This is a genomic window from Capilliphycus salinus ALCB114379 (genome assembly GCF_047276495.1).
GTDB lineage: Bacteria > Cyanobacteriota > Cyanobacteriia > Cyanobacteriales > Microcoleaceae > Capilliphycus > Capilliphycus salinus.
On sequence record NZ_CP178543.1, the window covers coordinates 7,457,230 to 7,514,900 of the forward strand.

A 57,671-nucleotide genomic window follows, 5' to 3' on the forward strand; every position below is an offset into this window, starting at 1 on the left:
CAAACAAAATCCTATCCCAACGGCGCTGCAAAAGCGAATCTATTCCCAAATTAATCGTCGCTCCTTTCTCCCCATTAATACAACATTCCGCCAACGCAATGGTTAATCCGCCCTCTGCACAATCATGGGCGGAATTTACCCAATTTTGACGAATTCCTTCCCGACAAACCCCTTGAACTTTCCGTTCTAAATTATAATCAACTTCGGGAGGTTTTCCGGCAACAATATGATGAATTTGAGCCAAATATTCCGAAGCGCCCAAACCCAATCTAGCATCTTTTTCTGTTTCTTCCGCTTCAAACTGACCCAATCCCAACAGATAAATAATATCGCCTTCATTTTGCCAAGCCAACCCACAAACCCGGCGAATATCATCAACTAACCCCACCATTCCAATAACAGGAGTCGGATAAATAGCCTGAGGATTTCCCTGAGAATCCAACGTTTCATTATACAGAGAAACATTCCCCCCCGTTACGGGTGTTGAAAACTCTTTACAAGCCTCAGAAATACCCCGACAAGCTTCTGCTAACTGCCAATATCCCACAGGTTTTTCGGGACTGCCAAAATTCAAATTATCCGTAACAGCAACCGGTTCGGCACCGACACAACTTAAATTTCTCGCCGCCTCCGCAACCACCGCTTTCGCCCCTTCGTAGGGATTCAAATAAACGTAACGAGAATTACAATCAACCGTAGCCGCAACCCCCCGCATATAATCAACCGGGGTTTTATTTTCTATTGTTTGATTCTCCGTTAGTTGACTCTCAAAATAGTTCACCGGACGCAACCGAACCACCGCCGCATCTCCGCCTCCGGGTAGAATAATCGTGTTATTTTGAACTTGATGGTCATATTGTCGATACACCCAACGTTTAGAAGCTATACTCGGCGTATCTAACAGTTTGAGTAAAATTTCATTCCAAGTTTTAAAAGTATTTTTAACGTTAATTCCCGAAACCGTGCAGGGCTGCAATAAATCCTCCGTCCATTCCCAAGCTTTGCGGGCATATTCGGGAGGTTCAGCTAACAGTTCCCGGTGATAAATTGGCGTGTTATCCGCCAAAGCCGTCGCCGGAATTTCTGCGGCAATTTCCCCTTTAAATAATATTCTGACAATCGATTCTTCGATAACCGTTCCCGCCACAACCGCTTGCAGTCCCCAACGATGAAAAATATCAATTAACTCCTGTTCCCGCCCTTTTTCCCCTACAAATAACATCCGTTCTTGAGACTCAGATAACAAATATTCGTAAGGCACCATTCCCGTTTCCCGAACCGGAATTTTATCTAAGTCTAATTCAATTCCAACGCCCCCTTTCGCCGCCATTTCCGCAGTCGAACAGGTAATCCCCGCCGCCCCCATATCCTGGGCCGCCACCACCGCCCCGGTTTTGAACGCCTCCAAACAGGCTTCAACCAAAGATTTCTCTAAAAACGGATCGCCAACCTGGACCGCCGGACGGTCTTCTATTGACTCATCACTCAGTTCGGCACTAGCAAAACTGGCCCCACCCATGCCATCCCGTCCGGTTGTCGAACCCACGTACAGCACGGGATTGCCGACCCCAGAAGCCCCCGATTTGACAATTTCCGACGTTTCCATCAAACCGATCGCCATCGCGTTTACGAGGGGATTTCCGGCGTATGCTTTGTCAAAATACACCTCACCTCCTACAGTCGGGACACCGAAACAGTTGCCGTAGTGGGCAATTCCCGAAACCACGCCGTTAAACAGGGTTCGGGTGCGGCTATCATCGAGGGAACCGAACCGCAGCGAGTTCAACACGGCGATGGGACGCGCCCCCATTGTGAAAATATCTCGCAAAATTCCCCCGACTCCGGTCGCAGCGCCCTGGAACGGTTCAACCGCCGAGGGGTGGTTGTGGGATTCGATTTTAAACGCCAGTTGTAGGCCGTCTCCGAAGTCTACCACGCCGGCATTTTCGCCGGGACCGACTAAAATGCGATCGCCTGTGGTGGGAAACTGTTTTAATAGGGGACGGGAGTTTTTGTAGCAGCAGTGTTCGCTCCACATTACCCCAAACATACCTAATTCCGCCTTGTTGGGGTGGCGTCCGAGGCGGTTAACGATTTCTTGGTATTCGTCGGGTTTGATGCCTTCGTCGGCAATTTCTTCGGGGGGAAACGGGCAGGGGGTGGAGGTAGACATTTCACGGCGATCGCATCACAGCAGAATTATTTTACCGACATTTGGGCAACAGTTGAGCCAATAAAGTTAAAAATTCCCTAAACTTCCCGTCTGGGCGCATTGCCATGCGCCCCTACTTTGCGGCTTAAAAAGATAAAATGAATTGGATTAGGATGATGGATTTTTAGGGGAATAACCGACTCTAAATCAAAGTCAACATTATCGATAAAATCACTATTTTGATGGGCGGATACAAACTGAACACATTTTCCCGAAATTTAGCCAAAAAAGTCTAAAAAACCCTGTTATTCACAGAAACCCTGTTTTGGGGTTTTACCTTGCCTTTTGCCCGCACTCACAGTTAACTTTAATTTTGTCCGACTCCTGATTTTTTAGATTTCCTGAAATTCATCAAAATTAACAGAACTTTAATAATAAATCTAGGATGGTGAGCGAAAGTTACTAAATCCTATGATAGAACTGATTTAGGTCTGCTAGATCGGCATCACAACCCATCAAGTTTTTTGGATCAATTTATGGTTTTAAATTTAGATTGCAGTGAGCAACAAGGTCAATATCGCTACAACCCGGACAGTTTGAAGACGGGCGGGCCGGCACGCATATTTCCCCATGCCGGAGAAGATGGAGTTCTGCGTTATATTTTAACCGAACTCCGCCTGAATTTGACCAATAAGGGTCAGGTTTCCCAACCGTTCAGCATGATTTTAGAACAGTTAGAAAAAAGCTTGGCAGCACTTGAAGAAGGTTGGTCTACATTAACGACTTTTCTGGCAGATGTAGAGTTTTTACACGATGGATTGTTGAATTTTAATCTACCACCTAACGAACAGTTTAATAGTGATTTTATTAAACTCCGTAAGGAAATGGCAGAAGCGTTGAGGGCTGCTATTAACGCCGCAGAAGAAGTTCAGCGAGAAAATTCCTCATCTCAGCTTTCGCCGACAGAACAGGCCAAACGTCAAAGACAGAAGTTCTACGAAGTGCTGGAAAAGAAAGGACGCTCCCGCCCCCAAGTTAGCCTCATTCACGAACGAGAAGGGGGGTTAAGCGATCGCGAATTTGTCCGTCAGCGCTTGGCCGGACCGAACCCGATGATCTTGCGTCGCCTGCAACAACCCGAGAAAACAGTCCTAGAAAGTTGGGCATCATCCCCATCCTATCAATTGGCTAATGGGGAATCGGTGGATTTGGTGAATGCGGCATCAGCCAATCGCCTGTTTATCGCCGATTATCCCCTTTTAGACAGACTGACGGCGGCAGATTTGCAAGTTGATCGGTATATTCCCAATCCCAAAGCATTATTTTACAATACCGGGCGGAAACTGGAACCAATTTTGATTCAGTTGGAACCGGGCGGCAAAATCTTTACCCCCGCAACTTCGGCAGATGCCGATGAATGGATGCGGGCCAAACTCTATTTTCAGGTGGCAGATATTACCCACCACGAACTGATCGATCACCTCTGTTACACCCACCTGGCGATGGAAGCCTTTACCATTGCCACCTCCCGACAACTCCCATCCAACCACCCCTTCTATCGCCTGATCAAGCCCCACTTTCGGTTTTTATTGGCGATCAATACTCGGGGCAATGGTATTCTTTTGGGCGAGGGTGCGGCGATTGATGATCTCATGGCGCCGACGAGACAAGTATCGTTAGATCTGATCAACAAAGCTTATCGTCAGCGGCCCTTCTCAGATTATGCCCTCCCCAAGGATATTAACAACCGGGAGATGAGTTCGGAGTTTCTGGCTGAGTTTCCCTATCGCGACGACGCCCTACTGTTGTGGAATGCCATCGCCAAATATGTCAGTGCTTACTTACAGCGATACTACTCCAATGACCAAGCGGTTCAGAAAGACCGTTACCTGCAAGCGTGGGCGGCGGAGTTGGGCGCCCCGTTAAGCACTCGTCAAAGAGCGGAATTTCCTGAACAACCCGGCTGGTTGCCCTCGGAAGTGGCGGCGATGGTGGGTTTAGAAATAGAGTCCCTGCCGGAGTTTCCCCGGGTTCCCGGCTTTTCGGCTCAAATTACCACACTGCAACAGTTGATCGACATTGCCACCCAAATTATCTTTACCTCCGGCCCCCAACACGCCGCAGTGAACTTCAATCAGTTTGACTACGCCGGCTATGTACCCAATTTTCCTTTTGCCGCCCACGCCCGACCCGATATTAAGGCTTCTATTGAGGAGATGCTACCCTCTCCAGAAAAGGATTTAGAGCAGATGAAGATTACTTTTGCTCTGAGTGGAATATTTTTTGGAGAACTGGGCCGTTCCGATTTAATGGGATTTGTCGAAGACGGCGATCGCAAAATTCTTGCTAATTTCCAGGCCGAACTGTTGGAAATAGAGAAAGAAATTAAAACTCGAAATCAGCGGCGTCTTTCCGACGACGGCGTAGAATATCCTTACCTGCTTCCTTCCCAAATTCCCAATAGTATCAACATTTAGCGATCGCCAAGGATTTATCAAACAGTTTGAGTTTGTAGTTGTGCTAGCCGAACACCAATTTTAAAGTACCCGGCCTAGCACAATTACTGAGGAAAAGTTTCTTGACCGTTGGGTTCTTGGGGAGAGACTTGATTGAGTTCGCGCCGTCGATCAGATATCGTTTTATAGACTAAATTTCGAGCGCGGTTCGCTCCTCCCAAAGGTTGATGAGCCTCCAAACTGTGCCAGGGATTGTAAGAAAGATGTTCGCAGAATTCCATCTGTTCATCGGAGTCAAAAGTCTGGGGTGGAATTTTAATGGTAGCCACTTTAATAAAAGGCGAATCCCACTCAATAGTCGGATCTTCGATGGGCATTTTCACCGGATCGGTTTGCAACTGTACCAAAAAATCAAAGCGAACTTCTTGGGTTTTCAAATGTTCAACCATCGCCTCTCGAAGGTAGTTTTCAGACTCGGGAATCGTTGGATTTTCGGGGGCGGGAGAAGTGGGTTTTGCAGAATATTTCATCGCCTGGGAACCCAACTTATAGGGCGTTGTACTCCAATATTGAACGAGAAGCGGATTGACTATTTTATTACTTTGAATCGCCCGGATAATTTTAAATTCCGTAAGCCGCCATTTAAAAGGATTTAGACTCGGAAAGAAAAACTTCAACGGTGCTTTCCCCGGAGATTGTTTGATCACATTAAAGAAATCCACATAGTCAGGGATATTGCGAATAAAAAACACCGGATGATTGATCATCAAAAAGTCTTGGGTGTGCTTTTCATCATCCAACAACTTTTTCCCTTCCACGCCCATCAGTTTAACCGTCATTCCCCGACCATCGCCTTTGGTATCGGGCTGTTCGGCATTCCCGGAAGCGTTAGAAAAACGAATCCAAGCCGGGAAAGTCGCGGGTTCTTTAAAAACACCAACCCTGAGATTTTCCGGTAAGTTAGACTCAACAATAAATTCCGCTTTCACACAACCGTGATGCTTGGCGTGTTGTCCCCGCCGAACCGGTTCTTGATCGGTTTTCAGACCCGCTTCTATAATAGCAGTCATGTTTGCGATCGCTTCTGCTTCACCAGGGGCGGGATATTCTTGGCCAATTTCTAAAGGTTTTGCTGAACTCGGCATAAATTCCTCCGAATCAATTGAAGTTTAGGCGGATTATCTTTGCTATCATTGCAACGACAGCAACCGCCTCCTATTCATCCTTTACGCTTCAATAACGGCGATCCAGTTAAAAACTCCCTAAATTCACGGCGATCGCATTACAGTAGATTTATTTTACCGATATTTGGGCAACAGTTCACCCAATAAAGTTAAAAAATCCTAAATTTCCCCGTAGGGGCGTTCTTGCTGACGTTCTCTCTTGGGTGTTATTTTATAAAGTAAAAAAAGTATTATAGGGCTGTTTTATGCTGGAGAGGGATTCATTCTTTTTCGAGCGCCGGCTGTTGGATATCGACCTTCATTGATTAACAATTGTCGTTCTAAAATGCGGTCTGCTTCATTAAATCCCAAAATTCTCGCTGTGACTTCTCCTATCGGTGTTATTGGTTCAATTCTTGCCCCCTGAAGTTGAAAATGATTGTTCCATCTATCAGTTCTTGGATTAAAAAATATCACCAATTCACCGGTTTGCCGAGAAATAGAACCCAGGTCGCTTCCTTTATTCCGATTGCAATATACACAAGCAAATGCAAGATTATTCGCTTCTGTTGCCCCTCCATGCTTAATGCTAATGATATGGTCAACTTGACATCCTAAAAACGTATCGCCTTCAGAAATTAGGCAATATTCACACAATAAATCTGCACGATTCGCTATTTTGTCCCGAAGTTTATCACTAATATAGGGGCGCGACATTTCTCAAATTGCTATTACTATTGATTAATATATTGGTACGCTTTTGCTTTGATTAACCGCATTAAATGTTCCAACTGCAAAAATCGATCTAATTCCGACTTTTCTTCTATCGATAATCCCGTCGTTTTTTCTCGTTCAATTAAGTCTACAACCCTTTCTTTAACTGCTTGTGAAGCTTGAAAGGATATGATTTGTTGAGGTGTTGCTCCCGATGCGATCAAATCGATCATTTCTTCAGAAGCGTCAGAAATTGCGATCGGCTTACTCATAGTCAGATCTGAAATAATCTGGAAAAATTAATTATAACATTGGTTGTTGAGTTGCGCCTGCTAACTCGGCTTCGGTCAGGGCTTCTAATTCGTTGAAATTGAAGTTTGAACCAATCATAAACTCTATGCGATCGCATTACAGCAGATTGATTTTACCGATATTTGGGGAACAGTTGACTCAATAAAATTAAAAAATCCCAAATTTACCGTCTGGGCGCATTGCCATGCGCCCCTACTTTGTGGCTTGAAAATATAAAATAAATGGGATTAGGATAATGTATCTTTGTAGCCCAAAAAACTCATTGTTAAAATACAAAAAATTAAAAGAACTTATCGGAATTTGGCAAAATGATTTAGAACTTGACGAAATCTTCGCGTAAATCAATCATCAGCGTTACTCGGATTACAACAAAAATAGGGGCAAAAAGCCCCCATCTGGTCAATGAAAAAACTCGATAACTTACCGATCTACCGAACCCATAATGATATCGATACTTCCCAAAATCGCAACGATATCAGCCACTTTTGTACCTTTTACGATGTCGGGGAAAATTTGTAAATTGCAGAAATCAGCCGCCCGAATTTTGAAGCGCCAGGGGAAAACATTATCATCGCCAACGATATAAATTCCCAGTTCACCTTTACCGCTTTCAACGCGAACATAATGTTCACCGGAGGGAATCTTAAACGTGGGGGCAATTTTCTTCCCAATAAACTGATACTCAAAATCGTTCCATTCCGACTTCGGCCCTTCCATCATCCGTTTCGCTTCCAGGTTCTCGTAGGGGCCGCCAGGGAGTCCATCTAGGGCTTGATAAAGAATTTTAACCGATTCGCGCATTTCCCGAATTCGGACCAAATACCGGGCCATACAGTCGCCTGCGGTTTCCCAATGAACCTCCCAGTCAAAATCATCGTAACATTCGTAATGGTCAACCTTCCGCAAATCCCACTTAACGCCGGACGCCCGCAACATCGGACCGGATAAACCCCAATTGAGGGCCTGTTCGCGAGTAATGGTCCCCAACCCTTCAATCCGACGCCGGAAAATGGGATTATTGGTAATTAGACGTTCGTACTCATCAACTTTTGGGATAAAATAATCGCAAAAATCCCGACATTTATCCACCCAACCATAGGGTAAGTCAGCCGCAACGCCACCGATGCGGAAATAGTTGTTATTAACTAACCGATAACCGGTTGCAGCTTCCCAGAGGTCGTAAATCATTTCCCGTTCGCGGAAAATGTAGAAAAAGGGTGTTTGGGCGCCAACATCGGCGAGGAACGGGCCAAGCCATAGCAGGTGGTTGGCGATGCGGTTCAACTCCAACATGATGACGCGAATATAACTCGCCCGTTTGGGAACTTCAATATCGGCGAGTTTCTCGGGTGCGTTGACGACAACCGCTTCGTTGAACATTCCCGCCGCGTAGTCCCAACGGCTAACGTAGGGAACATACATAATATTGGTGCGGCTTTCGGCGATTTTTTCCATTCCCCGATGCAAATAGCCGATAACGGGTTCGCAGTCTACCACGTCTTCCCCGTCGAGGGTAACAATTAACCGCAGTACCCCGTGCATTGAGGGGTGGTGTGGCCCCATATTGATGACCATCGGTTCGGTGCGGGTTTCTATTCGACTCATCGGTGTTTGCCTCTCAAGTTCAATGTTTCTGGTATTGTAAAAGTAAGCAATACAACAAATGTATAGCGTTTGTTGATTTTGGTTTTGTCTTCCTTGTCATTATAAGGACTTTTTACAGTTCACAGTCACCAGTTAACACCTGACCAGTGATGTAGGGGCGGGCCTCGGCGCTCAATCTCTGTCTTCCCAGAAACAATCGATATAAACGCCCCGGTGTTCAGGTAGGGGCGGGTTCTCAATCAAGCTAGAATTCTAACCAATAACATTAATAAACCCGCCCTTTCCCATTTCTCAGGGTTGGGGTGGGCTAGGGTAAAATATAGGTTTCCACAGTCACCCGTTTCGGGGTTCAAGGCGGGTTTAGATCGGTAATTGATGAGAGAGATACATCTTGACAGAACCCGCCCCCTACACCAATTTCCAACACCTAACTCCTAATTTTCTATGCCCGAGTTGAATTTAACGGAATTAACGGCTAATTTTGTTCATGTTCCCGTACTGAGTCGAGAATTAATTGCGGGGTTGTCTGTGGTGGCGGGGGGTCACTATTTGGATGCGACGGTTGGCGGTGGGGGTCACAGTCTTTTGATTTTACAGGCGGCGCCGGATGTGCGTTTGACGGCGATTGATCAAGATGAGGAGGCGATCGCCGTCGCCAAAGCTAGATTAACAGAAATTGAACCGAGTTTTGCCGATCGCCTTGAATTTTGGCGGGGAAATTTTGCCGACTATCAACCCCAAAGCGTGGAGTTTGATGGAATTATCGCGGATTTAGGCGTCAATTCCTATCAACTCGATACGCCAACCCGGGGATTTAGTTTTCGCCACAGCGCCCCGTTGGATATGCGAATGAATCAGCAACAATCGTTGAGCGCTGCTGATATTATTAATAGTTGGGATGAAGTGGAATTAGCCGATATCTTTTTTGATTACGGCGAAGAACGATTATCCCGTCGCATTGCTCGGCGCCTTGTCCAACGGCGTCCGTTTGAGACAACCACTCAACTGGCTGATGTCGTCGCCTCTTGTTACCCTCCTAAATCTCGTTATGGTCGCATTCATCCGGCGACTCGGGTGTTTCAGGCCCTCAGAATTGCTGTTAACCAAGAATTAACAGCTTTGGAAACGTTTTTATCTCGTTCGCCCCAATGGTTAAAATTGGGGGGTAGAATTGGAGTGATTAGTTTTCACAGTTTAGAAGATCGGCGAGTTAAACAAAGTTTTAAAAGTGATTCGGGTTTGCAGGTGTTAACCAAAAAGCCCATTCAAGCGCAAGCCGACGAAATTGCTGATAATCCTCGCGCTCGATCTGCTAAACTCAGACTGGCCGAACGTATAACGATCGCATGACTCACCCGTAAATTCTATTTGGATTGAGCAATATTAATCTTATTGATAAGCAAGTGTCTAGAAAACGGCAAAAGATGTACAGAGCTAATTCATTGATTTGGGAGTAACCAATCGCATGAGTCGGGGAGAACAATCCAAGCTGAAACTAATGGTAGTTGATGACGAACCCGATAACTTGGATTTGTTGTACCGGACGTTTCGGCGTGAGTTTAGAGTTTATAAAGCAGATAGCGCCCTGAAAGCTTTGGAAATTCTCCAGCAAGAGGGGGAGATGGCGATTATTATCTCAGATCAACGAATGCCGGAAATGAACGGTACCGAGTTTTTAAGTCAGACGGTTGAACGTTTTCCGGATACCATTCGGATTTTGTTAACGGGATATACGGATGTTGAAGATTTGGTCGAAGCGATCAACTCCGGTCAGGTGTTTAAGTATATCACCAAGCCTTGGGGTCCCGAAGCGCTCAAATCGGTGGTTCAGCAAGCCTCAGAAACCTATAAGTTCTCAAAACAACGTACCCTTTCGCTACGTCGCGCCCTGCGTCGAGAGTCTCTTTACAATGATGTAATGAGCGCTCTGCGAGAGTCGCTGGACTATTCGAGTATGCTGCAAACGATTGTTCAAACCATCGGAGAAACGTTTCAGGCCAAAGCCTGTTACATTCGAGCGGTTGAGGATGGACATCTGGCGACCGAAGTGTTTTCCCATAAACCAACAGAGGTCGAGTGTCAAGAGTGGGTATCTGAGAGTGAGTCGTTAATGCAGGCGGTGATCGAAACTCGTGAAACTAAAATTTTGCAAACTCGTGATGAAAATGATCTGATTCAGATTATTATTCCTCTGAGCTATCAGTTTAATCTGTTGGCGGTGTTGGCTTTGTGTCAGCATACAGATGCCGATGCTTGGTCGGATGATGAGATTAAACTGTTGGAACTCGTCAGCGAACAGGCGGCTTTGGCGTTGTCTCAAGCGAGGTTGTATCAGCGGACTGTGCAACTAGCCGAACAGATGCGCTCGGAACTGGAAGTAGCCCGTCAAATTCAAGGGAATTTACTCCGACAAAGTTGGCCGGATTTACAAAGCGTTAAGGTGCAGGCCTGTTGTTATCCGGCGCGAGAAGTGGGAGGCGATTTTTTTGAGGTTTACGTTCATTCTCAGGGTGATGTTTGGGTGGCTTTAGGAGATGTGTCTGGTAAAGGGGTTCCTGCGGCTTTGTTTATGGCGAGCGCCATGTCGGTGATTCGTCGTGAACTGTCTCAAGAAATCTCCCCGGACCCGGAACAGGTGATGCACAATCTTAATCGGATTTTGGCCGACGATCTCATTAGCAATAATCATTTTATTACAATGGTTTTGGCTCGTTATACTCCCACGACTGGAGAGTTAATTTATGCGAATGCCGGACATATTTATCCGCTCGTTTGGTCTCAGAAAATGCTGCTCGAACAACAGAGCGATGCTGATTCGGCCATTGGGGTAGAACCCAATTTTCTCAAAGCCCGAGGTATTCCTTTGGGGATTCTCCCGGCTTGGCGAGGTAAAATTGGAAATTTGAAACTGTCTGCTGGAGATGTGTTTCTACTCACCAGTGATGGGATTACAGAAGCGACGGTTGTTCAACCGGGTAGTGATGAAAGTCCAACCCGAACTATGCTTCATCAAGATGGATTATGGAAGTTGATCATGGAGCAAAAGGGATCTTTGAATTTGGAGGATTTACTGGCATCTGTGCGGGAATCCAATTCGATTCAGGAAGATGACCAAACTATACTGGCGCTGGAGGTCTTATTCACCGATGAAAACTGAACTTCATGTGCCGAGTGATATTCGATTTTTAACGGTCGTCGAAAATTGGCTGTTGAGTAGTTTGGAGGTGGAGTTGGGTAATCATGTTGATTGGCCCCGTCAATCCAATCGCTTTCGGTTGGTCCTGGCTGAAGCCTACTCTAACGTGATTCGTCATGCTCACAAAGATCAGCCCGATCTGCCGATTATTATCCGTCTGGAATTGCAGGAGCGCGATATCGCCCTGGAAGTTTGGGATTCGGGGACGGGTTATGAAATGGAAGAATACACCCCTCCTAACCCGGAAGACCGACAAGAAAGCGGTTATGGTTGGTTAATTATGAATCGGCTGATGGATCGAGTTGACTACTGTTTGCAGATTGATGGTCAAAACCGTTTGCGTTTAGAAGTCAGTCTCGGAGAAAAATCCGATGAGTCTAAACCTCTCCAAGCTTGAAGATGGATCGGCTTTTCTGACGAAACCCTAAACCGTTATGCTGTCATTTTCTTAACAAAAGTTAACAAAAATCGGCTCATTTTTAATTTTTGTAAATTTTAGTTGCAATCTTTTCGAGGGGTAAGTCAATAATATCTGAAATAAGTTTTGATGATATTTTAAAAAAAGGAGACTGATATGAATCAGCTATTTCCACTTGCCCCCCGCTATCGTTTAGATGATGAATCGGTTTGGTTGAAAGGTATCGATCCTTCCCGCCATTATTGGATTCAGGTCAACGGGGATCAACAGTTAACGGTCGTTCTACCGGGTTTAATGGTATCGTCGGCAACAGAATTTAAACAAATGATTCGGGCTTGGCGATCGCTGCAACCGGGACAACAAATGACAATAGAGCGAGCCGCAGGAAGCTGTATTATTTACTGCATTAGTGAAAATTGCTACGCGATCGAAGATCAAAACGCCCCGATCAAAGTTTGGCACCTGTTCGATCAAGAAACCGTTGAAAGCTTGCTGATGACCAGCCATCCCGACTGGAAATGTTCGGCTAAAGATATAGAGTTGGGACGAGAATTGTTAGCCCGTTCTCTGCAACTTCCGGCTAGAGCTTAGGTTAAAAAAGCAACGCGGTTCTTGGCTGAAAATATTGATTGAGATCCCACCCGGCTTTCAATCCTAATTCTGAGATGAATTTTCAGATTGATTTTGAGATAAATCTTGAGATTGATTTTGAGATTGATTTTGAGATTGATTTTGAGATTTGTTTTGTAAATTAAATAACTCCTGGAGAGAAGCGAGCAACTTAACCGTAACAACGGCAATTTCCCCATTGGGATGTAAGATAAACTGCCAAGCCACATTCACCCAAAATAAAGGGGTTCGCACTTTCCCCATAACGCGAATTTGCTGCTGACCCTTGTCTAAGGTTTGGCTAACTCCCTCTTGGGGTTTAAGCTGCATTCCTTGAGCTTCTGCTTCTAAATAGTTGGCGATCGCAACCCGTCCGTGAAGGCGATCTTCAAAGGGTGCTTCTAAGACGCCATCTTCTGCAAATAAAGCCGCAGTTTCTTGAAAATCTCCGGCGTTGAGGGTTTCAAAATATCGTATAACTCGGGGTTCTGTAATCCCTTCTATTTGCAGCAGACTATCGGAATTTGATAAAGTTCTTGTCGTCATAACGTTCAATGTTGTTTTCAATTGACAACTTCAAATAAAACAAAAGAACAGCGATCCGTTTTTATAATCGCTGCTCCGGTTCTATTATAGATTAACTAGGCGAGGGGATCGATTCCCATCCCTGAAACGGCATTCCGCAGAACGGTAATTTGTTGGCTGAATTCTAACTGCTCAATGGCAGCGATCGCTTGACTTGAAGCGCGAGAAACGGGATAACCGGCCGGTACTCCAATTACAGACCCTTGTTTCATCCATTCAGCTAACTGATACCAAAATGCTAGCTTCGTGTTGGCACCGAGAACACCGTAGGCCCGGCTAATCGGATTGTTTACAGAAGCCGCAATGTCGCGCATTGCTTGGAGTTGATCTTGAGGGGGCATCTGCTTGATATCGTTGAGCAGACCTTCGGCAAACTGGAGGCGGGCGGCGCCGGGAGCGGCAGGGGTGATGGTGCGACCCATCTTGGTGTACAGGAACCACAGAACAGCAAGCTGCTCGTCTACGTTGAGAGCTTTGAAGTTTGAGGTTACACGGGCAACAGCATTAGGATCGCTGGAAACGAATACTTTGGCAAAATTTGCAGTTGAGGACTCAGTAGTAAAAGTCATAACAGCTTTTAAGGCTCCTTGGTAAACAACCGTTCTCAGGAGCGGACCTTGGTGAGTCTTGCTTCCCTTGACTTTTATTATGTAACGTTAATTTAAGATTTGCAAATAAAACTTGCAAATAAATTTGATTTGTAATAATCATAGATTTTTATACCTAATTTATGTCCGAAGGTAAATGCGATCGCTACATTGATAGATATAACTGTGATAACTACTCGGAGAAAAGTTAGATTTGTCTGTGAAAGTCGGGAACGGGGAACGGGGAACGGGGAACAGAAAAGAGTTAACCCGTCTGGTGAAGCTGCAAGCCTTGAGGCTCGGATTTCACAAAGTTGGGATAGCAAGCGTTATCGAACCCAAAGCCGAAGTTGAACGGTTGCAGGCTTGGCTGAATAAAGGCTATCAAGCGGATATGGCTTGGATGGCAAACCCCAGGCGTCAGGATGTTCGTCAAGTGATGCCGGAGGTGCAGTCTGTTATCTGCGTGGCGCTGAACTATTACACCCCTCACCAACGCCCGGAAGGGGCGGACTATGGCAAAATTTCCCGCTATGGTTGGGGACGAGACTATCATAAAGTGATGCACAAGAAGTTGAAAGCGTTTTCTCACGGGTTGGAAGCCCAAGGGGAAGGCATTCAAGCGCGATATTATGCCGATACCGGGCCAGTACAGGATAAAGTTTGGGCGCAACGGGCGGGTATCGGTTGGATTGCGAAAAATAGTAATGTGATTACGCGAGAATATGGCTCTTGGGTGTTTTTGGGGGAAATTTTAACGAATTTAGAATTAATTCCGGATTCTCCCCATACCGAACATTGTGGAACTTGTACTCGCTGTATTGAGGCTTGTCCGACGAATGCGATTACAGAACCTTTTGTTGTGGATGCTAATCTTTGTATAGCTTATCATACCATTGAAAATCGAGCCGAACAATTACCGGAGAATATTGATTTAAACGGTTGGGTTGCCGGTTGTGATATTTGTCAGGATGTATGTCCTTGGAATCAACGATTTGCCCAAGAAACAGATGAGGAAGGGTTTCAACCTTATCCGGGAAATCTTGACCCGAAATTAAGTGATTTGGCAGAACTTTCGGAGGAAGAATGGAACGAACAATTTACCGCTTCGGCGCTGCGACGAATTAAACCCGAAATGTGGCGACGAAATGCCCGAAAAAATTTACTGTAGGGGCGGGTTCGAGTTGATGTATGTTTTCCCGGAAAATCAGTTAAATAAACCCGCCCTGGCTGGATGTAAAAGCGGGTTCGAGTTGAGGTATGTTTTCCCGGAAAATCAGTTAAATAAACCCGCCCTGGCTGGATGTAAAAGCGGGTTCGAGTTGATGTATGTTTTCCCGGAAAATCAGTTAAATAAACCCGCCCTCTTTTCGCTTGAAAGTTCAGGGTCGCTGTAAGACTATTATTTTTGTATTTTTGAGGTAATCCTTACCTGTAATTCCCGCTAATATTTTTCCGTCTGGACTGACAACTAAATGACTAAAATCTTCTCTGTTTAAATCTTCTAAATTCTTTTGATTGAGAGTCGCTTCGAGTTGGGCGGTTTCCAGATTCCAAACCGTTAATCCTTTCGGAGTCTTGCCAATGGCGACATTTTCACTAAAGGTAATATTATTTATTCTAAATAAATGGCGTGAAAATCGCTGTTTTGCTTTAAATTCTTGGGTTTTAATATCAAATACTTTTAGCTGAAAATTCCGTTTTCCGGTGCGTTTAATACCGACCACTTTCTGTCCATCTAGACTGAGGCGTGCTATGGATAAATTAGACAATTTCGGAATAACGTTTTGCTGGTTTGTTGGTACATCCCAAGCCACCAGTTGACTATTTGATAATTGAATCAGTACGGTTTTACCATCTAAACTAACATCTTTTAACCTGAAATAGGGCAATTTCAATGTTGCTTTTAGTTGTCCGGTGTTAATATCCCAAACGTTGACTTCGTTTTCGCTATGACTAATAATTGTATTACCATCCGAGGAAAGATGAACATCCCGAACACTTCCCGAGTGACTTTTGAGGATTTGAGGGGGTTTTTCTGAAGTAATATCCCAGATCCGAACAATGCGATCGCCACTACCAGTAATCACCGTTTTTCCATCGGATGAAATTGCTAAAGTGTTAATGACACCGGAATCGCTAGAAAAGGTTTTTTCTAATTTTCCCGTTTGTAAATCCCAAATTTTAATCGCTTTATCTTCTCCACCGCTGACTAATATTTTAGCATCGCTATTCATAGCAATATCAGAAGCCGTTGGATCTCCTTCTAAAGTGTGAATAACTGAGAAATTACAGTAGGGAGATTCAACAGCAGGATGAGAACAATATTTCCGTTTGGATTGAATGAATGGAATAAATTCCCAAATATAGATAATAAAAATTCCAGTGATACTCACTAAAATGCTTAAAGATGGGCGTTTCCACTTAACAGAATTAAAAAGTTTCATCAATTTTTTACCCGATTGATAATCAGTTAGTAAAGAATATATTTTAAATCTAAAATGAATTCGGGTAACACATCCTCACCCGATAAGGTTTTTGGTGATGTTAATATTTCTACAGGTTGTTCTGGGCGATAAATTTCCACTTGTTGTTGTTTTTTATCGATTAACCATCCCAATTTTGCACCATTTTCGAGATATTCTTGCATTTTTTCCTGTAATTTTTTTAAAGAATCCGAAGGAGAACGTAATTCAACGACAAAATCGGGACAAAGTGGAATAAATTTTTCGCGTTGTTCAGGGGTTAATGTATTCCATCGTTCTATTGTTATCCAAGACGCATCAGGAGAACGTTCTGCACCATTCGGAAGCTTAAAACCCGTAGAAGAATCAAAGGCTTTACCAAGTTTATTCTGACGACTCCAAGCTTGTAGTTGATAGGCGAGTTCTATATTTCGATTTCCGGTATCGCCTCCGGTTGGTGACATAATAATTAGTTCTCCATTGACTGTTCGTTCAAATTGATAATCTCGATTATTTTGACAAAGTTGAAAAAATTGTTCGTCGGTTAAATCAACGGTTAAAGCCAACGGAGAAGGTAAAGAAAGCGTTTCTGTATCCATAATTGCTAGAATTAAACTGGGATTGAATTAATGATAAAAATAGGTAAAAGTAGAGTACGTCAAATGATGTTAACGCACTCTACTTTTGGGTGTTTTAGAATTCACCGGCTAAAGCGGCGACGCAGCGTTCACAAATGGTTGGATCTTCAGTAGACTCACCCACATGAACCGAATAATTCCAACAGCGATCGCATTTTTCGCCCTCGGCTTTCACGATACCAATCCCCAAATCTTCGGACTCATCGCTGTATTCAAGTCCTTTTAACTTGTTGGAGTTTTCTAACAGTTCAACCTGGGAACAAATAAACAGATAACGTAACTGATCCACGCCGTTATGCTGTTTTAATTCTGCGGTTGACGGGTTCATTTCGTCCAACTGTTGGCGTAGATTTTCATCTGCAACGTACAGCAAAACTTTCGCCTCCAGAGACGAACCGATCATCTTTTCTTTTCGCGCTTTTTCCATCACTTGGTTAACTTTGGCGCGAATTTCCCGCAATTTTTGCCAGAATTTAGCCAGTTGAGGCTGTTTCCAATTATCCTCCAATTTCACCCAACCCGACTCGAATACCGATGAATAAGGAGTCGAATAAGGTAAATTTTGCCAAATATCTTCCGCCATGTGACAGAGAACCGGTGCGATCGCTTTGGCGAGGTTTTCTAACGCAACAGCCAACACCGTTTGACAACTGCGACGTCGGAACGCATTCTCTGCACTAATATACAGCCGATCTTTGGCGATATCGAGGTAGAAATTAGACAGATCGACAACGCAGAAATTCTGAACGGTTTGGAAGAATCGGAAGAATTGAAACTGATCAAAGGCATCTTTAATCTCTGTAAAAACTTCCGTGATTCGATGCAGCATATATTGGTCTAAATCCGGCAAATCTTCGTAAGCAACCGCATCTTTTTCTGGGTCAAAATCGTGCAGATTACCAATTAAAAATCGGGCTGTATTTCTAATTTTCCGGTAAATATCCGACATCTGTTTGAGGATATTTCCACCCAAAGGCACATCCGCCGAATAATCAACCGACGACACCCACAACCGCAAAATATCGGCACCGTAGGGGGGATCTTTTTGTTGGTTTTTACCGCCTTCAATTACAACCGCAGGGTCAACAACATTCCCCAACGATTTACTCATTTTGTGTCCCTTTTCATCAAGGACAAATCCGTGAGTTAATACCGTTTTATAGGGGGCGTGACCGTAATTTGCAACGCTGGTTAACAAGCTGGAATTAAACCAACCCCGGTGTTGGTCCGAACCCTCTAAATAGATATCGACGGGATAACCCAAACCCCGTTGTTTGGCAACTGCTGACCAGGAAGAACCGGAGTCAAACCAAACATCCATTGTATCGGTTCCCTTGCGATATTTTGCCGCATCTTTGCGATATTTTTCGGGTAATAATTCCTCAACGGACATTTCCCACCACGCATCGGAACCGTTTTCGGCGATAATATTTTGAACGTGAGAAAGGGTTTCTTCGTTCATCAAATGTTCGCCGGTTTCTTCGTTGTAAAAAACGGGAATCGGTACGCCCCAACTCCGCTGTCGGGAGATACACCAATCTGAACGTTCGGCGACCATTGGCGTGATGCGATTTTCGCCCTGGGCGGGAATCCAACGCACATTTTGAATGGCTTTTAAGGCTTCTTCGCGGAACCCTTCAACGGAAGCAAACCACTGTTCTGTCGCTCTAAAAATGGTCGGTTTTTTGGTTCGCCAATCGTAGGGATATTTGTGTTGGTAGGGTTCTTCTTTAATTAATGAACCGGCTTTTTCTAGGGCGTTAATAACCGCTTCATTGGCATCTTTGAGAACATTTAAACCCGCAAATTCTCCCGCTTCTTCGGTAAAGTTTCCATCCGCATCTACCGGACACAAAACAGGTAAACCGTAGCGTTGACCCACCATAAAGTCTTCTTGACCGTGACCGGGGGCGGTGTGAACGAGTCCGGTACCGGATTCTGTGGTAACATAATCTCCCCCAATTACCACCGGACTTTCGCGATCAAACAGGGGATGTTTGTAGGTGGAATGTTCTAATTTTTCGCCTTTGACTGTCGCTTTTACGGTTAGGTTATTGGCGAAGGTTGCTGATAGGCGTTCGACCAATTCTGCCGCGACCAACAAGTATTTAAACGGAAGGGGATGTTCCGCCTTTTTATCCGTTTCTACGACGGCATAAGTTAATTCTGGGTTCAAAGAAACGGCTAAATTTCCCGGAATTGTCCAGGGTGTTGTTGTCCAGATGGCGACGCCCAAATCGGGCAGAAATGGGGTTAATTCTGATTTGACAGATTCCGCTAAACTTGTGATCGGAAATGCCGCAAATAAACTGCGAGAAATATGCCCGTCCGGATATTCTAATTCGGCTTCAGCTAGGGCTGTTTTTGAACTCGGACTCCAGTGAACGGGTTTTAATCCTCGATAGATATAACCCTTGAGAACCATCTGGGCAAACACGCCAATTTGGGCGGCTTCGTATTCGGGATTGAGGGTTAAATAGGGATGATCCCAATCTCCCCAAACGCCGTATCTTTTGAAAGATTCTCGCTGTTGTTCAACCGTTTCTAGGGCGAATTCTTTTGCTTTTTGACGCAGTTTTAACGGGGTGAGTTCTTCCCGTTCGGACTGTTTCATTTGCTGTAAAACTTTCAATTCAATCGGCAAACCGTGACAGTCCCAACCGGGAACATAACGCACTTTTCGCCCCTGCAAAAGTTGGTAACGGTTAATAATATCTTTAAGAATTTTATTGAGGGCGTGACCGATATGTAACGCACCGTTGGCGTAGGGCGGCCCGTCGTGTAAAATAAACGCATCACCCGGATTATTTTCGCCAAGGCGTTCATAAATTTGATTTTCTGCCCAAAATTTTTGTAATTGGGGTTCGCGTTTGACGGCGTTTGCTCGCATATCAAACTTGGTTTTTGGCAGGTTCACCGTATCTTTGTAGGATTTGGCTGCCATTTCTTGTTCTTTTCCGTTTACATCGCTACGTTCAGCCATGATTTACCTTTTTCGGCTAGCTTGCAATACAACCTTTAGTCTACCGTAGAAGTTTGGCACGCTGTCAGATTGTTAGATTGTCTGTTTGTATTCAGACTATATTACAATTATAATACATACGCCGTCAAGTTGATTGACTTCACCAACATTCCCCCCGAGAAGAATAAACACTAATTTTTTTATGAGTTTTGAAAAAAGTTTTGCGGGTCAACTCAAAATAGAGTATTGTAAATTTTCATCGGGAAAAACAACATCTTCATACAGTGAATTAATAGGACTGCGGAAATTAACACGGGTTACTTGAGTGAAGTTTAACTCCAGACAATTTGTAAATCAAGAATAAATCCGGGTAGCACTTCTTCTCCCGATAAAGTCCGGGGAGAATTTAACGTTTCTACTGATTTTCCTAAGCGATAAATTTCAACGTAACGATTTTTTCGTTCAATTAACCAACCTAGCCTTACTTGATTTTCCATGTATTCTTGCATTTTGGCTTGGGTTGCGGTTAAACTGTCGGAGGGAGACATTAATTCTAAGACAAAATCCGGTGCAATCGGCGGAAATTTCTCTTTTTCTTCCGGCGTGAGTTCATCCCATCTTGATTGTTTTATCCAAGCGATATCGGGAGAACGATTCGCACCATTGGGGAGTTTAAAACCTGTTGAAGAATCAAACAGTTTACCGAGTTGATTTTGACGATTCCAAAAGACAAAATCTCCGGCAATTTCAATGTTTTTGTTTCCGGTTTCTCCCCCCGTCGGTGACATCACAATCAATTCACCGGTGGCATTCCGTTCAAATTTAATATCCGGGTTTTTCCGACAAAGTTGATAAAATTGTTCGTCGGTCATTTCAAAAACGGAACTAAAATCAATTGTATAAGCAGTCATCGTCAGAATATCGCTAGGTTGAATCATTACTTATCCCGAAAACCCCCTCGGACAAACTCATGCTTGATTTGATTGTCGAGTTATTATTATTAATTTTAAATCGGTCGGGGTTCAGTCCCCAGTGCTTCTTCTACAAGCCCGACCCTCAAATATTTAGTTTTGTAACAATTATTAAAAAAACGTGCGATCGCCTGTATGATTAACAGTTGGTTCTTAGCATAACTCAATCTTTCATTCATCTACTGGCTTTTTTCGGGAGGAACAATGGACTTTATCACCAACTTTTTCGGCAACATCAACTTTGAACTGATCGCCCAGCTTACGATGTTAGCGCTGATTGTGATTGCTGGCCCCGTGGTCATCTTTTTGTTGGCTTTTCGGGGTGGCGACCTGTAAAAGTTTATTCTGGGGGCTAGGGGAACGATTCAAATTCGTTCTCACTTATCCCCCAGTTTGGCGATTTTTTCAGGAATTTCTGTTAGTCTTGAACGTACTCTTGCCCGGTTGTGAGTGCGATTTCTGCCCGAACAAATTCTCGTCCTAAATAAAGCGCGTGATCGAAACAGCTTAACGGACAAGGTTCGGTTTCTTCTGTAATTTTTATCCCCAATTCTTTCGCCGTTCTTCCCTTAAAAATTGCGGTCGGTCTGCGCTTCAAACCGCCCGTACAGGGGAAAGGTTCGCCCGTTTCCGGGTCTACGGCGAGTCCTTGATCGTTGATGTTGTTGCTATAGTGTTCGGCGCAAATTAAACCCGCTTCCCGATCCACATAAATGATAAAGTAACCCGCAGGATCGAGATGAATAAAGCGCTGGGAAAGCCGATCATCAATCGCTTTGATTTCTTCAGGCGTCGGAATTTTTGAACTAGATTGAATAGACACAGTTGCCAAACATTACAGATCTCAATCTTTAATTATACCTCTAGCAAGAAGCAGATGGTAACATTGTGCAGGTTTCTTTCAACTTCTGGGGTATGGAGTTGATCGCACTCTGACTTTCTTTGACTAAAGCCGTCTCATCAATATTTTTACCCTTGAAACTGGGTGAAACTTGAAGTGAAATCAAATAAAATTGTAATATCCAAAGCGCACTAACTATAACCGTCGTTAGGGTCATTTGAGCGACACGACGCCAAAAATTATTAATCTGATACATTGCTAAAATCCCCTGATGCTTAAAAATGTTTGAACTTAAGTCTTCCACCAACGTAACGAACGATAAACTTATTTCCCCTCCATCTATAGGGAGATTCTCAACTTATACCTATAGCAAGTTCGCAACTCAATAGAGTCGGCGTTTTATCGAAGCAATCAAGACAATATCGGGCGGTCGCTAACAATAATTATACAATTTAATTGCATCTCCAGATATAATCAAATTTGAGATCAAAATAAACTTGCTGTTCTAATTTTTAATGTTAAGCGTTTATGACCCGATATCTAATTAATCGTCTTTTGAGTGCCATTCCGACTTTAATCGCAATTAGTATTGTTGTGTTTGCAATTTTAGCGCTCGCACCCGGAGATCCGATGGGAGAATTTGCAACCAATCCCTCAATTACAGCAGAAGTGCGAGAAAATATTCGCCGTTCTTTGGGTTTAGATCAGCCGATTCCGATTCGTTATTTAAAATGGGCTTGGGCGTTTATTCGAGGCGATATGGGTTATTCTTTTACCAGTCGCAGCCCTGTGAGCGAATTAATTTTACAACGTTTGACAACGACATTATGGGTGGCGGGATCTGCCTATTTTCTAGCGGTTTTAATTGCGTTTCCTCTGGGGATAATCTCGGCAATCAAACGTTATTCTATTTTCGATCAAATTGCGACTACTTTCGCTTTTCTGGGCTTTTCATTGCCGCCTTTTTTCACGGGGTTACTGTTTATCATTATTTTCAGCGTTCAGTTAAATTGGTTTCCCTTCATTTACAATAGTACCTTAGAAGTGACAAATTGGCAAACGTTTATCGAACAAATCAAACAGTCGATTATGCCGATTTCTGTGTTGGCTTTATATCAATCTGCGGTGTTGATGCGGTTTATTCGATCTTCGATGTTAGAACAGTTAAATCAAGATTATGTTCGCACCGCTTACGCGAAAGGATTGCCCAATTTTACGGTCATTCAAGGTCATGTTTTGCGAAATGCTTTAATTCCGGTTGTCACGTTAATTGCGTTGGATATTCCCAGTTTGTTTACCGGAGCGTTAATCACCGAACAAATCTTTAGAATACCGGGAATTGGAGCGTTACTCGTTGAATCGATTTATCGCAGCGATACGCCGGTTGTGATGGCGATTACGTTTATTTATGCGATTTTGGTGGTAATCTTTAATTTAATTGCTGATATTTTGTATGGAATTTTAGATCCCAGGATTCAATACAAATAATATAAACTGAAAAAAGAATGCAAAAGAGGGGGCGGGTTTATTTAAGTTATTGCTGAGAAAGCATAGATTTTTGACAGAACCCGCCCCTACAATATTCCTGAAATTATTTAGGAATTTTGTAAATTAACTGTTTTGTTCGGGATCGATTCCTGCGTTTCGTAATAACTCCTCTAACCTTGTTGCTCGTAAACGTTCCTGTTCTAATTGTTGTTCGGCTTGTTCTGCTCGCAAACGTTCCTGTTCTAATTGTTGTTCGGCTTCTTGTAACTGGTTTTGAATTTCCAGATAAGTTGAAAACCGTTTTCCATCGGGATGATACAATTTGAGTTCATTCTCGGATAATTCAAACCGAATTTGTAATCGAGGACTCACCCAATTGTTGATATCATCAATAACATCCAAACGTTCATCCGTTCGCAGCCAACCACTCAGATCATTTTTGAGAGGATCATACAAATAATATTCTTCCACCCCATAGCGATCGTAAAAAACCTGCTTTTTATTCATCTCCGTTAATGTGTTACCGGGAGAGAGAATTTCAAAAACAACTTGGGGTGTAATATTTCCTTCATTCCACTGTTGATAGGAACCCCTATCGCCTTTCTCCACTCCAAACACAACCATAATATCGGGATCTTGACGAATTTTATTATTGCCTTGAACCGGATACCAAAGCAAATCCCCCGCAACAAATACAGCCGGATCGTGAGTAAATAACCACTCTAAGTTATAGTAAAGAGTGAGAATCCAGCGAAACTGAATGGTATTGTCTGACATCGGTTGACTATCTCGTTCGGGATAATTAACCTCGGAAGAAGTCTGAGATTCGAGTTGAGAAACCATGAGATTCTCCTCGCTAGTGTTCTTCTTTCTATCTTAAAACAAATTCGTTAAATTATGACCTCTATTAATCAATCTGAATCCAACAACTTACTTACCAAACCCCGAACGCTTTGGGGCGACGCTTGGCGGCGATTTAAACGGGATAAAATGGCGGTTTTCGGGGTAATTGTTTTGCTATTAATTGTCGCTGCTGTTGTGTTTTTGCCGTTAATTTATACAACACCGATTGATAAAATAGACTTTGGAAACTCCGCTTCTCCTCCCAGTTGGGAACACCCTTTTGGAACCAACGATCTCGGACAAGATCAACTCGCTCGAATGTTAGTAGGCGGACGAATTTCTTTAACCGTTGGGGTAGCGGCGATGATGGTTGCTATTTTTGTCGGCACATTAATCGGAGCAATTTCGGGATTTTATGGGGGAATTATTGACAGTTTATTGATGCGAATGACCGATTTATTTATTTCTTTACCTCAGCTTCCTTTGTTGTTACTGGTTATCTACCTTTTTCGCGAACCCATGAAAGCAGTTGCGGGACCAGAAATCGGCGTTTTTATGTTAATTGTTCTCGTGGTTGGCGGATTAACTTGGATGTCGGTGGCGAGGTTGGTTCGGGCGAGTTTTCTAACAACAAAAGAAATGGATTTTGTGACCGCAGCGAAGGCCATCGGCGCCAAACCCACCCGTTTAATTTGGGTTCATATTCTCCCAAATGTTCTCAGTCCAATTATTGTCGCCGCAACTTTAGCCGTCGGAAATGCGATTATTACCGAATCAACACTCAGTTTTTTAGGGTTAGGATTTCCCCCCGATGTTCCCACTTGGGGACGAATGCTTTATGATGCTCAAAACTATATTGAAACGGCGCCTCACATGGCATTATTTCCCGGTTTAGCTATCTTTTTAACGGTTCTTTGTATTAACTACGTCGGAGATGGTTTAAGAGATGCACTCGACCCGCAATCTAAACGATAAATTATATTATGTCCGACTAATCAATAATCCCAACCGTAGGGGCGGGTTCTACAATATCTTTGATTACTACTCAGAGAATTAGATAAACCCGCCCCACCCCATAACAGAATTAATCAACCGAACATAATATTAGTCGATCAATTCAACTAAATAAACAGTTCATTTACAAAACAGCTAAACCCCGGTAATAACGGACTGGTCAATTCATCGCCACTTATAACCGTTGCAAATAATGTTAAAATTGCCTGTTCGCGGCGATAAATTTCGACTTGCTGAGTTTCCCAATTTATAATCCAATATTCCTGCACTCCTCTAGTCGAATAAAGTTTAAGTTTGACTTGGCGATCGCGCTGTTGATTTTTCTCACCGGGAGATAAAACTTCTACAATTAATTCGGGTGCTTCAATTAAATGTCCGGCTTCATCCAGAGAAACTTCTAATCGTTCGCGACTGATCCAAACCACATCAGGAATAACATTATTAGCCTCTGTAAAAATAATTCCGGGTGCAATTGTCGCCTCTCCCAAACCCGTTTGTTTAGACCAAGTTTTTAGCAAGCTACAAACGTTGACACAAACATTTTGATGTTTCCAATGCGGCGCTCTGGTCACAAATAACTCTCCTTCGATAATTTCATACCGACATCCGTTATCCGGTAATAACTCTAAATCTGCCGTTGTCCAGTAAACTTGATTCGCAGTTTTCTGAGTCATGGGTGAGGCTCCTTGCGGGGTTTAATCCTATTTTAGATAAAATTTAGAATGGATGCTTAAGAAACCCGGTTTCTTGTTGGAGATCAAAGCCGGAAATATTTAATTTACCTGGAGAAACCGGGTTGATGTGTCAGTCTTGTTTCCGAAAAATCGTCCTCAATGTTACCCGGAAATTGTCAAAATCTACTCAAAAGGTTTAACATATATAAACTAAAATATTTATAGAACTCAAAACTCACGATATGGTACAAGCACCGACCCGCCAAACCACAAAAGAATTAGCGACCCTCGCCATTGATTTAATTCGTCAAGCTGGATGCGAATATGGGGATGTTCGCTTCTGCACTTACCGCAAACAAAACCTATTTGCTCGCGATCGCTCTTTGAGTCGCATCGAAGATAATGTTAGTTCCGGTTTTGGAGTGCGAGTTCTTCTCAAAGGTGCTTGGGGGTTCGCCGCCAGCCATCGCAAAACACCAGAAGAAGTTACCCGAATTGTCAATTTAGCCGTTGATATTGCCAAAGGAAGCCGTCTTTCCCTGCAAAATCCCGTGCAGTTGGTTCCGGTAGAAGCCTATCAAGATAGCTACGTTACCCCGATTAAAATAGACCCTTTTACCATTCCAATTGCGGAGAAAGCCGATTTTTTACTCAATGTAAATGAACGCTTACTCGCCTACGAAGAACAAGGCATTAAAAAAGCGATGTCTTCCCTACAATTCACCCAAGAAGATAAGCTGTTTGCTTCTACCGTTGGCTCGGTAATTGAACAAACAATTTACCGCAGTTATCCGAGTTTTAGCTGTACTGCAATTGCCAACGGAGATGCCCAAAGTCGGGGTTACGAACGTCCGCCTTTAAACATGGGTTACGAACATATCGATCTGAATGATTTAAACAATCAAATAGATCGGGTTGCTCAAGAAGCCATTGAAAAAGTACACGCTCCTAAAAGCCCTTACGGCATTCTTTCAACGCTGATTTTAAAGCCGTCAAACCTCTATTTAACCATTCACGAATCCGTCGGACACCCAACCGAATTAGACCGGGTTTATGGCTACGAATCTAATTTTGCCGGGACGAGTTTTGCCACAACCGATCAACTCAATAAACTGCAATATGCCGCCCCTTGGGTAAACTTTAAATGCGATCGCACTCAAGCGGGAGGACGCAGTACAATGGGTTATGATGATGAAGGCGTTCCGGCTCAAGAATGGTATGTGGTAAAAGACGGAATTTTAGTGGATTATTTGACCGATCGCGAAACCGCTTATCGACTCGGACGGGGAAGCAGCAATGGCTGTGCTTATGCCGATAGTTGGTCAAGTGTGCCGATGGTTCGCATTCCCAATTTAGGATTAGAACCCGGATCTGAAAATGGCAGCCATACTGCTACTTTAGAGGAGATGATCGCTGATACCGAAGACGGGATTTTAATTGATGGAATTGGCAGTTTTTCTATCGACCAACAGCGGCGTAATTTCCAATTCGGAGGCGATGCGTTTTGGCAGGTGAAAAACGGTAAAGTTGTGGGAATGTTAAAAGACGTTACCTATCACGCCATGACCACAGAATTTTGGAATAAAGTTGATGCAGTCGGTCCTGAGTCAGAACGGGAACAATTGGGAACAAGTTACTGTGGAAAAGGCGAACCCATGCAACTCGCACAAATGACTCACGCTTGCGTTCCGGTACGGGTGCGAGATATTCATATTGGTAGCGCTTCTTAATTCCAAAAAAAGGGAGGAGATAATATTAGTCTGCTTAAAAGAGCGATCGCTTTTTAAAGTTTAGAAACTGCGATCGCCCTTTTAAGATTTAGACGATTACTAGAGAATTGATTTTACCATCAATAAACCGTCTAAACTCCAGTAAAAAATTACCCCAGGGGGCTAAAAATACCACACAAGAACATTGCCGTTCAATTAATCCATATCATCAACTGGAGTCAGAAACCCGTTACTCGCCAATGAACTTACAAATTGCTCGTAACTGCTGGTATCGACTGAGTACCCCGATATTTCTTGACAGGTGCGATTTTGCCACTCCATGTACTCCTGTATATTTTCGAGGTTTTTGTGACCCTTAGAGGTCTTCCAGAGGGCGTATGTGATATCCTCGGGAGTACCTGAAACAGTCATGGTGCCATCAAAAAGTAAGTAGGTATTGGTGTTCTCTGTCATCGTTTCTCTCAGTTGTTGTACTTCTAATTCAAACCCTAACAGAGTAAACATCCTCTCCCCGGTTTTTATTCAAATTTCCTTAGATTTCATCTAATATTCTACCGATCAATGATTGTGATGTATGGGCGCTTTGATGACAGTTTTCAGTTATCAGTTATACAGTTACCAGTGAAAACAGTAGAATAAGTTTAACCTCACCCACTGGAGAACATCAACCGTGCTGAAATTATACGAATATCCATCCTCGGGAAATTGTTATAAAATTCGTCTGTTGTTAACCCAGTTAGAAATTCCTTTTGAACGAATACCAGTTGATATTCTCAAACGGGAAAGTCGCACCGCAAAATTTTTAAGCAAAAATCCTAACGGACGAGTTCCGCTTTTAGAATTAGAACCGGGAAAATATTTACCCGAGTCCAACGCGGTTTTGTATTATTTTAGCCAAGAAACGCCATTTTTTCCAACGGATAAATTTGAACAAGCCCAGGTGATGCAGTGGATGTTTTTTGAACAATACAGCCACGAACCCTATATTGCTACCTCCCGCTATTGGATTTCTATTTTAAGAAAACCCGAAGAATACAAACAGGCTTTGGAACAAAAACAACCCCTCGGTTATGCGGCGTTGGGCGTGATGGAACAACAGTTAAAAGAGCATCCTTTTTTTGTTGGAAATAACTACACAATTGCCGATATTTGTTTGTTTGCTTACACTCACGTTGCCGATGAAGGCGGATTTGATTTAACGGGTTTTCCCGCTATTTTAGACTGGATAAACCGGGTCAAACAACAGCCAAATTATATCCAGATAACCGCCTAATTTTCTATTTTAAACGCCTTTGAATCCCGGCGTACCTTCTACATCTTCGGTTGGGCGTTCTAACGGCGGAAGTTTGGAGGGTTGGGGCGGAACTTTTGAAACCCCAATTTGATTAAGAATAATCCCCAAAATAATCACACTTCCGCCAATATATTGGGCTGTAGTTGGCACTTCCCCCAAAATCAAATAAGCCGCCAAAACTCCCGCAATGGGAGCAAAAGAATTCGCCAAAGAAATCTCGGACGCCGAGGATTTTTTTAACCCCGAAAACCAACAAAATTGACCGCCAACAACAATCACCAGACTATAGAGTAACATCCATTGCCAAATAATCGGAGCAAATACATCCATAAAGTGACCGATACCAAACAGCAACGTTACAATAATAAAAAAGATAATTGTGCTAAAAAACGTTCGATAAACGTTAAAAAAACCGAGGGGAATATTGCGGAGGCTGAGTTTACTAATAATCGTTGCAACGCCTGCGGAAACTGCGCCGCCGGCAACCATAAATTCACCAATACCTATTTGAAAACCAGCCATATTCATCATTTCTCGGTTGGGGTCGGGAATAAAAACCGTTAATCCCACGCCAATAAAAGAAACAATTGCACCCATAATCACCCAACGATTGACCCGTTCGCGAAGTAAAAAAATCGACAAAGCCAGAACTAAAGGCGGTTCAATTCGACTAATTAAAATCACATTATTAACCGTTGTTTGTTCTAAAGCCGAAAAGAACAAAGCCGGAGCCAAAGCGCCCGCAAGAGTCGCCACCGTCGTCAAAGCTAACCAATCTTTTCCCGAAAGTTTTTTAATCGTTTCCCGATTTAATTCTTGATAATAAAGCAGCAAAAAAATTAAAAAAGCCCAAATATTACCGACAAACAAAACATTACAAAACGAAATCGGATTTCGCCCGTCAATTAAATTTTCGGCTCCCAATTCAGTTAACTGACGAGTCACCGCGTTAGCGGCGCCAAAAATCGTTACGCCAAGCAACAAATAAGCGCGTCCGGGTATTCGCCCCACTAAATTCATAATAATAGTGATTGACATCAGAGCAAGATTAGCATAATTAAGTATTTATGCTGCTAAAATTCACAAAATTTAGCTTAATCCTTCCGGCAATGAATTGATTGATCCAATTCCAGGTAAACTAGATGATGTCATTATTTAATCCTCTGCAAGTGAAGATTTATCCTTCGGGGTAGAGGGTAAAGGAGCAGGATTATCTTGAATTTAGAAATTGTTGCTCATCGGGGTTTTTCTGCTATGGCGCCAGAGAATACATTGGCGGCGTTTACTGCGGCGATAGAAGGGGGTGCGAATTCTATTGAATTTGATTTACAATTATCAGCCGATGGTGTACCGATAATCTTTCACGATGAAACCTTAGATCGAATTACGGGAACATCCGGTAAAGTCCGAGAAAAGTCTTTAGAGGAGTTAAAACAACTGAATGCGGGGGCTTGGTTTGGCGAACAGTTTGTTGGGGAAACCATACCGACTTTAACGGAAGCTTTAAACTGTTTTCAACGGGTGGAAAAATTCCTCTATTTTGATGTAAAACCCCACTGTCAATGGTCTCAAACCGACGTCGAGAAATTAATTCAACAGGTGAGGGAAGGGGGAATTTTAGAAAAATGTGTGATCACGGCATTTAATGAGGAGTTTTTACAGCAAGTTCGCTCTTGTTGTCCCGAGATAAAATTGGGGTATTTTCTCACAGAAACAACCGATTACCAACAACAACTGAACAAAGCAATAAAGGCGGGAAATGCGATTTTAAGCTGTTTATTTGATGTCGTGCTTGAAAATCCTCATTTTGTTGAGGACAGTCGCACTCAAGGGGTAGACTGGGTGGTGTGGACGGTTGATCGTCCCGAACATTTTCAAGAATTAGTCGATCTCGGGGTGAAACGAATTATTACCAATTCCTTGATCGGTTGGACATAATTGCTGTAACTTTGTCATTGGGCGGCTCAAGCGCGATCGCACTTCTGGCCGACTTTTAGAACTGTATCAACTGTTGTTGCAATTCTTAACGGAGTAAATGTCTTTTGGGGCTGAGAGGTTGATAGACTGAAGTGCATACATTCACAACTTTTGATCCCGGCATCGGTTTGTGGGTGCAGTCGGGCAAAACAACCCCGTACCTCAAACCTGCAATCATAAGATGACAGAAACACTATGGTAGACTCTCTAAAAAAACCAGCTTTTGATGAAATACGGCCGGGGGTTAAAGTTCCCGCCAAGGAAACCATTCTTACCCCTCGGTTCTACACCACAGACTTTGATGAGATGGCCAAAATGGACATCTCAGTGAATGAAGATGAACTGCGGGCAATCTTAGAAGAATTCCGGGCGGACTACAACCGTCATCATTTTGTCCGGGATGCCGAATTTGAACAATCCTGGGATCACATTGATGGCGAAACTCGTCGCCTGTTTGTAGAATTTTTGGAACGTTCCTGTACCGCAGAATTTTCTGGATTTTTGCTGTACAAAGAGTTAAGCCGTCGCCTCAAAGATAAAAGCCCGGTTTTAGCCGAATGCTTCCAACTGATGTCGCGAGACGAAGCCCGTCATGCGGGATTTCTCAACAAAGCGATGTCCGATTTTAACCTATCGCTGGATTTGGGATTCTTAACCAAAAGCCGCAAATACACCTTCTTTAAACCCAAGTTCATTTTCTACGCAACTTACCTTTCTGAAAAGATTGGTTACTGGCGTTATATCACCATTTATCGTCACTTAGAAGCTCATCCCGAAGATCGAATTTATCCGATTTTCCGCTTCTTTGAAAACTGGTGTCAAGATGAAAACCGTCACGGTGATTTCTTCGATGCCATGATGAAATCTCAGCCGAAAATCCTGAATGATTGGAAGGCGAAATTGTGGTGTCGGTTCTTCTTGCTGTCGGTATTTGCGACCATGTACTTGAACGATGTTCAACGCTATGGTTTCTATGCAGCCATTGGCTTGGATGCGCGAGAATATGACAAGTATGTGATTCTCAAAACTAACGAAACTTCGGGTCGTGTGTTCCCGGTGATTTTAGATGTCGAAAATCCCGAGTTCTACGAACGCTTGGAAACTTGCGTTAAAAATAACGAGAAATTGACGGCGATTGTTAACTCAAATACGCCTAAATTCTTGCAGTTATTCCAAAAATTACCCCATTACGTTTCCAACGGTTGGCAGTTGCTCAAACTGTATTTTATGAAGCCAATTGATGTTCAGCCCTTAGAGGGAACGGTACGTTAAAGCTGGCGATCGCAACACAAAAACCCGGTTTCTTGAAGAAACCGGGTTTTTTAATTAATAGAAACCGGGTTTTTTAATACTCAAATAAACGGGTAAATTTGTTGAGAGATCAACCCAATTTTTTTAATTTAATTTGCGGTAATCAAAGCAGATTTTAGCACATCAAACAACAAGTTAGAACAAATTTAACAAGCCGATCCAAAGATAGAGCAATCATTGTACCGCACCGAAATAAATTTGGTTGTGCAATATTCCCCATACGCCTGGGATTGGCTCTAGTCTAAGAAAGGCTATTCAAAGGCGAGTTATGATAAGTAATCAGGGTTAAATTAGATTATCTATGCCCAAGAAGACTCAGCCAGAAAAACGATCGACCCACAAGTTGAATATAAACATGAGACGATTGACATCACGACAAACAAACTCATCTAACCCCAACTCAGCTTACCGCGAGCGCCTGGACTTCAACGACGACAACCAAACCCAAGATCGCGACGATCGCCCAGTTGACGATCATTCCCCTTCTCAACATCGAGTCGAACCGATGACCCTATCGCCCTCAATCTATCAGGGACGACGGCGAAAAGCCGCTGTAGTCCTCAGTATGATTTGGGGAGGAACGATCAGCCTCCATCTGGTTTCTTGGGGATCGTGGTTCATTCTCGGCTTAACCGGGTTGCTGTCAATTCATGCGTTGCGTATCCTGTGGACTCGCCCCCGGAATTCCTCCGATGAAACTTTAACCTGCGATCGCGATTATTGGCCGTTTGTCTCATTGTTGGTGGCGGCGAAAAACGAAGAATCCGTCATTAGCAAATTAGTTGAGAATTTATGTAATCTTGATTATCCCTCCGACTGCTACGAAGTCTGGGTGATCGACGATCACAGCACCGATAACACCCCGATCTTATTGGATCAACTGGCTGAGAAATTTGACCAACTCAATGTTCTGCACCGCCACAACGGAGTCGGCGGAAAATCGGGAGCGCTCAATCAAGTGTTACCCTTAACCCGAGGAGAAATTTTAGGCGTCTTTGATGCGGATGCTCAAGTTTCCTCAGATTTATTGCGCCAAGTGGTTCCTTTGTTCGATCCCGAGCAAATTGGGGCGGTACAAGTCCGCAAAGCGATTTCTAACGCGCCATACAACTTTTTAACTCAAAGCCAAGAAGCGGAAATGGCGCTCGATGCTTTCTTCCAACAGCAGCGCATCGCCGTTGGCGGGATCGGAGAACTGCGAGGAAATGGCCAGTTTGTGCGGCGCAGTGCGATGGAAACCTGCGGCGGTTGGAACGAAGAAACCATTACCGACGATCTCGATCTGACCATTCGACTCCATCTCAACGATTGGGATATCGAATTTTTAGCCTTTCCCCCCGTTTACGAAGAAGGCGTCACCAAACCGATCTCACTGTGGCACCAGCGCAACCGTTGGGCAGAGGGCGGATATCAACGCTATCTCGATTATTGGAAACCTCTGGTCGCCAACCGTCTCGGCCCCCGCAAAACCTTTGATTTATTCGGGTTTTTAGTCATCCAATACCTCGTTCCCACCGCAGCAGTCCCCGATTGTTTGATGTCGTTGGCCTTGCGCCGTTTGCCGATCACCAGTCCCCTGTCGCTGCTGGCTCTTACCCTGTCTTTGGTGGGGATGTTTATCGGCCTGCGTCGCAGCCAGAAGCCTCAACAAATAGCCTCCGAGTCCCAAACTCGACCCGCTTCTCCATCGGTAATGGCAGGCTTAAAAATGGCGTTAGAAAGCTTGCGGGGTACTTTTTATATGCTGCATTGGTTTATTGTGATCGGCAGTACCGCCATGCGGATTTCAGTCCGTCCGAAGCGTCTCAAGTGGGTGAAAACCGTTCATCAAGGAATGTGATTTTTGTCGGTTTGGATTGAAAATTGGCGATCGCAATCTGACCCGGTTTTTGTTGTTTTCTCCGAGAGCGCCGAAACCCGCAGATGCTTTTGAGGTATCGCTGTCTACAGTTTTTTCCTTCTGAATACCGTATAACTTATAAAACTATCAAATTCGTTGTTTAAGTCGAGCTTTCGGAATGTGAACCCAGTCTTAAATCTTCTTCTTTTTCCCCTAGCTCGATTTCTTTTTCATTGTGAAAACTTGGAGATTGGAGTTGACCGCCAATTCGACCATTTTGTTAAGGGTTTTTAATGATTATCCACCTGTATAAATTGGGGATTGAGTTGGCTGAGATTCTCCCTTCTCCCTCAAAAGGTTGAACGGGATTTAAAACCCCAAATTAAACCGATTTGAGTTGATAATTCTCCCGTAAAGATCTACCCGATTGGGTTGAAAATAGTACCGCCTATGAACCGACCGAAGGGAATAGGACAAAACTCGATTACCCGGCAAGCAAACGGGCGAGCGTCTTCAAAAAAAAGCGAAAATTCAAACAAAATTGATCGCCTCCTTTACTTTTTGAACAGAACAAACGTAAAATAATTGAGCGGGATAAATCTTACCTTCAACCGCAAGAAGGCTCCCGCCATAATATGCAGATTTGGCGCGTATCTGGTTGCGGTTAGCCAAGCGCGAATCTTGATAGTTCTACCCGTGCTTATAGCGGGTAAAATATGGTATTATTGTTCTATGTTAGTCATTGAAGCAAAGCTAAAAGGAACCACTACGCAGTACAGCAAGTTAGATGAAGCAATCCGCACAGGGCAATTCATCCGCAATACTTGTTTGCGGTATTGGGAAGCGAACATTGGGGTCACTCGTAACGACCTCCAAAAGCTTTGTTCGGTACTAGCTAAAAACAAAGAAACCCCTTGGGCAAAAAAGCTAAACTCTCAAGCTAGGCAAGCTCAAGCTGATAGGGCGTGGTCTGCTATTCAACGTTTTTATGAGAATTGTAGATTAGAGAAACCTGGTAAAAAAGGATACCCAAAAGACAAGAAGTTTAGTCGTTCTGTTGAGTACAAAAATAGCGGATGGAAACTATCTTATGATAGAAGACAGATAACTTTCACCGATGGTTTTAAAGTCGGAACGATGGACTTATGGAGTTCCAGGGATTTGGTCTGCTATGCAGAAAAACAAATCTCTAGGGTTCGAGTCATAAGACGCGCTGACGGCTACTATGCTCAGTTCTTATTGGACTGGGATAGACGAGAAAAACACGAGTTTAAAGGGAAAATGACGGTAATCGATTTAGGACTGAAAGAGTTCTATACGGATTCCGATGGAAATACTGTTGAAAACCCCAAGTATTTAAGGAAATCCGAGCGAAGAATAAAAATGCTTCAACGTCGGGTTTCCAAAAAGCACATCAAAGGGAAGAAACAGTCTAATAGATACCAGAAAGCACGTCAGGCTTTAGCTCTTGCAAATCTTAAGATAAGTAGACAGCGTGAAGACAGAGCAAGGAAAGAGGCTTTGGCGCTAGTTAAGTCTAACGATTTAATTGTTTACGAAGATTTGAAGATACAAAACATGGTGAAAAACCACCACTTGGCTAAGTCTATCAGTGATGCTTCATGGTATCAGTTCACACAATGGCTTCAATATTTTGCCAAAGTTCATGGTGTTATAGTTATCGCTGTACCACCCCATAACACAACTGTTGATTGTTCGTGTTGTCAAGCAAAGGTAAAGAAAACTCTTAGCACCAGAACCCATAAATGCAGCGCTTGTGGAACAGTTTTAGACCGTGACCATAACGCGGCAAAAAACATTCTGGCAAAAGGATTTAAGTTGTTAGCTGAATATCTAAACAGTACCGTAGGGCATACGGAATCTGGAGCCAAAAGCTCAAAAGCGCAGGGAGAAACTAACCTCTGGCTTAAGAATGGAGACGTTCTTGCTCTAAGTTGGCTCGATGAACTGCGAACCAAGAATTCTTGGGAATCCCCCAGTAGATTCGGTACTCCGAATTAGTGGAGGGAGGATGTCAATTTGTTAAGGTTGACTTGCTTTCATCTCACTATCAATGTCGTGAGCTTGAAGCGGGGTTTCTTCTGTCAATTAGGTCAGGAACTGCAATGGATTTACTAGAGTATCAAGCTAAAGCCTTATTTCGGGAAAAAAATATTCCGGTTTTGCCCTCACAGCGGATCGATCGCGCTCAAGATCTCAAGGGATTGAGAATTCCTTATCCGGTGGTTCTCAAGTCCCAAGTGCGATCGGGAGGACGGGGAAAAGCTGGCGGGATTCGGTTTGTCGAAAATACCATTGATGCGGTAGCGGCGGCCCAATCCATTTTTAATTTATCCATTCGGGATGAATATCCGAAAGTGCTTCTGGCTGAAGCGAAATACAACGCCGATCGAGAATTGTATCTGGCGGTCACATTAGATCCGATCAGTCGCCGTCCGGTGCTGTTGGGATCGAGTCAAGGGGGCGTCGCCGTCGAAGAGGGGATGTCACAGGTGCAGAAAGTGGTTGTTGATCGCGAGTTTTCCTCTTTTTATGCTCGCCGCTTGAGCGTGCAAATGGGATTGAATCAAGAATTGATTCTCGTCGTGAGCGGGATCATTGAAAAGATGTATCGTCTGTTTGTCGAAAGAGATCTCGACCTGGTGGAAATCAATCCTCTCGGTATTAGTCCCACCGGTGAAGTGATGGCGCTCGATGGCAAAGTGATTGTTAACGATCATGCCCTCGGACGCCATGCGGACCTGGCGGCGTTGATTCAAAACGATCAGAATCCGGCGAAAAATACAATCCCCGATGTTCATTCTTTCCCCTTACCCTGTCAATTGGATCGGCTTCTGTTTCCCCAACTAAAAATCGTTCAACTCGAAGGCAATATTGGCATTTTATCCAACGGCGCCGATATGACCCTGGCAACGGTGGATCTGATCGTTCAAAGCAAAGGAAAACCCGCCAATTTCGTCGATTTGGAAGCCGAAGATTATACCGAACTCACCGACGCTTGGCCCGAGCGCCTCTATGAAGGTTTAGAATTGGTCAGTCAGTCCAAACAGGTGAAAGTCGTTTTGGTCAATCTTCTCAGTCACTTTGTCGCCTCCGGGAAAACTATTTCTGAAATTGCCAGCTATCTCCAAAGAAAGGCGGCGATTGGTTATTTACCCCAGTTTGTGATCCGATTGGCCGTCAATCCGCCCCGCGAGATCCTCGATCAGTTAACTCAGTTACCCGTACAAGTCGCAGAAAATTTGGATGATGCGGTCAAGCTGGCCGTTTCTCTGGCTAAGTAATTACATTTTCTAACGACTAGAATAGAAAAATCTCGCATCTCATGCAGTCAGATAAACTGTTCGTTCTTCCCCCATTGCGGGGACTCGGTTACAGTTTGTTTGTCGTGACTGCATCAGGAATGGGTGTACGACTAGAGTTAGCAGCTATGAATTTAACACCAGACAGTAAAGTTTTAATTCAGGGGAATGTAGCGTCTCAAGCCTTGACTCATGCGGTTCTCAATATGAAGGCTTATGGTACTAATATTGTCGCTTGTGTTAGTCCGGGTCAAGGTGGCACTCATTTGCAAGACATTCCGATTTTTGATTTGGTCGAACAAGCACAGGCTAAAGTCGGCCCGATTGACACCAGTTTGATTTGGGTTAACCCCTATCTGGTCCTAGATGCAGCTTTAGAAGCGATTGAAGCCGGAGTTAGACAACTGATTATTCTCACCGAGGGGATGCCGCCTCTGGATATGGTGCGTCTGATTCGGAAAGCGGAAATCTCCGAAACGCTGATTATTGGCCCGAGTTGCGCCGGGATTATTGTACCCAATCAGGTTTTATTGGGGCTTCATCCTTCTGAGTTTTATTCTCCCGGTTCGGTTGGGTTAATTGGTCGGGGAAGCAGACTCACTTATGAAATTGCTTTTCAATTGAGTCAAGCCAAACTCGGACAGTCGATGAGTGTTAGTATTGGCAGCGATTTGATTATCGGTTCTTCTTTTATTCAATGGTTACAAATTTTGGATGAAGATGAACAGACTAATGTTATTGTTTTGGTCGGAGAAGCGAGCGGAAATGGCGAAGAAGAAGCCGCTTCTTATATTGCCGAAACGATTGATAAACCTGTTATTGCTTATATTGCAGGTCTTCACACCCCCAACCGTCAATTTATGGGTCATTCTTGCAGTTTGACTACCTCGAAACTGATTGCTCAAACTATTTGTCCGCCCAGTATAGACACTAAAATAGAAGCGTTTAAAAAGGCTAAAATTCCCCTGGCTGATCGTCCCTCTCAAATTCCGAGTTTAGTGAAAAAAGCTCTGAAAAAATAACTGAAAAATAACAATGTCTAAAAAATCTGATCGATCTTCCTCGTCCTTGACTTCTAGTTCTTCGGCTTATCTTTCCGATCAATGGCACACTCTAACCAATGCCGTTGCTTATCGCTTTAATAAAGAATATAAAGGAGAGGCTTTTGAACTTCCCGAAGAAGTGGAAAATTTGCCGATTTTTCGCGATCGCATCGCGGGAACTTTACAAGCAAAAATGACTTCGCCCTTTTGGGAATTGACTAAAATTCAGAAAAATCAACACTGTTTGGATATCGGTTGTGGGGTTAGTTTTTTGATTTATCCTTGGCGAGATTGGAATGCTTTGTTTTACGGTCAAGAGATTAGTCAAGTGGCAATCGATGCTTTGAATGCACGGGGACCTCAGTTGAATTCTAAACTGTTTAAAGGGGTAAAATTGGGGGCGGCTCATCATTTAGAATATGAAGCGGATCAGTTTGATTTGGCGATCGCCACCGGGTTGAGTTGTTATTATCCTTTAGATTATTGGGCGGAAGTTCTCACGGAAGTTAAACGGGTTTTAAAGCCTACGGGTGAGTTTGTTTTTGATGCGATCAATCCCGATGCACCGCTGGCGGAAGATTGGGCGATTTTAGAAACTTATTTGGGAACGGAAGTGTTTTTAGAATCCTTAGAAGATTGGGAAAAAACGATAAAATCCCCAGGAGCAAAGATTGTTAAACAGCAACCCGGAGAGTTATTTCAACTGTTTAAAGTTCGTTTTTAAACCCGATAATTTAAACCAATTATTGCTGTAATAATTCCCGAATCCAACTTTGTTCCGACTCCGTTAACGGCGGTGTTAATTCTGTGATATAATGCTCATAATTAATCCGATAATCATAACCCGCCCGATGATAAACTGTAGTAAATAACTCCTGTAAATTTAACATCGGTTCCACATCTTCCGAACGCAGAGGAATAGAAAAAATCGGTAAAGAATCTCTCAAATTAAAAGGATACAATGTCGCTCGGGGGCGGCGTTCTTCATCACTGACCAAAACCCGATAATCCGATTGAATATCCTCCGCTAAAATCGGCATCGGTTGCCATCCTCGCAGCAAATCAATTTCAACTAAATTCGTTAAACTGCCTAGCACCCGCTGACGTTTTTTCAGATAAAATTCTCGTCCTTCTCCCGGACGTTTATTCACCGGAGATAACACTTCAATCACCGTAACAACGGAACGAGTTGTCATTTCTCGCACTTCTAAATAAGCCTGTCTGACCGTTTCAGGCATGGGAATGTGAACGGTAATTCCTTTAGATTTAGATTCGGCAACAGCGATGTTTGATTGTCGATTTTCTAATTCTAAACCTTCGGATTCTAAACCTTCAGAAGCTTGAGATTGACGCTTCACCGCCACATCAGGAATCCCCACTAAAAGAGAATCAGTATTCGTATTATTGACTTCATAAACCCGCTTTTCAATTGCCACTTCATATTTCGGACGAACCTCAGGAACAAGTCTCTCTGCAATCATCGAAATGAGCAAATGATGAACTTCCGGCCAAAAATCGGGATGTTCTAAACAGGGGTCCATTCCCGGAAACGGTGAAGGCATAGTAAAACCCTCCAATTCGCTTTTTATATCATGTTAGACTAATCAATGATTATTCTGTAGGGGCGGGTTCAACAAAATCTATACTAGCAGTCCGAGATTAAGCTAAACCCGCCCTAACCCATCAGAATTAACCAACCTGACATAATATTAGTAGTTTAGCATTTTCAGAATTTACGCACAAACCCGATGTTTTAGTCAGTTTAGCATTCTTCAAACTTTCCCAGTTCAACATTTGTAGCACAGACCTCTAAAATAGAAAACGATTGTGCAACTCAAATAGAATAATGCTAGACCTAGTGTTGATTAGTACGTTAGGATTTTTAGGAAGTTTTGGTCATTGTGTGGGAATGTGCGGCCCGCTAACGGTGGCGTTTTCTCTCTCGAATTCGGAGGATTCAAAAGAGGATTCTAAACAACCCTCTTGGCGGTTTCACTTGTTATTAAATATCGGACGAATTCTCAGTTATGCTTTGGTGGGTGCAGCCATTGGCGGATTAGGTTCGGTCTTGGTAGCAAGCGGACAAATGGCGGGATTGGGGAGCGTTATTCGACGGGGAATGGCAATCTTAACAGGCTTGATGTTAGTGGCGTTAGGACTGGCACAAATTCGACCGGATTTAATTCCCCGTTTACCGATTTTACACCCGTTTTCCCGTCAAAATCTGCACAACCGGTTGAGCGGGATAATGGTAAATTTATCCCTGCAAAAACAACAATTAACCCCTCTATTTTTGGGTTTAGTTTGGGGTTTTATTCCTTGTGGTTTTCTGTATACTGCCCAAATTAAAGCCGCAGAAACCGGAAGTTTAAAGATGGGAATGGTGACAATGTTGGCGTTTGGACTGGGAACATTACCCACAATGTTAGGGGTCGGTTTATTAACCAGTAAATTCAGTTCGGACCGTCGCAGCCAACTATTTCGCCTGGGCGGATGGATTACTTTAACCATTGGAATTCTCACATTATTGCGAACCGGAAATCATGTCGATTATACAGGTCATGGGGCGTTAATTTGTTTGATGTTAGCGTTAATTGCTCGTCCAATGAGTCGGTTTTTACCGCAACTTTTACAGTATCGACGTTTTTTAGGTGTGGGTGCTTTTGTGTTAGCATTGGTTCATATGGGTCAAATGATCGACCATACTTTAAATTGGAATATTGACGCCTTTTGGTTTATGGTTCCCCAACATCAATGGGGAATTGGACTGGGAACCATCGCGTTATTATTGATGACTCCTGCGGCGTTAACGAGTTTTGATAAAATTCAAAGTCATTTAGGCAAATCGTGGCGTAGAATCCATTTATTAGCGGTTCCGGCGTTTGTTTTGGGTGTGGTTCATCTTTTGTTAAGCGGTTCGAGTTATTTCGGGGGGTTTGAGTGGACAGTTGGCGACCACATTCGAGTCGGAATTTTAGCAACAATTAGCCTGTTTGTGTTATTAGTAAGAATGCGTTCAATTTGGTCTTTATTTTCCCTGGATAAGTTCTATGTCTCACCGAGTAAGTCAAAGTAAACTGTTGAAAGGATTTGTTGTTTTTGGGTTGATGAGTTCGGCGGTAATGGTTGATTTTAATCATCGGTTTATGCTTCCAACTCTCGCCCATGAAGTTGAAGTTTCTGGGGATGTGGCGGCGACTTTTCACCTCGAACCCAATCACAATCCAAAAGCGGGAGAAACCGCCCAAGTTTGGTTTGCGTTAACTCGCAAAGGAGGTGCTATTATTCCCCTCGAACAATGTAACTGTAAATTGGCGGTTTATCGTCAACCCCGCAAAGCAGAAGATTCGCCGATGATGACTCCAACCTTAAAAGCAATTTCCGCCGAAAAATATCAGGGAATTCCGGGGGCGGATGTAATATTTCCGCAAGCGGGAAGTTATGAATTGGAGTTAAGCGGAACACCCAAAACTGAGGCAAATTTTCAACCGTTTAAGTTGAGTTATTCGGTCACAGTTCGATAATTTATTACATCCCAAAAACTATCACATCCCAAAAACCCGGTAACTTTATCCCCCTAAATCCCCCTTAAAAAGGGGGACTTTACCCCTATATTCCCCTTGAAAAACCGTAACTTTATCCCCCTAAATCCCCCTTAAAAAGGGGGACTTTACCCCTATATTCCCCTTAAAAAGGGAGACTTTTCCCATTCTTTTCCCCCCGATCATCGGGGGGCTAGGGGGGATTATTGGGGGGCTAGGGGGGATTATTGGGGGCTAGGAAGAATATATCGTAAACGTTGAGGTATTTGATATTATTTTAGAGGATCATTTCCCCAATTCATCAACGAATAACGCCAATTTGTATTTTCAATATCTCCCGAAGGTTTTTGAGCGGAATGACGGCGAACATAACTAACAACCCTGCTCATCTGGTGCAAATCATCTTCTGTATAATCTGCTTTTTTCTTTCGCAAAAGTTCTATAATTCGTTTACCCGACTTGTGACCTATCGCTTCTCCATCCTCTTCTTTTTGACCAACAGACTGACTTTCTTCTGTATCTAGCCATTTTTCGAGTTCGGTTGCTGTCATATTGACAACCTCTTTAAACGCTTTAATTTGTTGTTCGCGATCGCTATTATTTGTGTTAGAATTATCGGTGTTAGAATTATCGGTGTTAGACGTTATCTTTTTCAGCGTTTCAGGTTTGTGTCCGGTTACGTGACCTGTATTATCGTTTTTAACCAAATATCGAGGCTCATTTTCCGATGCGGCGACATGATTTCCGTCAATCTCTGTCGGCTTTGTAATCTGTGTTTCAATTGTACCCGTTGTAGTACCATTTCCGGTTTTCCATTCGACTTGATCGCCTTTATTAAACTTCTGAGTCATCTGATTTTTACCTATTTTCAATGAGGGCTAATCTTAATTTAAAATCGATAAAATATCAAAACATCATTCTTTTTATAGATATCGTTTAATGACTTGCTCTCAAAAATTAATGTCGCTCTAAAAAACCCGGCTTAAGCAAGATAAACCGGGTTTTGATTTTCGTTTTTTTCAACTGTTCCTTTTGTCCTCAAAAGTCACTAATTCCGAGGATTAATAGTTATCATTGATCTCTCTATGGGGTTGAATATAGTACATACCTTCGTCGATATCTTCCTCGAGATTTTGGTCGTAACCTTCCCCGTAACCTTCCTCATACTCTCGGTTCATATCTTCTCTATTCATCGTCGGATCATACTCTTCATAAGAATCTAAACCGGATTCTTCTCTATAACCTTCATCATTTGGTCTTAAATCTACATTTCCGCTATCAAGTTCTTCGGATCGAGGATCGAGATCTCCGTCTTCATATTCGCCATCAGTAGCGCCTGTATCGACCGCAGGTTGAGCAATTAACAATCCGTTATTAAATTCATTCTCAAGATTATTTGTATTAATTGATTCGGCCTGAAGCTGATTGAGCAACTATCGGACTAATACCAATAATAGCAGTCAACGTAACAGTTGCAGGTGTCAGTAATTTTTTCAGGTTAAACATTCTTGAATCTCCTATTTGAACAGACAAACTGAAAACTTATGTACAATACCATTGTGCTGCAATGGGTTGAATAGTACATCTGCATCTAGGAAGATATCGAGTTATGAAGGCGAAGATCTACGTTTTCTCCTTAATTATTAACTTTCTAGCTCTTTTAGAATGATCGAAAAAAAATCAATAGCAAGACGAATCTATCCCAAGAAATATTTCAACTTGGTCTAATGTTAGAGAAAGTGTTCCTAACTTTCAGTTTCCTGATTTTGTTCGCATCAGCAAGCACTAAAAACGCTTGGAAGATAAGGTTTTTGACTGTTGAACCTTGCGTAAAGATTGAATCGTTGAAATGGCGTGTTCGGCGACTTGATCTATTTCTTCGGAGGTATTAAATCGACCCATTCCAAACCGAATAGAAGCATAAGCCAACGCATCGGAACGTCCCAAAGCAGCTAATACATGAGAGGGTTCAATTTTAGCCGAAGTACAAGCCGAACCCGAAGAAACCGCCATCGCCGGTTGTAAGCCTAATAGTAATGCTTGACCATCGACTCCATCAACACTAATATTCAAATTTCCGGGGAGGCGTTTTGTCGGATGTCCGTTGAGATAAATATCGCCCAACGTTGCCAATTTTTCCCAGAGTTGTTGTCGCAAATTCGTTAAACGTTCGGTTTCCGATTTCATCTCTTTTAAAGCCAATTTAACCGCTTCTCCGAACCCAACAATTTGAGGGGTATATAATGTCCCCGATCGCATTCCCCGTTCATGTCCGCCTCCGTGTAGTTGGGGGGCGAGTTTAACTCTGGGGTTGCGGCGACGAACATACAAAGCGCCAATCCCTTTTGGTCCGTAAATTTTATGGGCGGTTAATGACATTAAATCCACATTCATTTCTTCGACATTCAGGGGGATTTTTCCCAAGGCTTGGGCGGCGTCGGTGTGAAAGAAAATATTGCGATCACGGCACATTTCCCCAATTTCTGCGAGGGGTTGTAAGACTCCGATTTCGTTATTTGCCGCCATCACAGACACTAAAATCGTATCGGGACGAATAGCATTTTCTAGCAGGTTTAAATCGATTAAACCATCGGATTGAACCGGAAGTAAAGTTAACTCAAAGCCCAATTGTTCCAAATAGTGTAACGGGTCGAGAACGGCGTTATGTTCGGTGACAACGCTAATTAAATGACGGCCTTTGTTAAAATAAGCTTCGGCAACCCCTTTGATGGCTAAATTGTCGGATTCTGTGGCGCCGCTTGTAAAGATAATTTCTTCGGGCGTGGCGTTAATAGCATCGGCTAATATTTCTCTGGCTTTTTTCACTGCGGCTTCTGCTTCCCAACCGTAAAAATGATTAATACTTGCCGGATTTCCAAAATGTTCGGTAAAATAAGGAATCATAGCGGCTAACACCCGTTCATCCATCGGTGTTGTCGCGTTGTTATCGAGATAAATTGGACGGTTTGACATAAGAGATTTAGAAGAAAAGTAGACTTTTGATAGAGATGTAAATTTTTATTCTTGTTGTTATTGATCGGAGTTAATCGCAGACAGAAGTCAGCCGTTTTGTTTCGGTGGAAGTTGAAAATTTAATTGACTTTCAGAGAAAGTAATTACCAATTCTGATAAAACTCAGTGACTATTATATAATAGATAGACGTTAGTTTTGGACTCCACTACTTCCATGACCGAATCAACAAATGCTCGTGACCTTTTTCGAGCGGCTTACGAACACCGCTACACCTGGGACTCCAACTTCCCCGGTTACAGTGCTGACATTGAACTCAAACAAGGTGATGAGGTTTACAATGGTCAGATTCGCATCAATCCCGACATGACTGTAGAAGTGATGGGGATTGAAGATGAAGAGGTAAAACAAAGCATTTACACGCAACTCCGAGATATTGTTACCCACCGCAAACGCAACTCTTTTGAGAACTCTCACGGTAAAAATAAATTCAGCTTTGGCGAAAAAGACGAGACCGGCGCCGTCGAAATTCTCGTGGAAGGGGACTCAATGGGTTCCAACTACAAAGTCCGAGATAATGAAATTTGTTTGGTGAGTCGGGTTATGGGTCGGATGGCGTTTGTCATCAACACCCACGAAAGCCTTGACACTGGGGAAGGTTTTGCAGCGAGTCGCTACGATGCGGTTTTCCGCAATCCCCAAACCGATGAAATTATGCGAGAATTGGATTTTGAGGATCAGTTTGAAAAAATTGGCGATTATTATGTGATGACTCGCCAAGTGGTTCATTCTAAGGAAAATGGAAAAGTTATAACCACTGAGTTTAACTATTCCAATATCAAACTGTTAGAACCGGCAACAGTGAGCTAGAATTTGAACTCTTAATGTTTCTTTTGAGACGTTAGGATTAAGATAAGTTCAGATTGATCGTTTTGAAGAATAAACAACAAGAGGTGAGCCATGTCCACTCTAGCCTTAACACCAGACAACGTTGAAACCGTTTTGGACGAACTTCGCCCCTATTTAATGGCCGATGGCGGTAACGTTGAGATCGTTGAACTCGATGGCCCGATTGTGCGGTTGCGTCTGCAAGGCGCTTGTGGGTCTTGTCCCAGTTCAACCATGACGTTAAAAATGGGAATTGAACGCCGTTTACGAGAAAAAATCCCCGAAATTGCAGAAGTTGTAGCGGTTGCATAGTTGAATTTTACCGTTCAATTGTCTCGAATTAGGGATTAGAGAAAAGGAAAGTTAAAAAGGCGATCGCTTCTAAATCTCCTTTAGACTTTCTCAACTCTAATCCCTTTTTAATTGGGAAATATTTCCCCGACTAAAAGTATGAGGAGCAAACTTGTTTGAACTTTAGTATATTAGGAGAAATAAATAGTATTGAATGGAATTTGTGATTTGCATCAATAACCAAAATTACCCAGCTTCTTTAGAAGTTCGGAAAATCTATAAACTCATTCCGGATTATTCTGCCAATCTTCATCAAATGATTCGAGTCATTGATGAGTCTGGAGAAGATTATTTATATCCTAAAAACTACTTTATGTCTGTGGAACTTTCAGACGCAATTATAGAAGCGAGCGCCACGATTAACTAATTCATTATTATTGCTCAACCGGATTCCCACCTTATTCCTAAGTTTTTTAATGATTTTTCCTTGATTAAAAGTTTCATTATTAAGAGATACATTCCCAAAAACCCGGTAACTTTGCAGAAACCGGGTTTAATTCTATCCATTTTAATCTTGAAATTTTAAGATGATCTCCGGTTAATTAATGTTGTTATGGGGTGCGGGGCGGGTTTAACTCAATCTCGGAGTGGTTATCAAGATTAATGCACCAAGCCGCCCCTACAACGATCATTGATTGGTCGGATATCATATAATCTTGATCATTGTGGAATTTCCTCCTAATTATAGATGGGATCTGTGGTTGCGGTTGCTTCTCCATACTCTTGGAGTTTAGTTAAAATTTGAGAAGCCTTGGCACGATTTTCAGGGATTAACGTAAAAACCACCGTGTTGAAATCGGCAACAGATTCATCGGAAACAAAAATCACCCCTTCGTAATTAACAATTCCGACTTGTACCATTTCTTTTAGGTTAGAAACGCCCAAAGCAGCAACCAAATTGGTTAAACGCGCACCGACAGCTTCCGCCCGACGTTTGGGGGTATAAGCACCCTTTGGATCGCTAGAAGCTAGGGTTTTTTGCCAAACAATTAAGGGTTGAGAAGAAACTTCGATAACTTCTCGCTTAATAATTGGATAATCGCCTAATAAACCGGGATAACGAGTATCTAAAGTTTCCCGCACCACAACGGGAACGGTTGCATATTGATTTTGGTTGTCTCCGAGTTCAACGGTTTCAAAAATAACCCGATCTCGGATAATAGTATGTGCTGGTTTGGCGCTCGCCGGTAAACTCATGGCTAAACTCACGGTTACAATAGCGCCAGCAACAACGGCTTTTAGGGTGTTAGTCATTGCTTTTTTCATTTGATTTAAACTCCAAAATAAATTCAAAACTGAATGCTTACGATATTTTTTACTCATCTAAAGATTCTGCTTTTTCTGCAATTTATTTAAAAATCACTCGCTGATGTGACACTCATTTAAGTGTGGGTTGCTAAAAAAACCCGGTTTCTTTGAGAAACCGGGTTTTTGGCTTTCAAGAAACCGGGTTGATAGGCTATAAAAAAACAACCCCACCTGTGAAGGCGGGGCGTTTATTCTAACTCGCAACTAAGCGATTAACCCAATAATTCCAGAGGAATTAGTCGAGGTTGGGCATAGAAAGTACCGGTTCAGTTTCGCGGTCGATACCTTTCTCGAAACCAGCAGCAGCGGCGCGAGCGCGTCCAGCGTGCCACAGGTGTCCGATCAGGAAGAAGAAACCGACGATAAAGTGGAAACCGGCCAACCATGCACGGGGGTTAACGTAGTTGAACCCTTGAGCTTCTGTGATGATACCGCCTACGGAGTTGATAGAACCGTTAGGAGCGTGAGTCATGTATTCAGAAGCGCGGCGAATTTGCCAGGGTTGGATGTCGTTCTTGAGCTTGTTCAGGTCAAGACCGTTCGGTCCGCGCAGAGGCTCTAACCAGGGGCCGCGGAAATCCCAGAAGCGCATGGTTTCACCACCGAAGATGATTTCACCAGTGGGAGAGCGCATCAGGTATTTACCCAGACCGGTGGGGCCTTGAGCAGAACCGATGTTCGCACCGAGTTTTTGGTCACGAACTAAGAACACAAAAGATTGAGCTTGAGAAGCTTCGGCGTTTGTAGGACCGTAGAACTCGCTCGGATAAGCGGTGTTGTTGAACCAAACAAAAGCGGCGGCGATAAAGCCCATCAGGGACAGAGCGCCCAAGCTGTAGGACAGATAAGCTTCTCCGGACCAGATGAACGCGCGACGCGCCCAACCAAAAGGCTTGGTCAAAATGTGCCAGATACCACCGGCAATACAAATCAAACCAATCCAAATGTGACCGCCGATGATGTCTTCCATGTTGTTAACACCGATGATCCAACCTTCACCCCCAAAAGGAGCTTTGGTCAGATAACCGAAAATCACGGCGGGGTTCAATGTCGGGTTGTTGATAATCCGAACATCTCCACCACCGGGCGCCCAGGTATCGTAGACGCCGCCAAAGAACATGGCTTTGAACACCAGCAACAGCGCACCACAACCCAACAGGATTAAGTGGTAGCCGATGATGTTGGTCATTTGGTTCTTATCTTTCCAGTCGTAACCGAAGAAAGAAGAATATTCTTCTAAAGTTTCCGGGCCACGAACGGCGTGATAAATACCGCCCAAGCCGAGAACCGCAGAAGAAATCAGGTGCAGAACACCAACGACGAAGTAAGGGAAAGTATCGATAACTTCACCACCAGGGCCAACACCCCAACCGAGGGTGGCGATGTGAGGAATCAAAATTAAGCCTTGTTCGTACATCGGCTTTTCTGGAACAAAGTGAGCGACTTCAAACAGAGTCATCGCACCAGCCCAGAAGACGATCAAGCCGGCGTGAGCGACGTGAGCGCCCAGCAGCTTACCGGATAAGTTAATCAAACGGGCGTTTCCTGCCCACCAAGCGAACCCAGTTGATTCTAGGTCGCGGCCTCCAACGTATGAATTAGAGAGCGTTACCACGTGGTAATACCTCCTCAGGGAATACAAAGTTTTGGTGAGGCTGATCGACAGGTGCCATCCAAGCGCGGATGCCTTCGTTCAGCAAAATGTTTTTGGTATAGAATGTTTCAAATTCGGGATCTTCGGCAGCCCGCAATTCCTGTGACACGAAGTCATAGGCTCGCAGGTTTAATGCTAATCCGACAACACCGATGGAACACATCCACAGTCCAGTCACGGGGACGAACAACATGAAGAAGTGTAACCAACGTTTGTTGGAAAATGCAATCCCGAAGATTTGGGACCAGAAACGGTTAGCAGTAACCATTGAATAGGTCTCTTCTGCTTGAGTCGGTTCAAAAGCGCGGAAAGTGCTAGCTTGTTCACCGTCTTCAAACAGCGTATTTTCTACTGTAGCTCCGTGAATGGCGCACAGCAGCGCTCCACCGAGTACACCCGCAACACCCATCATGTGGAAGGGGTTGAGGGTCCAGTTGTGGAATCCTTGGAAGAACAGGATAAAACGGAAGATTCCGGCCACTCCAAAGCTCGGAGCGAAGAACCAACCGGACTGTCCCAAAGGATACATTAAGAACACGCTCACAAACACAGCAATGGGTGCGGTGAAGGCGATGGCGTTATAAGGACGAACACCAACCAAACGGGCGATTTCTAACTGACGTAAGCAGAAGCCGATCAGCGCGAATGCACCGTGCAGGGCGGTGAAGGTCCACAGACCACCGAGTTGACACCAGCGAGCAAAGTCCCACTGGGCTTCGGGTCCCCACAGGAACAGCAGGGAATGTCCCAGGCTGTTGCCGGGGGTACTAACGGCGGCGGTTAAGAAGTTACAGCCCTCTAAGTAGGAACTGGCCAAACCGTGGGTGTACCAAGAGGTGACAAAGGTGGTTCCGGTTAACCATGCACCTAAGGCGAGGTAGGCGCAAGGAAAGAGTAGGATTCCCGACCAACCCACAAATACAAAGCGATCGCGTTTCAGCCAGTCATCGAGGACATCAAACCATCCTCTCTGTAACTGAGGGCGTTCGACTGCTATAGTCATTTGAGAACGATCCTGAGTTGGGTTACTAAAAAACTATGCTTTTTGACAGACTCAATCCCTTAAACGGAATGAGCTTCGCGTCTGTTGAGCGCTGTTGCCTTTGAGGTTACAGGTTGCAGGCTAGAGATAACAGCATTTTTCAATGTCCCTTATCCTTGACTCCCTACTTCCTAACTTGGCTGTACACAGCGTCTGGAGGTTGTTTCCAACCTAGCCCTCCTCGTCGGGAGAACCCGCGCAGAAACCCGGTGTCCCCAGGCCAGATTCTACGAATGCAGTATTAGCTTGCTTTTCGCTACTTGCAGAACCCTTTTCTTCTAGAATTTTTTTCTAGTGTACCACTGATGGGTTACAAATCTTCAGGCCATCGCTTTCACGGCCTACCCCGATTGGGGATAGGATTTTTCACTGGGTCTTTTAAGCAAGTTAACATAACTATATATTACAGTTAACAAAATTTGCAAAGATCTCAAGTCTCAACAATTAAGATTTTTTTTATGAACACACAAACAACAACCACCAGCGATCGCATCATACACAAGACGGTTTTGGGTTCCCGCCGTGCCAGTAACTACTTCTGGGCAAGCGTTATCGCTCTCGGAGGTACGGGGTTTTTACTGTCTGGGATCTCTAGCTACACTGGAGTCAATTTACTTCCCTTTGCCGATCCCACCCAACTGATCTTTTTACCCCAAGGTCTGGTGATGGGACTTTACGGATCGGCGGCTCTGTTGTTAGCCTTGTACCTGTGGCTGGTTATCCTTTGGGATGTGGGCGGCGGCTACAATGAATTTAGCAAAGAAACCGACAAAATTAAGATTTTTCGTTGGGGCTTTCCGGGGAAAAACCGCCAAGTTGACTTCACTTGTAAAACCGAAGATGTACAATCGGTTCGAGTCGATATCAAAGAAGGGTTTAGTCCGAAGCGCGCTCTCTACCTGAAGCTCAAAGACAGACGAGAAATTCCCCTAACTCGTGTCGGTCAACCCATGCCTTTGTCTGAGTTGGAAAATCAAGGGGCCGAACTCGCTAAGTTTTTACAAGTGCCGTTGGAAGGATTATAGGATTGAGTATGAAACCATTAAAAATTCGGCAGGGGTTACTGTCTATACTGTTAGCGGTTGCGCTGATGGTCGCCGGATGTAACGGCTCGCCAACGGAGTCAGCGACCTCGGATAATGTAAACCCAGTGGGTGATTCGACAGTTTCACCTGTGGCCCAAACTCAAAATTCATCAATGAGTAATCTACCTCAATTAGAAGGAAAAGCAACAGTCGTGATGACGGTCAACGGATCGCCGATTACGATTGAAGTAGACGGCACCGCCGCTCCCGTCACCGCAGGGAATTTCGTTGATTTGGTTAATCAAGGTGTTTACGATGGCGTCGCCTTTCATCGGGTGGTGCGCGAACCTCAACCCTTTGTGGTTCAAGGCGGCGACCCCCAAAGCAAAGATCCTAACGTTCCGATGGCTCGTCTGGGAACCGGAGGGTTTATCGATCCGGGGACTTCCAAAGAACGCTATATCCCCCTCGAAATTCAACCCGCAGGCGAGGAAAAACCCCTCTACAGCAAAACCTTTGAAGAAGCTCGAATTAAGGCTCAACCCAAGTTAAAGCACTCTCGCGGCGCTGTGGCGATGGCTCGTTCTCGTCTCCCGGATTCGGCTTCTTCCCAATTCTATTTTGCTCTGGCCGATTTACCTTTTCTCGATGGCAGTTATGCCGTTTTTGGCTACGTTACCGATGGCATGGATGTGATCGATAATATCCAACAAGGCGATCGCATCGAATCGGCTAAAGTTGTCGAAGGATTAGACAATCTTAAAAAATAATTAAGATTTCCCGAGCGACCTGGGACAAATTTAACAAATTGAAAAATTGATAAAATGTGTCCCAGGTAACAGATTTCTACACTAAAAATACACTATCGTCGAGACCAATAATCCCCGAATTGGCAACAATTACATCAGAAAGCGTTGTTTCGGAAACATCCGGAGCAAGCACCGATAATAATTCATCGTTTTCGTAGTAAAAGCGATCGCCATCTCGCAAGCGAGTAAATTGATCGACTAATATTGCTTGAAACGTTTCCCCAACTAACGCGCCATCAACATCATCTTCGGCGAGTCCTCCCACCCATAAATCTATATCATCGACATCGGTATAAACACTCTCTAGCTGCGCTTGTACCGTCGGATCGGAACTAATTTCACTAAAATTGGTAATCGGATCGAGATCCAGTGCTTCGCGAACCTCGTTGTAACTGGGTAAACCGTGATCTCGTCCCCTCTGAATATTGAGCGAAACTAAATCTAAACCCCCCATTCCGGGTTCGCCAAACAGGAAATTCCGCACATCATCAATAACTTGAGTATCAACCTCTTGCGCGGTTCCCGAAGCCAACCCAAACAGCACCGAATCAATCCCATCTTCGATCGCAATATCAGGACTAAAAAATCCATCTTGCAAACTAATACTTTCATCAAAAGTACCATCGGGATTAATCCGCAGTAACTCCGATGATAGCATAGTATGTCCGACCCGAAAAGCCGCAGTCGAAAATTCATTGCTAATTCCGCTATCAACCGTCAAATCATAGCCATCATACTCGTCTAAAGCATCAGAACCCACCAATAAAGGTAAAAATTCATTGTAAGTAATCGCTTGAATTTCCGCACCCACAATGCGACGAGCGGACTCATAAATAAAATCATCCCGACTCAATCCCGATTCTGCAAATAAATCCAATAATTCTGCATCTCCATTATCCAAGCGAGTTCCAATTTCATCCGCGAGTCTATTATGTTCACGAACAAATAATGTATGAGTTGCTGTTAACCCCACCTGTTCGTTAGCACGAACATCTCCCGCTACAAAAATATCATCATTGTCAATCCCAAACGGATTATCATTTTCTAACCCATCAAGATTCCGAGGAAGCAAAACTTCGCCGTTATCACTATTACTTGTTTTTAGCTTTCCCGTTCCATCATTTGTCCGTAATGCTTCCGCTCGTTCCTCATCAGAACCATAAACATTTGAACCATCAATATAAGCGGTAATTTCATTAATTTGTTCTCTGGGGGTTGTGATTCCCGTCAGCGGATCGTAAATAGATCGAGTTAAGGGAATTTCTTGAGTTCCTGTATTATTTGGATCGAAATAAACATCCCCTTCAGGAACAGAAATATTAAAAGATTCGCCAGAAATTGCCGGAGTTAAATCTAAATCATGGTCGATAAACTGTCCCCATTGCCAAAAAAAATCACTCACTCCTAATTGATTGGGAATTGACTCAGATTGAGCAAAAATTGTATTGCTAACGTCCCTCGGATTCGCTAACGAAGATAGATTATCGCCGCCTCTAGGTTCAGAAATTTCGTCATTATAAGCCGATCCACTTAAACGGATTAATTGCGAGTCTGGAGTTCCCCAATCTGAGTTTTCTAGATTATTATTAGAACCATCAATTGAGCGAAATTCAACGGGAACAATATCATCCCAAACCAAATCATAAGAATTTCCCCGTCTCCCAACAGACTTGACTTTAATATAATATGTTCCCGCATCTGGAGAATCTAAGTTAATACTTTCATTGTCGGTTTTTGAAGTCGATCTGGCGATGCGATCCCCCTCAGCATTATAAAGGAAAACATCGATATTTCCTTCAGCATGAGTAAACTCTAATTCAACCGATAAACTCGTCGCACCCGGACTGACTTCTATTTTATACCAGTCGGGATTTTTAGCGATGGCGAGTCCTTCAATTTCACTCAAAGGTGTTTGTTCAAAGTCGGTTAAATCGTAGGCTTGTCTGCGAGAATTATTATTTTCATAGACATCATCATTACCCGAACATTGAAAAGAACCGTTTCTATTTCCATTGTTTGACATATGTTTATCCCCCTACATTTGTGGCTTGATCTAACATATGTCTGGGTAAGAGGAACATATGCAAAATTTCAGGATAGATGTGAAAATTAGACCGTTTACGCGAGGAAACAAAACCCTCAATTTCCTACAATCCTAAGGTTTTAGCCAATAGACATCCATCAAAAAAACTTTGTAACAATTTTTAAACCGTTTCTTTCCGAAATCAAGCGATGGTTAACTGTAAACAGCCCTTAACATAAGTTAATATATGATCGGAGAACAAAACAATTCGCTTAATAATCCAACCCGGCGAGTCGATTTAATAATAATTAAGTTAAAATACAATAAATAGAACTGAAATAGTTACAGTACAAACAAATTTGTAGAAAATCTTTAATTCAGCGTGAACGTGCAAGTCGTGGTTACAGGTATTGGTTTAAAATCAGCTTTGGGAACAGTCCAAACAAGCTGGAAAAAGCTTATTTTAGGTCGATCAGGAATTAAACTCTATCAACCTTTTCCCGAACAAAAACCGAAACGGTTAGGCTTAATTAATCAAAAGCCAACTCACCTCAAAGAATTAACTCAAACAATATTAACTGAAACGCTAAAAGATGCGGGTTTAACGCCTCCTTTACCCGATTGTGGAGTGGTCATCGGTTCGAGTCGCGCCTATCAAGCCCAATGGGAAGAATTCGCCGCAGAATACTATTATAATCAAGACAATTATAACACACAAAAACCCGTTAATTATTCTATTCCTATTCCCGATTTTTTCCCCCACATGGCGGCGCTCAATACCGCTCATTCTATCCATTCAAACGGACCAGTATTAGCACCAATGGCAGCCTGTGCAACGGGTTTGTGGACAATTGCCCAAGCTTATGAGTTAATACAAATGGGGTACTGTGAGCAAGTAATTACGGGTGCGGTAGAAACACCAATTACCCCTTTAACTTTAGCCGGTTTTGAGAAAATGGGCGCTTTGGGTTTAACGGGATGTTACCCTTTTGATCGGCGTCGAGAAGGGTTTATTTTGGGCGAGGGGGGCGCTTTATTTGTGTTAGAATCTTTTGAGTCTGCAAAACGCCGTTCTGCTAAAATTTATGGTAAGATTTTAGGGTTTGGTTTAACCGCAGATGCGAGTTCGAGTAATCGACCGGATTTAGAGGGTAAAAGTTCGATAACTGCGATTAAAAATTGTCTCAATATGAGCGATTTATTACCCCAGGATATTGATTATATTCACGCTCACGGAACCGCAACCCAACTCAACGATCAACACGAAGCCAATTTAATCCAAAAAATATTTGATAATGATGTTGCGGTGAGTTCAACCAAAGGCGCCACCGGTCACACGTTGGGAGCGTCGGGAGCGTTGGGAATGGCGTTTTGTTTGATGGCATTACAAGAGCAAATTTTACCGCCTTGTGTGGGATTAAAAGAACCGGAATTTGAGATAAATTTAGTTAGAGAAGCGACAAATGCTAATATTCAAAATGTGCTGTGTTTGAGTTTTGGCTTTGGGGGACAAAATGCGGCGATCGCACTGGGAAAATAATAGTTTGATGAGATATTGTCTATAGTTTATTGTAAAATAGATCAGAATTTTTATAAAACCTATGGAAAACAAGATTAACACCGCTTCTCAATTAACATTCTTAGAACGCATAGAATCTTTAAAAGCCGGAATACTTTCCGGGAGTATGACCTTTTTAACGTTTAGCCTGTTAATCGGTTTTAATATTTTAATTTTAGCCAACCAATTTGAAGCGTTAGAACCAGTTGAAATTATCTTTGATATTCGGTTAATTGTTAGAAGTGCGATCGCGTTTATTAGCGGCTTTTTATTCGGGGTAACTTACCGTTATGTTGTGCGATCGGATCGCAACCCTCACCTCAATTCGGGAGCGGTTTTAGCCTTTGGACTCGTGCGGGGTTTGGGTGAACTTGACGGTGGACTGAATACATCAGAAAACGGGTGGTTTTTTGCGGTTGTTGTCGCCGAAAGTATTGTATTATTTGCGATGGCTAGAATTGTCTTAGATTTGGCCTTAAAACAGGGTTGGGTCAAACCGTTTAATTCTAATTCCAATTGGGGATAATTATTTTTCCCCGCTTGTAGTTGGGCTTTAGCCCTCTTTATTAAGCGCTAAAGCGCAACTACGAGCCGGGGATTTTATATTTTTTTTAACACCTACTGAGTAGTCGTCTGATTCTATCAAATAGAATATTAAACTTCCTGTAGTTCAGCATCCTTTCCTTCCAATTTAGACAAAGAAGCTTTAACTTTTTCTCGCTCTGCTTCTAACTCACTGTCACGTTCTATTTCTTTCTATTCTTCTCTATTCGTCAACTCATAAACATCTGTTTTACCTTTGGGAATTTCCTTCTTTATCATACCAAGACTTTCCAACTCTTTTAAGCCGTACTGTGCTTTTCGGACACTCATTTTACAGATACGAGCAATAGTTTGTAGGCTAGAGTAACACCTACCACGACGAGCAATATGTGCGTACAGTCTGAACTGATACGGATTTAGACCATACAAGTTATAATCCAGCAGGGTTGTTTTATCGGATTCTAGTCAATGAAAATCAAGCTGATGCGGAAGCGGCATAAGTTGAAGTAAATTGAGAACGGGTGGGCGATGAACCCACCCCAACACAATTAAGCACCAACCGCTTCTTTTGCGGCGTACATCACCTCTAACGTAATCTCAGATAAACCCCGTTCCCGGGCGAATTTCTCGGTATTTCGCTTCACTTTACCCCGAACAAACCCCGGAACTTTGTTTAATTCCGCCTTGGCATCTTTCGCCCAATTCAAATCGGATTCTGCCGAAATTCCTTTGTGAATCACTTCTTTGGTATCGTGTCCGCCAAAGATTTCTAACAGGTGATCTTCCATTCCCAACGTAAAGGAATTATACACCAAATCAACCACCTGATTCGCGCCTTCATAACCCAAAAACGGACGATAACCGACGGGGAAATTTTGAATGTGAATTGGCGCCGCAATTACCCCACAAGGAATATTTAAACGCTTCCCAACATGACGTTCCATTTGGGTTCCAAAAATTGCCGAAGGTTCCAACCTGGCGATCGCATCTCCAATAGCGCCATTATCATCGCTAATCAAAATTTCATCGCAAAAATCCCCAACCTGTTCTTTAAACCATTCCGCGTCATATTTACAGTAAGTACCGGCTAATACCACCTTAATTCCCATTTCTCGCGCCAGAATTTTCGTCATCGCTGCGGCGTGGGTATTATCCCCAAAAACCACCGCTTTTTTACCTGTTAAATTCTGACAGTCAATGGAACGAGAAAACCAAGCCGCCTGAGAAACAAACCGGGTTTGATTGTCAATATATTCTTCATAATTAACACTTGCTCCCTGTTCGTTTAACACCTTTTGAATCATCCGAATACAACGGGCTGTTTCTACAATTCCCATCGGCGTGATATCAATATAAGGCATGGCGAATTCTTCTTGTAAATACTTCGCCGCCATTCCGCCAACTTCCCGATAAGGCACCAAATTAAACCAGGCGCGAGGTAGGTTTTTAAGGTTGTGAACAGAAGCGCCTTCGGGAATGACTTCGTTTACTTCTATTCCCAAGTCCGCCATCAACCGTTTTAACTCGGTGCAGTCGTGGTTATTGTGAAAACCGAGGGTGGTCATCCCGAAAATATTAACAGATGGTTTTTCGGTTTTTCCTTCGGGAAGTTCGCCTTTTTTCTGGGCTTTTTTCAGATAATATTCAACAATTTGCTGTAACGTGCGATCGGCTGCTTGCAGTTCGTTAACGCGATAATGATTGACGTCGGCTAGCATTACATCGCCTTGAGCATCAATTTGAGCG

At 43.4% G+C, this 57,671-nt stretch carries 54 protein-coding genes (2 of these 54 only partly in view); 27 read left to right on the forward strand and 27 right to left on the reverse strand.

Annotated features, from left to right (window positions below):
• Window positions 1-2,173: the 5' portion of a phosphoribosylformylglycinamidine synthase subunit PurL gene (gene purL / locus ACL6C3_RS30315; RefSeq protein WP_413163840.1), read on the reverse strand. Its footprint begins 239 nt before the window's first position; 2,173 of the gene's 2,412 nt are visible here — the first part of the coding sequence; the start codon lies at window positions 2,171-2,173; the stop codon falls past the left edge of the window.
• A 515-nt stretch (window positions 2,174-2,688) separates the two neighbouring features.
• Between purL and ACL6C3_RS30320 the strand changes: the two genes are divergently transcribed.
• A complete protein-coding gene (locus ACL6C3_RS30320) occupies window positions 2,689-4,629 on the forward strand; it encodes a lipoxygenase family protein (RefSeq protein WP_413163841.1) in 1,941 nt (646 codons plus the stop codon).
• Between the two features lie 83 nt (window positions 4,630-4,712).
• On the opposite strand, the gene ACL6C3_RS30325 is transcribed toward ACL6C3_RS30320, so the two are convergent.
• From ACL6C3_RS30325 to ACL6C3_RS30340, 4 genes are all read right to left on the reverse strand, one after another.
• Window positions 4,713-5,753, reverse strand: a complete 1,041-nt coding sequence (locus ACL6C3_RS30325) for a catalase family protein (RefSeq protein ID WP_413163842.1) — start codon at window positions 5,751-5,753, stop codon at window positions 4,713-4,715.
• Window positions 5,754-6,035: 282 nt separating this feature from the next.
• A complete protein-coding gene (locus ACL6C3_RS30330) occupies window positions 6,036-6,488 on the reverse strand; it encodes an HNH endonuclease (RefSeq protein WP_413163843.1) in 453 nt (150 codons plus the stop codon).
• 17 nt (window positions 6,489-6,505) lie between these two features.
• The gene (locus ACL6C3_RS30335; RefSeq protein ID WP_413163844.1) at window positions 6,506-6,757 is read right to left on the reverse strand and encodes a hypothetical protein; all 252 of its coding nucleotides are present in this window, start codon (window positions 6,755-6,757) and stop codon (window positions 6,506-6,508) included.
• A gap of 460 nt (window positions 6,758-7,217) precedes the next feature.
• Window positions 7,218-8,402, reverse strand: a complete 1,185-nt coding sequence (locus ACL6C3_RS30340) for an NAD(P)H-quinone oxidoreductase subunit H (RefSeq protein WP_413163846.1) — start codon at window positions 8,400-8,402, stop codon at window positions 7,218-7,220.
• A 444-nt stretch (window positions 8,403-8,846) separates the two neighbouring features.
• Between ACL6C3_RS30340 and rsmH the strand changes: the two genes are divergently transcribed.
• The 4 genes from rsmH to ACL6C3_RS30360 all read left to right on the forward strand — a co-directional run bounded on the left by rsmH (window position 8,847) and on the right by ACL6C3_RS30360 (window position 12,607).
• Entirely contained in the window at window positions 8,847-9,752 is a 906-nt protein-coding gene (gene rsmH, locus ACL6C3_RS30345; protein ID WP_413163847.1) for a 16S rRNA (cytosine(1402)-N(4))-methyltransferase RsmH, read from the forward strand.
• Window positions 9,753-9,867: 115 nt separating this feature from the next.
• A complete protein-coding gene (locus tag ACL6C3_RS30350; RefSeq protein ID WP_413163848.1) occupies window positions 9,868-11,559 on the forward strand; it encodes a SpoIIE family protein phosphatase in 1,692 nt (563 codons plus the stop codon).
• A complete protein-coding gene (locus ACL6C3_RS30355; RefSeq protein WP_413163850.1) occupies window positions 11,549-11,995 on the forward strand; it encodes an ATP-binding protein in 447 nt (148 codons plus the stop codon). The genes ACL6C3_RS30350 and ACL6C3_RS30355 overlap by 11 nt, the downstream gene beginning before the upstream one ends.
• 177 nt (window positions 11,996-12,172) lie before the next feature.
• Window positions 12,173-12,607, forward strand: a complete 435-nt coding sequence (locus tag ACL6C3_RS30360; protein ID WP_413163852.1) for a hypothetical protein — start codon at window positions 12,173-12,175, stop codon at window positions 12,605-12,607.
• Between the two features lie 63 nt (window positions 12,608-12,670).
• Here the strand turns inward: ACL6C3_RS30360 and ACL6C3_RS30365 are convergent, their stop codons facing one another.
• Together ACL6C3_RS30365 and ACL6C3_RS30370 are read right to left on the reverse strand one after the other, a co-directional pair.
• Window positions 12,671-13,171: a nuclear transport factor 2 family protein gene (locus ACL6C3_RS30365; RefSeq protein ID WP_413163854.1), complete on the reverse strand. Its 501-nt coding sequence runs from the start codon at window positions 13,169-13,171 to the stop codon at window positions 12,671-12,673.
• 95 nt (window positions 13,172-13,266) lie between these two features.
• Window positions 13,267-13,779 (reverse strand): orange carotenoid protein N-terminal domain-containing protein, encoded by a 513-nt coding sequence (locus ACL6C3_RS30370; protein ID WP_413163856.1) that lies wholly within the window; start codon window positions 13,777-13,779, stop codon window positions 13,267-13,269.
• A 292-nt stretch (window positions 13,780-14,071) separates the two neighbouring features.
• Between ACL6C3_RS30370 and queG the strand changes: the two genes are divergently transcribed.
• The gene (gene queG, locus ACL6C3_RS30375) at window positions 14,072-14,968 is read left to right on the forward strand and encodes a tRNA epoxyqueuosine(34) reductase QueG (protein ID WP_413168439.1); all 897 of its coding nucleotides are present in this window, start codon (window positions 14,072-14,074) and stop codon (window positions 14,966-14,968) included.
• A gap of 211 nt (window positions 14,969-15,179) precedes the next feature.
• Here queG and ACL6C3_RS30380 read toward each other — a convergent pair whose 3' ends face one another.
• The 4 genes from ACL6C3_RS30380 to ACL6C3_RS30395 all read right to left on the reverse strand — a co-directional run bounded on the left by ACL6C3_RS30380 (window position 15,180) and on the right by ACL6C3_RS30395 (window position 20,773).
• Window positions 15,180-16,244: a WD40 repeat domain-containing protein gene (locus ACL6C3_RS30380; protein WP_413163858.1), complete on the reverse strand. Its 1,065-nt coding sequence runs from the start codon at window positions 16,242-16,244 to the stop codon at window positions 15,180-15,182.
• Between the two features lie 26 nt (window positions 16,245-16,270).
• A complete protein-coding gene (locus tag ACL6C3_RS30385; protein WP_413163859.1) occupies window positions 16,271-16,861 on the reverse strand; it encodes a Uma2 family endonuclease in 591 nt (196 codons plus the stop codon).
• Between the two features lie 94 nt (window positions 16,862-16,955).
• Window positions 16,956-19,844: an isoleucine--tRNA ligase gene (gene ileS, locus ACL6C3_RS30390; protein WP_413168440.1), complete on the reverse strand. Its 2,889-nt coding sequence runs from the start codon at window positions 19,842-19,844 to the stop codon at window positions 16,956-16,958.
• A gap of 350 nt (window positions 19,845-20,194) precedes the next feature.
• Entirely contained in the window at window positions 20,195-20,773 is a 579-nt protein-coding gene (locus tag ACL6C3_RS30395) for a Uma2 family endonuclease (protein ID WP_413168442.1), read from the reverse strand.
• Window positions 20,774-21,037: 264 nt separating this feature from the next.
• Between ACL6C3_RS30395 and psb30 the strand changes: the two genes are divergently transcribed.
• The gene (gene psb30, locus ACL6C3_RS30400) at window positions 21,038-21,169 is read left to right on the forward strand and encodes a photosystem II reaction center protein Ycf12/Psb30 (protein WP_413163860.1); all 132 of its coding nucleotides are present in this window, start codon (window positions 21,038-21,040) and stop codon (window positions 21,167-21,169) included.
• A gap of 82 nt (window positions 21,170-21,251) precedes the next feature.
• On the opposite strand, the gene ACL6C3_RS30405 is transcribed toward psb30, so the two are convergent.
• Complete coding sequence (locus ACL6C3_RS30405; protein WP_413168443.1) at window positions 21,252-21,656, reverse strand: DUF4346 domain-containing protein; 405 nt, start codon at window positions 21,654-21,656, stop codon at window positions 21,252-21,254.
• A gap of 40 nt (window positions 21,657-21,696) precedes the next feature.
• Window positions 21,697-21,930, reverse strand: a complete 234-nt coding sequence (locus ACL6C3_RS30410; protein ID WP_413163862.1) for a hypothetical protein — start codon at window positions 21,928-21,930, stop codon at window positions 21,697-21,699.
• 272 nt (window positions 21,931-22,202) lie between these two features.
• On the opposite strand from ACL6C3_RS30410, the gene ACL6C3_RS30415 reads away from it, so the two are divergent.
• Window positions 22,203-23,162, forward strand: a complete 960-nt coding sequence (locus tag ACL6C3_RS30415; protein ID WP_413163864.1) for an ABC transporter permease — start codon at window positions 22,203-22,205, stop codon at window positions 23,160-23,162.
• 123 nt (window positions 23,163-23,285) lie between these two features.
• Here the strand turns inward: ACL6C3_RS30415 and ACL6C3_RS30420 are convergent, their stop codons facing one another.
• Entirely contained in the window at window positions 23,286-24,005 is a 720-nt protein-coding gene (locus ACL6C3_RS30420; RefSeq protein ID WP_413163865.1) for a Uma2 family endonuclease, read from the reverse strand.
• 54 nt (window positions 24,006-24,059) lie between these two features.
• On the opposite strand from ACL6C3_RS30420, the gene ACL6C3_RS30425 reads away from it, so the two are divergent.
• On the forward strand, window positions 24,060-24,980 hold the full coding sequence (locus tag ACL6C3_RS30425) for an ABC transporter permease (protein ID WP_413163867.1): 921 nt from the start codon (window positions 24,060-24,062) through the stop codon (window positions 24,978-24,980).
• A 146-nt stretch (window positions 24,981-25,126) separates the two neighbouring features.
• On the opposite strand, the gene ACL6C3_RS30430 is transcribed toward ACL6C3_RS30425, so the two are convergent.
• Window positions 25,127-25,693, reverse strand: coding sequence for a Uma2 family endonuclease (locus ACL6C3_RS30430; RefSeq protein WP_413163868.1), 567 nt, complete (start codon window positions 25,691-25,693; stop codon window positions 25,127-25,129).
• Between the two features lie 242 nt (window positions 25,694-25,935).
• Between ACL6C3_RS30430 and ACL6C3_RS30435 the strand changes: the two genes are divergently transcribed.
• Complete coding sequence (locus ACL6C3_RS30435) at window positions 25,936-27,423, forward strand: TldD/PmbA family protein (protein WP_413163870.1); 1,488 nt, start codon at window positions 25,936-25,938, stop codon at window positions 27,421-27,423.
• Window positions 27,424-27,618: 195 nt separating this feature from the next.
• On the opposite strand, the gene ACL6C3_RS30440 is transcribed toward ACL6C3_RS30435, so the two are convergent.
• Window positions 27,619-27,927: a hypothetical protein gene (locus tag ACL6C3_RS30440; RefSeq protein WP_413163871.1), complete on the reverse strand. Its 309-nt coding sequence runs from the start codon at window positions 27,925-27,927 to the stop codon at window positions 27,619-27,621.
• Window positions 27,928-28,093: 166 nt separating this feature from the next.
• Between ACL6C3_RS30440 and ACL6C3_RS30445 the strand changes: the two genes are divergently transcribed.
• Window positions 28,094-28,696, forward strand: coding sequence for a glutathione S-transferase family protein (locus ACL6C3_RS30445; protein WP_413163873.1), 603 nt, complete (start codon window positions 28,094-28,096; stop codon window positions 28,694-28,696).
• Between the two features lie 9 nt (window positions 28,697-28,705).
• Here ACL6C3_RS30445 and ACL6C3_RS30450 read toward each other — a convergent pair whose 3' ends face one another.
• The gene (locus tag ACL6C3_RS30450; protein ID WP_413163875.1) at window positions 28,706-29,755 is read right to left on the reverse strand and encodes a DMT family transporter; all 1,050 of its coding nucleotides are present in this window, start codon (window positions 29,753-29,755) and stop codon (window positions 28,706-28,708) included.
• A gap of 177 nt (window positions 29,756-29,932) precedes the next feature.
• On the opposite strand from ACL6C3_RS30450, the gene ACL6C3_RS30455 reads away from it, so the two are divergent.
• The 7 genes from ACL6C3_RS30455 (at window position 29,933) to ACL6C3_RS30485 (ending at window position 38,935) form a co-directional block, all read left to right on the forward strand.
• Window positions 29,933-30,655 carry a glycerophosphodiester phosphodiesterase gene (locus ACL6C3_RS30455; RefSeq protein WP_413163877.1) on the forward strand — a complete coding sequence of 241 codons (723 nt, stop codon included), beginning with the start codon at window positions 29,933-29,935 and terminating at the stop codon, window positions 30,653-30,655.
• A gap of 234 nt (window positions 30,656-30,889) precedes the next feature.
• Complete coding sequence (gene acsF / locus ACL6C3_RS30460; RefSeq protein WP_413163879.1) at window positions 30,890-31,966, forward strand: magnesium-protoporphyrin IX monomethyl ester (oxidative) cyclase; 1,077 nt, start codon at window positions 30,890-30,892, stop codon at window positions 31,964-31,966.
• A 394-nt stretch (window positions 31,967-32,360) separates the two neighbouring features.
• Window positions 32,361-33,845: a glycosyltransferase gene (locus ACL6C3_RS30465; RefSeq protein WP_413163880.1), complete on the forward strand. Its 1,485-nt coding sequence runs from the start codon at window positions 32,361-32,363 to the stop codon at window positions 33,843-33,845.
• A 732-nt stretch (window positions 33,846-34,577) separates the two neighbouring features.
• Complete coding sequence (locus ACL6C3_RS30470; protein WP_413163882.1) at window positions 34,578-35,867, forward strand: RNA-guided endonuclease InsQ/TnpB family protein; 1,290 nt, start codon at window positions 34,578-34,580, stop codon at window positions 35,865-35,867.
• Window positions 35,868-35,971: 104 nt separating this feature from the next.
• Entirely contained in the window at window positions 35,972-37,150 is a 1,179-nt protein-coding gene (locus tag ACL6C3_RS30475) for an ATP-grasp domain-containing protein (protein ID WP_413163883.1), read from the forward strand.
• Between the two features lie 146 nt (window positions 37,151-37,296).
• On the forward strand, window positions 37,297-38,190 hold the full coding sequence (locus ACL6C3_RS30480) for a succinate--CoA ligase subunit alpha (protein WP_413168444.1): 894 nt from the start codon (window positions 37,297-37,299) through the stop codon (window positions 38,188-38,190).
• A gap of 13 nt (window positions 38,191-38,203) precedes the next feature.
• On the forward strand, window positions 38,204-38,935 hold the full coding sequence (locus ACL6C3_RS30485; RefSeq protein WP_413163885.1) for a class I SAM-dependent methyltransferase: 732 nt from the start codon (window positions 38,204-38,206) through the stop codon (window positions 38,933-38,935).
• A 19-nt stretch (window positions 38,936-38,954) separates the two neighbouring features.
• Here ACL6C3_RS30485 and ACL6C3_RS30490 read toward each other — a convergent pair whose 3' ends face one another.
• Window positions 38,955-39,773: a DUF4058 family protein gene (locus ACL6C3_RS30490; protein WP_413163887.1), complete on the reverse strand. Its 819-nt coding sequence runs from the start codon at window positions 39,771-39,773 to the stop codon at window positions 38,955-38,957.
• A 284-nt stretch (window positions 39,774-40,057) separates the two neighbouring features.
• Here ACL6C3_RS30490 and ACL6C3_RS30495 point away from each other — a divergent pair, with 284 nt between their 5' ends.
• A complete protein-coding gene (locus ACL6C3_RS30495; protein ID WP_413163889.1) occupies window positions 40,058-41,287 on the forward strand; it encodes a sulfite exporter TauE/SafE family protein in 1,230 nt (409 codons plus the stop codon).
• Window positions 41,262-41,735: a hypothetical protein gene (locus ACL6C3_RS30500; protein WP_413163890.1), complete on the forward strand. Its 474-nt coding sequence runs from the start codon at window positions 41,262-41,264 to the stop codon at window positions 41,733-41,735. Before ACL6C3_RS30495 ends, ACL6C3_RS30500 begins: the two co-directional genes overlap by 26 nt.
• Window positions 41,736-42,025: 290 nt before the next feature.
• Here the strand turns inward: ACL6C3_RS30500 and ACL6C3_RS30505 are convergent, their stop codons facing one another.
• The 3 genes from ACL6C3_RS30505 to ACL6C3_RS30515 all read right to left on the reverse strand — a co-directional run bounded on the left by ACL6C3_RS30505 (window position 42,026) and on the right by ACL6C3_RS30515 (window position 44,726).
• On the reverse strand, window positions 42,026-42,604 hold the full coding sequence (locus ACL6C3_RS30505; RefSeq protein ID WP_413163891.1) for an HVA1 family protein: 579 nt from the start codon (window positions 42,602-42,604) through the stop codon (window positions 42,026-42,028).
• A 210-nt stretch (window positions 42,605-42,814) separates the two neighbouring features.
• Window positions 42,815-43,186: a hypothetical protein gene (locus ACL6C3_RS30510; RefSeq protein ID WP_413163893.1), complete on the reverse strand. Its 372-nt coding sequence runs from the start codon at window positions 43,184-43,186 to the stop codon at window positions 42,815-42,817.
• A 352-nt stretch (window positions 43,187-43,538) separates the two neighbouring features.
• Window positions 43,539-44,726, reverse strand: coding sequence for an IscS subfamily cysteine desulfurase (locus ACL6C3_RS30515; protein WP_413163894.1), 1,188 nt, complete (start codon window positions 44,724-44,726; stop codon window positions 43,539-43,541).
• A gap of 214 nt (window positions 44,727-44,940) precedes the next feature.
• On the opposite strand from ACL6C3_RS30515, the gene ACL6C3_RS30520 reads away from it, so the two are divergent.
• From ACL6C3_RS30520 to ACL6C3_RS30530, 3 genes are all read left to right on the forward strand, one after another.
• Entirely contained in the window at window positions 44,941-45,594 is a 654-nt protein-coding gene (locus tag ACL6C3_RS30520; protein WP_413163896.1) for a DUF3386 domain-containing protein, read from the forward strand.
• A gap of 90 nt (window positions 45,595-45,684) precedes the next feature.
• Window positions 45,685-45,924 carry a NifU family protein gene (locus ACL6C3_RS30525; RefSeq protein ID WP_023069523.1) on the forward strand — a complete coding sequence of 80 codons (240 nt, stop codon included), beginning with the start codon at window positions 45,685-45,687 and terminating at the stop codon, window positions 45,922-45,924.
• 193 nt (window positions 45,925-46,117) lie between these two features.
• Window positions 46,118-46,330, forward strand: a complete 213-nt coding sequence (locus ACL6C3_RS30530) for a hypothetical protein (protein WP_413163897.1) — start codon at window positions 46,118-46,120, stop codon at window positions 46,328-46,330.
• 311 nt (window positions 46,331-46,641) lie between these two features.
• Here the strand turns inward: ACL6C3_RS30530 and ACL6C3_RS30535 are convergent, their stop codons facing one another.
• The 3 genes from ACL6C3_RS30535 to psbD all read right to left on the reverse strand — a co-directional run bounded on the left by ACL6C3_RS30535 (window position 46,642) and on the right by psbD (window position 49,928).
• Window positions 46,642-47,229, reverse strand: a complete 588-nt coding sequence (locus tag ACL6C3_RS30535) for a COP23 domain-containing protein (RefSeq protein WP_413163898.1) — start codon at window positions 47,227-47,229, stop codon at window positions 46,642-46,644.
• 277 nt (window positions 47,230-47,506) lie between these two features.
• Window positions 47,507-48,886 carry a photosystem II reaction center protein CP43 gene (psbC, locus tag ACL6C3_RS30540; RefSeq protein WP_413163900.1) on the reverse strand — a complete coding sequence of 460 codons (1,380 nt, stop codon included), beginning with the start codon at window positions 48,884-48,886 and terminating at the stop codon, window positions 47,507-47,509.
• The gene (gene psbD / locus ACL6C3_RS30545) at window positions 48,870-49,928 is read right to left on the reverse strand and encodes a photosystem II D2 protein (photosystem q(a) protein) (protein WP_413163902.1); all 1,059 of its coding nucleotides are present in this window, start codon (window positions 49,926-49,928) and stop codon (window positions 48,870-48,872) included. The genes psbC and psbD overlap by 17 nt, the downstream gene beginning before the upstream one ends.
• Before the next feature lie 497 nt (window positions 49,929-50,425).
• Here psbD and ACL6C3_RS30550 point away from each other — a divergent pair, with 497 nt between their 5' ends.
• Complete coding sequence (locus ACL6C3_RS30550) at window positions 50,426-50,992, forward strand: photosystem I assembly protein Ycf4 (protein ID WP_413163904.1); 567 nt, start codon at window positions 50,426-50,428, stop codon at window positions 50,990-50,992.
• A gap of 8 nt (window positions 50,993-51,000) precedes the next feature.
• Window positions 51,001-51,762: a peptidylprolyl isomerase gene (locus ACL6C3_RS30555; RefSeq protein ID WP_413163906.1), complete on the forward strand. Its 762-nt coding sequence runs from the start codon at window positions 51,001-51,003 to the stop codon at window positions 51,760-51,762.
• A 76-nt stretch (window positions 51,763-51,838) separates the two neighbouring features.
• Here ACL6C3_RS30555 and ACL6C3_RS30560 read toward each other — a convergent pair whose 3' ends face one another.
• On the reverse strand, window positions 51,839-53,824 hold the full coding sequence (locus tag ACL6C3_RS30560) for a peroxidase family protein (protein WP_413163908.1): 1,986 nt from the start codon (window positions 53,822-53,824) through the stop codon (window positions 51,839-51,841).
• A 382-nt stretch (window positions 53,825-54,206) separates the two neighbouring features.
• Between ACL6C3_RS30560 and ACL6C3_RS30565 the strand changes: the two genes are divergently transcribed.
• Together ACL6C3_RS30565 and ACL6C3_RS30570 are read left to right on the forward strand one after the other, a co-directional pair.
• On the forward strand, window positions 54,207-55,364 hold the full coding sequence (locus tag ACL6C3_RS30565; protein WP_413163909.1) for a beta-ketoacyl-ACP synthase: 1,158 nt from the start codon (window positions 54,207-54,209) through the stop codon (window positions 55,362-55,364).
• 61 nt (window positions 55,365-55,425) lie between these two features.
• Window positions 55,426-55,908 carry a hypothetical protein gene (locus ACL6C3_RS30570; RefSeq protein WP_413163911.1) on the forward strand — a complete coding sequence of 161 codons (483 nt, stop codon included), beginning with the start codon at window positions 55,426-55,428 and terminating at the stop codon, window positions 55,906-55,908.
• Between the two features lie 230 nt (window positions 55,909-56,138).
• On the opposite strand, the gene ACL6C3_RS30575 is transcribed toward ACL6C3_RS30570, so the two are convergent.
• Window positions 56,139-56,354: a helix-turn-helix domain-containing protein gene (locus ACL6C3_RS30575; protein WP_413163912.1), complete on the reverse strand. Its 216-nt coding sequence runs from the start codon at window positions 56,352-56,354 to the stop codon at window positions 56,139-56,141.
• Window positions 56,355-56,473: 119 nt separating this feature from the next.
• Window positions 56,474-57,671: the 3' portion of a ferredoxin:protochlorophyllide reductase (ATP-dependent) subunit B gene (bchB, locus tag ACL6C3_RS30580; RefSeq protein ID WP_413163914.1), read on the reverse strand. The gene runs 329 nt beyond the window's last position; only the last 1,198 of its 1,527 coding nucleotides appear in the window; its start codon lies beyond the right edge, outside the window; the stop codon is at window positions 56,474-56,476.

Coding starts and splice junctions, on each gene's coding strand:
- ACL6C3_RS30515 (WP_413163894.1), bottom strand. CDS start 44,726: ATGTCAAACCGTCCAATTTATCTCGATAACAACGCGACAACACCGATG.
- ACL6C3_RS30330 (WP_413163843.1), bottom strand. CDS start 6,488: ATGTCGCGCCCCTATATTAGTGATAAACTTCGGGACAAAATAGCGAAT.
- ACL6C3_RS30475 (WP_413163883.1), top strand. CDS start 35,972: ATGGATTTACTAGAGTATCAAGCTAAAGCCTTATTTCGGGAAAAAAAT.
- ACL6C3_RS30470 (WP_413163882.1), top strand. CDS start 34,578: ATGTTAGTCATTGAAGCAAAGCTAAAAGGAACCACTACGCAGTACAGC.
- ACL6C3_RS30355 (WP_413163850.1), top strand. CDS start 11,549: ATGAAAACTGAACTTCATGTGCCGAGTGATATTCGATTTTTAACGGTC.
- ACL6C3_RS30410 (WP_413163862.1), bottom strand. CDS start 21,930: ATGTATCAGATTAATAATTTTTGGCGTCGTGTCGCTCAAATGACCCTA.
- ACL6C3_RS30525 (WP_023069523.1), top strand. CDS start 45,685: ATGTCCACTCTAGCCTTAACACCAGACAACGTTGAAACCGTTTTGGAC.
- ACL6C3_RS30500 (WP_413163890.1), top strand. CDS start 41,262: ATGTCTCACCGAGTAAGTCAAAGTAAACTGTTGAAAGGATTTGTTGTT.
- ACL6C3_RS30555 (WP_413163906.1), top strand. CDS start 51,001: ATGAAACCATTAAAAATTCGGCAGGGGTTACTGTCTATACTGTTAGCG.
- ACL6C3_RS30420 (WP_413163865.1), bottom strand. CDS start 24,005: ATGGTTTCTCAACTCGAATCTCAGACTTCTTCCGAGGTTAATTATCCC.
- ACL6C3_RS30370 (WP_413163856.1), bottom strand. CDS start 13,779: ATGACTTTTACTACTGAGTCCTCAACTGCAAATTTTGCCAAAGTATTC.
- ACL6C3_RS30340 (WP_413163846.1), bottom strand. CDS start 8,402: ATGAGTCGAATAGAAACCCGCACCGAACCGATGGTCATCAATATGGGG.
- ACL6C3_RS30465 (WP_413163880.1), top strand. CDS start 32,361: ATGAGACGATTGACATCACGACAAACAAACTCATCTAACCCCAACTCA.
- ACL6C3_RS30570 (WP_413163911.1), top strand. CDS start 55,426: ATGGAAAACAAGATTAACACCGCTTCTCAATTAACATTCTTAGAACGC.
- ACL6C3_RS30505 (WP_413163891.1), bottom strand. CDS start 42,604: ATGACTCAGAAGTTTAATAAAGGCGATCAAGTCGAATGGAAAACCGGA.
- ACL6C3_RS30495 (WP_413163889.1), top strand. CDS start 40,058: ATGCTAGACCTAGTGTTGATTAGTACGTTAGGATTTTTAGGAAGTTTT.
- ACL6C3_RS30380 (WP_413163858.1), bottom strand. CDS start 16,244: ATGAAACTTTTTAATTCTGTTAAGTGGAAACGCCCATCTTTAAGCATT.
- ACL6C3_RS30360 (WP_413163852.1), top strand. CDS start 12,173: ATGAATCAGCTATTTCCACTTGCCCCCCGCTATCGTTTAGATGATGAA.
- ACL6C3_RS30485 (WP_413163885.1), top strand. CDS start 38,204: ATGTCTAAAAAATCTGATCGATCTTCCTCGTCCTTGACTTCTAGTTCT.
- ACL6C3_RS30535 (WP_413163898.1), bottom strand. CDS start 47,229: ATGAAAAAAGCAATGACTAACACCCTAAAAGCCGTTGTTGCTGGCGCT.
- ACL6C3_RS30440 (WP_413163871.1), bottom strand. CDS start 27,927: ATGTTTACTCTGTTAGGGTTTGAATTAGAAGTACAACAACTGAGAGAA.
- ACL6C3_RS30560 (WP_413163908.1), bottom strand. CDS start 53,824: ATGTCAAACAATGGAAATAGAAACGGTTCTTTTCAATGTTCGGGTAAT.
- psb30 (WP_413163860.1), top strand. CDS start 21,038: ATGGACTTTATCACCAACTTTTTCGGCAACATCAACTTTGAACTGATC.
- ACL6C3_RS30490 (WP_413163887.1), bottom strand. CDS start 39,773: ATGCCTTCACCGTTTCCGGGAATGGACCCCTGTTTAGAACATCCCGAT.
- psbD (WP_413163902.1), bottom strand. CDS start 49,928: ATGACTATAGCAGTCGAACGCCCTCAGTTACAGAGAGGATGGTTTGAT.
- ACL6C3_RS30395 (WP_413168442.1), bottom strand. CDS start 20,773: ATGACTGCTTATACAATTGATTTTAGTTCCGTTTTTGAAATGACCGAC.
- ACL6C3_RS30550 (WP_413163904.1), top strand. CDS start 50,426: ATGAACACACAAACAACAACCACCAGCGATCGCATCATACACAAGACG.
- ACL6C3_RS30425 (WP_413163867.1), top strand. CDS start 24,060: ATGACCTCTATTAATCAATCTGAATCCAACAACTTACTTACCAAACCC.
- ACL6C3_RS30335 (WP_413163844.1), bottom strand. CDS start 6,757: ATGAGTAAGCCGATCGCAATTTCTGACGCTTCTGAAGAAATGATCGAT.
- ACL6C3_RS30520 (WP_413163896.1), top strand. CDS start 44,941: ATGACCGAATCAACAAATGCTCGTGACCTTTTTCGAGCGGCTTACGAA.
- rsmH (WP_413163847.1), top strand. CDS start 8,847: ATGCCCGAGTTGAATTTAACGGAATTAACGGCTAATTTTGTTCATGTT.
- ileS (WP_413168440.1), bottom strand. CDS start 19,844: ATGGCAGCCAAATCCTACAAAGATACGGTGAACCTGCCAAAAACCAAG.
- ACL6C3_RS30480 (WP_413168444.1), top strand. CDS start 37,297: ATGAATTTAACACCAGACAGTAAAGTTTTAATTCAGGGGAATGTAGCG.
- ACL6C3_RS30415 (WP_413163864.1), top strand. CDS start 22,203: ATGACCCGATATCTAATTAATCGTCTTTTGAGTGCCATTCCGACTTTA.
- ACL6C3_RS30365 (WP_413163854.1), bottom strand. CDS start 13,171: ATGACGACAAGAACTTTATCAAATTCCGATAGTCTGCTGCAAATAGAA.
- ACL6C3_RS30320 (WP_413163841.1), top strand. CDS start 2,689: ATGGTTTTAAATTTAGATTGCAGTGAGCAACAAGGTCAATATCGCTAC.
- ACL6C3_RS30530 (WP_413163897.1), top strand. CDS start 46,118: ATGGAATTTGTGATTTGCATCAATAACCAAAATTACCCAGCTTCTTTA.
- ACL6C3_RS30435 (WP_413163870.1), top strand. CDS start 25,936: ATGGTACAAGCACCGACCCGCCAAACCACAAAAGAATTAGCGACCCTC.
- ACL6C3_RS30385 (WP_413163859.1), bottom strand. CDS start 16,861: ATGGATACAGAAACGCTTTCTTTACCTTCTCCGTTGGCTTTAACCGTT.
- acsF (WP_413163879.1), top strand. CDS start 30,890: ATGGTAGACTCTCTAAAAAAACCAGCTTTTGATGAAATACGGCCGGGG.
- ACL6C3_RS30350 (WP_413163848.1), top strand. CDS start 9,868: ATGAGTCGGGGAGAACAATCCAAGCTGAAACTAATGGTAGTTGATGAC.
- ACL6C3_RS30430 (WP_413163868.1), bottom strand. CDS start 25,693: ATGACTCAGAAAACTGCGAATCAAGTTTACTGGACAACGGCAGATTTA.
- ACL6C3_RS30325 (WP_413163842.1), bottom strand. CDS start 5,753: ATGCCGAGTTCAGCAAAACCTTTAGAAATTGGCCAAGAATATCCCGCC.
- ACL6C3_RS30450 (WP_413163875.1), bottom strand. CDS start 29,755: ATGTCAATCACTATTATTATGAATTTAGTGGGGCGAATACCCGGACGC.